44 protein-coding genes and 1 tRNA gene are annotated in these 48,429 nt (G+C 42.0%); 18 read left to right on the top strand and 27 right to left on the bottom strand.

Annotated elements, in window-relative coordinates; translation table 11 throughout:
• From KQI32_RS07750 to acpP, 3 genes are all read left to right on the top strand, one after another.
• Window positions 1-180 (top strand): hypothetical protein (locus KQI32_RS07750; RefSeq protein WP_216424582.1); only part of this gene is annotated, 180 nt, incomplete at its 5' end.
• A gap of 54 nt (window positions 181-234) precedes the next feature.
• Window positions 235-1,254 (top strand): phosphate acyltransferase PlsX, encoded by a 1,020-nt coding sequence (gene plsX / locus KQI32_RS07755; protein ID WP_216424583.1) that lies wholly within the window; start codon window positions 235-237, stop codon window positions 1,252-1,254.
• A gap of 110 nt (window positions 1,255-1,364) precedes the next feature.
• Window positions 1,365-1,592: an acyl carrier protein gene (gene acpP / locus KQI32_RS07760; protein WP_177691979.1), complete on the top strand. Its 228-nt coding sequence runs from the start codon at window positions 1,365-1,367 to the stop codon at window positions 1,590-1,592.
• A 148-nt stretch (window positions 1,593-1,740) separates the two neighbouring features.
• Here acpP and KQI32_RS07765 read toward each other — a convergent pair whose 3' ends face one another.
• Entirely contained in the window at window positions 1,741-2,445 is a 705-nt protein-coding gene (locus KQI32_RS07765) for a response regulator (protein ID WP_216424584.1), read from the bottom strand.
• Window positions 2,438-5,125 (bottom strand): sensor histidine kinase KdpD, encoded by a 2,688-nt coding sequence (locus KQI32_RS07770; RefSeq protein WP_216424585.1) that lies wholly within the window; start codon window positions 5,123-5,125, stop codon window positions 2,438-2,440. The genes KQI32_RS07765 and KQI32_RS07770 overlap by 8 nt, the downstream gene beginning before the upstream one ends.
• 364 nt (window positions 5,126-5,489) lie before the next feature.
• Here KQI32_RS07770 and KQI32_RS07775 point away from each other — a divergent pair, with 364 nt between their 5' ends.
• Together KQI32_RS07775 and KQI32_RS07780 are read left to right on the top strand one after the other, a co-directional pair.
• A complete protein-coding gene (locus KQI32_RS07775; RefSeq protein WP_216424586.1) occupies window positions 5,490-6,890 on the top strand; it encodes a phosphoglucomutase/phosphomannomutase family protein in 1,401 nt (466 codons plus the stop codon).
• 336 nt (window positions 6,891-7,226) lie between these two features.
• The gene (locus KQI32_RS07780) at window positions 7,227-9,203 is read left to right on the top strand and encodes a carbohydrate-binding domain-containing protein (protein ID WP_216424587.1); all 1,977 of its coding nucleotides are present in this window, start codon (window positions 7,227-7,229) and stop codon (window positions 9,201-9,203) included.
• Between the two features lie 34 nt (window positions 9,204-9,237).
• Here the strand turns inward: KQI32_RS07780 and KQI32_RS07785 are convergent, their stop codons facing one another.
• The 8 genes from KQI32_RS07785 to KQI32_RS07820 form a co-directional block, all read right to left on the bottom strand.
• Window positions 9,238-9,690 (bottom strand): SufBD protein, encoded by a 453-nt coding sequence (locus KQI32_RS07785; RefSeq protein ID WP_216424588.1) that lies wholly within the window; start codon window positions 9,688-9,690, stop codon window positions 9,238-9,240.
• Between the two features lie 94 nt (window positions 9,691-9,784).
• Window positions 9,785-10,027, bottom strand: coding sequence for a 30S ribosomal protein S18 (gene rpsR, locus KQI32_RS07790; protein ID WP_216424589.1), 243 nt, complete (start codon window positions 10,025-10,027; stop codon window positions 9,785-9,787).
• A 27-nt stretch (window positions 10,028-10,054) separates the two neighbouring features.
• Window positions 10,055-10,483, bottom strand: coding sequence for a single-stranded DNA-binding protein (locus KQI32_RS07795; protein WP_308167047.1), 429 nt, complete (start codon window positions 10,481-10,483; stop codon window positions 10,055-10,057).
• Window positions 10,484-10,508: 25 nt separating this feature from the next.
• Complete coding sequence (gene rpsF, locus KQI32_RS07800; RefSeq protein ID WP_216424590.1) at window positions 10,509-10,805, bottom strand: 30S ribosomal protein S6; 297 nt, start codon at window positions 10,803-10,805, stop codon at window positions 10,509-10,511.
• A gap of 95 nt (window positions 10,806-10,900) precedes the next feature.
• Window positions 10,901-12,709 (bottom strand): ATP-binding protein, encoded by a 1,809-nt coding sequence (locus tag KQI32_RS07805; RefSeq protein ID WP_216424591.1) that lies wholly within the window; start codon window positions 12,707-12,709, stop codon window positions 10,901-10,903.
• Between the two features lie 136 nt (window positions 12,710-12,845).
• Complete coding sequence (locus KQI32_RS07810) at window positions 12,846-13,547, bottom strand: winged helix-turn-helix domain-containing protein (RefSeq protein ID WP_216424592.1); 702 nt, start codon at window positions 13,545-13,547, stop codon at window positions 12,846-12,848.
• 321 nt (window positions 13,548-13,868) lie between these two features.
• A complete protein-coding gene (mnmG, locus tag KQI32_RS07815; protein ID WP_216424593.1) occupies window positions 13,869-15,752 on the bottom strand; it encodes a tRNA uridine-5-carboxymethylaminomethyl(34) synthesis enzyme MnmG in 1,884 nt (627 codons plus the stop codon).
• A gap of 116 nt (window positions 15,753-15,868) precedes the next feature.
• Entirely contained in the window at window positions 15,869-16,897 is a 1,029-nt protein-coding gene (locus tag KQI32_RS07820; RefSeq protein ID WP_216424594.1) for a rod shape-determining protein, read from the bottom strand.
• Between the two features lie 343 nt (window positions 16,898-17,240).
• Here KQI32_RS07820 and KQI32_RS07825 point away from each other — a divergent pair, with 343 nt between their 5' ends.
• The 3 genes from KQI32_RS07825 to KQI32_RS07835 all read left to right on the top strand — a co-directional run bounded on the left by KQI32_RS07825 (window position 17,241) and on the right by KQI32_RS07835 (window position 20,062).
• On the top strand, window positions 17,241-18,899 hold the full coding sequence (locus tag KQI32_RS07825; protein ID WP_216424595.1) for a polysaccharide biosynthesis protein: 1,659 nt from the start codon (window positions 17,241-17,243) through the stop codon (window positions 18,897-18,899).
• A 144-nt stretch (window positions 18,900-19,043) separates the two neighbouring features.
• A complete protein-coding gene (locus KQI32_RS07830) occupies window positions 19,044-19,757 on the top strand; it encodes a MazG family protein (protein ID WP_216424596.1) in 714 nt (237 codons plus the stop codon).
• Between the two features lie 32 nt (window positions 19,758-19,789).
• Complete coding sequence (locus KQI32_RS07835; RefSeq protein ID WP_216424597.1) at window positions 19,790-20,062, top strand: HU family DNA-binding protein; 273 nt, start codon at window positions 19,790-19,792, stop codon at window positions 20,060-20,062.
• A gap of 108 nt (window positions 20,063-20,170) precedes the next feature.
• Here the strand turns inward: KQI32_RS07835 and KQI32_RS07840 are convergent, their stop codons facing one another.
• Entirely contained in the window at window positions 20,171-21,400 is a 1,230-nt protein-coding gene (locus KQI32_RS07840) for an S-layer homology domain-containing protein (protein WP_216424598.1), read from the bottom strand.
• Window positions 21,401-21,770: 370 nt separating this feature from the next.
• Between KQI32_RS07840 and KQI32_RS07845 the strand changes: the two genes are divergently transcribed.
• The 7 genes from KQI32_RS07845 (at window position 21,771) to KQI32_RS07870 (ending at window position 26,715) form a co-directional block, all read left to right on the top strand.
• Window positions 21,771-22,016: a permease of phosphate ABC transporter gene (locus KQI32_RS07845; protein ID WP_216424599.1), complete on the top strand. Its 246-nt coding sequence runs from the start codon at window positions 21,771-21,773 to the stop codon at window positions 22,014-22,016.
• A 314-nt stretch (window positions 22,017-22,330) separates the two neighbouring features.
• Window positions 22,331-22,555 (top strand): hypothetical protein, encoded by a 225-nt coding sequence (locus tag KQI32_RS07850; protein ID WP_216424600.1) that lies wholly within the window; start codon window positions 22,331-22,333, stop codon window positions 22,553-22,555.
• 459 nt (window positions 22,556-23,014) lie between these two features.
• A complete protein-coding gene (locus KQI32_RS07855; RefSeq protein WP_216424601.1) occupies window positions 23,015-24,082 on the top strand; it encodes a hypothetical protein in 1,068 nt (355 codons plus the stop codon).
• 113 nt (window positions 24,083-24,195) lie between these two features.
• Window positions 24,196-25,299 carry an aldo/keto reductase gene (locus KQI32_RS07860; RefSeq protein ID WP_216424602.1) on the top strand — a complete coding sequence of 368 codons (1,104 nt, stop codon included), beginning with the start codon at window positions 24,196-24,198 and terminating at the stop codon, window positions 25,297-25,299.
• Window positions 25,300-25,710: 411 nt separating this feature from the next.
• Window positions 25,711-25,836, top strand: coding sequence for a hypothetical protein (locus tag KQI32_RS13540; protein WP_256443646.1), 126 nt, complete (start codon window positions 25,711-25,713; stop codon window positions 25,834-25,836).
• A gap of 5 nt (window positions 25,837-25,841) precedes the next feature.
• Window positions 25,842-25,917 (top strand) — tRNA-Pro (locus KQI32_RS07865).
• Window positions 25,918-26,061: 144 nt separating this feature from the next.
• On the top strand, window positions 26,062-26,715 hold the full coding sequence (locus KQI32_RS07870; RefSeq protein WP_253291113.1) for a hypothetical protein: 654 nt from the start codon (window positions 26,062-26,064) through the stop codon (window positions 26,713-26,715).
• Window positions 26,716-26,731: 16 nt separating this feature from the next.
• On the opposite strand, the gene KQI32_RS07875 is transcribed toward KQI32_RS07870, so the two are convergent.
• Window positions 26,732-26,920 carry a hypothetical protein gene (locus tag KQI32_RS07875; RefSeq protein WP_216424604.1) on the bottom strand — a complete coding sequence of 63 codons (189 nt, stop codon included), beginning with the start codon at window positions 26,918-26,920 and terminating at the stop codon, window positions 26,732-26,734.
• A gap of 214 nt (window positions 26,921-27,134) precedes the next feature.
• Between KQI32_RS07875 and KQI32_RS07880 the strand changes: the two genes are divergently transcribed.
• Genes KQI32_RS07880 through KQI32_RS07890 form a run of 3 tightly spaced genes read left to right on the top strand, consistent with a single transcriptional unit; the run spans window position 27,135 to window position 33,808 of the window.
• A complete protein-coding gene (locus tag KQI32_RS07880) occupies window positions 27,135-28,265 on the top strand; it encodes a hypothetical protein (protein WP_216424605.1) in 1,131 nt (376 codons plus the stop codon).
• Between the two features lie 13 nt (window positions 28,266-28,278).
• Window positions 28,279-31,347, top strand: a complete 3,069-nt coding sequence (locus tag KQI32_RS07885) for a hypothetical protein (protein ID WP_216424606.1) — start codon at window positions 28,279-28,281, stop codon at window positions 31,345-31,347.
• Window positions 31,337-33,808: a pPIWI_RE module domain-containing protein gene (locus KQI32_RS07890; RefSeq protein ID WP_216424607.1), complete on the top strand. Its 2,472-nt coding sequence runs from the start codon at window positions 31,337-31,339 to the stop codon at window positions 33,806-33,808. The genes KQI32_RS07885 and KQI32_RS07890 overlap by 11 nt, the downstream gene beginning before the upstream one ends.
• Window positions 33,809-33,876: 68 nt before the next feature.
• Here KQI32_RS07890 and KQI32_RS07895 read toward each other — a convergent pair whose 3' ends face one another.
• The 15 genes from KQI32_RS07895 to KQI32_RS07960 form a co-directional block, all read right to left on the bottom strand.
• On the bottom strand, window positions 33,877-35,307 hold the full coding sequence (locus KQI32_RS07895; protein WP_216424621.1) for a site-specific integrase: 1,431 nt from the start codon (window positions 35,305-35,307) through the stop codon (window positions 33,877-33,879).
• Window positions 35,291-36,466 (bottom strand): site-specific integrase, encoded by a 1,176-nt coding sequence (locus KQI32_RS07900; protein WP_216424608.1) that lies wholly within the window; start codon window positions 36,464-36,466, stop codon window positions 35,291-35,293. Before KQI32_RS07900 ends, KQI32_RS07895 begins: the two co-directional genes overlap by 17 nt.
• A 261-nt stretch (window positions 36,467-36,727) precedes the next feature.
• Window positions 36,728-37,168, bottom strand: a complete 441-nt coding sequence (locus KQI32_RS07905; RefSeq protein WP_216424609.1) for a helix-turn-helix domain-containing protein — start codon at window positions 37,166-37,168, stop codon at window positions 36,728-36,730.
• On the bottom strand, window positions 37,165-37,374 hold the full coding sequence (locus tag KQI32_RS07910) for a helix-turn-helix domain-containing protein (RefSeq protein ID WP_216424610.1): 210 nt from the start codon (window positions 37,372-37,374) through the stop codon (window positions 37,165-37,167). The genes KQI32_RS07905 and KQI32_RS07910 overlap by 4 nt, the downstream gene beginning before the upstream one ends.
• A gap of 361 nt (window positions 37,375-37,735) precedes the next feature.
• Complete coding sequence (locus KQI32_RS13410) at window positions 37,736-37,897, bottom strand: DUF6809 family protein (protein ID WP_253291114.1); 162 nt, start codon at window positions 37,895-37,897, stop codon at window positions 37,736-37,738.
• Between the two features lies 1 nt (window position 37,898).
• Window positions 37,899-38,018: a DUF6809 family protein gene (locus KQI32_RS13645; RefSeq protein WP_374197065.1), complete on the bottom strand. Its 120-nt coding sequence runs from the start codon at window positions 38,016-38,018 to the stop codon at window positions 37,899-37,901.
• Window positions 37,999-38,250 (bottom strand): hypothetical protein, encoded by a 252-nt coding sequence (locus KQI32_RS07920; RefSeq protein ID WP_216424611.1) that lies wholly within the window; start codon window positions 38,248-38,250, stop codon window positions 37,999-38,001. Before KQI32_RS07920 ends, KQI32_RS13645 begins: the two co-directional genes overlap by 20 nt.
• 62 nt (window positions 38,251-38,312) lie before the next feature.
• Entirely contained in the window at window positions 38,313-39,317 is a 1,005-nt protein-coding gene (locus tag KQI32_RS07925) for a reverse transcriptase family protein (RefSeq protein ID WP_216424612.1), read from the bottom strand.
• Window positions 39,318-39,532: 215 nt separating this feature from the next.
• Window positions 39,533-41,560: a retron Eco8 family effector endonuclease gene (locus KQI32_RS07930; RefSeq protein ID WP_216424613.1), complete on the bottom strand. Its 2,028-nt coding sequence runs from the start codon at window positions 41,558-41,560 to the stop codon at window positions 39,533-39,535.
• 255 nt (window positions 41,561-41,815) lie between these two features.
• Entirely contained in the window at window positions 41,816-43,288 is a 1,473-nt protein-coding gene (locus tag KQI32_RS07935; protein WP_216424614.1) for an LlaJI family restriction endonuclease, read from the bottom strand.
• Window positions 43,285-45,546, bottom strand: a complete 2,262-nt coding sequence (locus KQI32_RS07940) for an AAA family ATPase (protein ID WP_216424615.1) — start codon at window positions 45,544-45,546, stop codon at window positions 43,285-43,287. The genes KQI32_RS07935 and KQI32_RS07940 overlap by 4 nt, the downstream gene beginning before the upstream one ends.
• Window positions 45,543-46,610 (bottom strand): DNA cytosine methyltransferase, encoded by a 1,068-nt coding sequence (locus KQI32_RS07945; protein ID WP_216424616.1) that lies wholly within the window; start codon window positions 46,608-46,610, stop codon window positions 45,543-45,545. Before KQI32_RS07945 ends, KQI32_RS07940 begins: the two co-directional genes overlap by 4 nt.
• A gap of 5 nt (window positions 46,611-46,615) precedes the next feature.
• Window positions 46,616-47,335, bottom strand: a complete 720-nt coding sequence (locus tag KQI32_RS07950) for a site-specific DNA-methyltransferase (RefSeq protein WP_216424617.1) — start codon at window positions 47,333-47,335, stop codon at window positions 46,616-46,618.
• A gap of 25 nt (window positions 47,336-47,360) precedes the next feature.
• On the bottom strand, window positions 47,361-47,564 hold the full coding sequence (locus tag KQI32_RS07955; RefSeq protein WP_216424618.1) for a helix-turn-helix domain-containing protein: 204 nt from the start codon (window positions 47,562-47,564) through the stop codon (window positions 47,361-47,363).
• Window positions 47,565-48,190: 626 nt separating this feature from the next.
• Window positions 48,191-48,429: IS3 family transposase (locus KQI32_RS07960; protein WP_216424619.1), on the bottom strand; the 239-nt coding region annotated here is incomplete at its 5' end.

Here is a 48,429-nt window from a genome sequence, read left to right on the forward strand (position 1 = left end):
GCTGGCCATGTGGAAGTGGCGGGATGGGAACCATGGCACGCTGCATCGGATACTCATGTTTTTATTCCCAATAGACACAAAAACGCGTGGATTCGCTTGATGGAATCCATGCGTTTTTCGACAGGCTGGAAGCCGTATGCCGAGCATACGGCTTTTTTCGTCGGCAAAAGAAACTCTTGACTTTTGTCATTCTTTCACTGATAATAAAGATAATCTGAAGAATGGGGTGGAGATATGAAGATCATTTTAGACGCGTTCGGAGGGGACAATGCACCCTTGGAAATTGTTAAGGGGGGGTGGCGTGCTGCAAAAGAGAACAGTGAAATTGAGTTGATTCTTTGCGGAGATGAAAAAAAGATAAATGACGTATTAAAGAAAGAGAATTTGGAGAAGCTTTCAAATGTGTCTATTCATCATGCAAGCGAAGTGATCCTCGGCACGGACGATCCGGTCAGCGCAATCCGCCAGAAAAAAGATTCCTCCATGGTGGTCGGATTGAACCTTTTAAAAAGCGGGCAGGGCGATGCTTTTGTCTGTGCGGGGAATAGCGGCGCATTGCTTTCAGGGGCTACTTTGATTGTCAAACGTCTGAAGGGAATCAAACGGGCGGCGATGGCACCGGTTTTGCCGACTGCAACAGGACCAGCCATTTTAATTGACGGTGGGGCAAATGTAGTGTGTAAAAGCGAATATTATGAGCAATTCGGCTTAATGGGTTCCATATATATGGAAAAGGTGATGGGGATAGAGGATCCGAAGGTCGGACTTTTGAATATCGGCACCGAGGAATGCAAAGGAACGGAAACTGTCATGGAAGCTTATCAGCTGCTGAAAAAGGCTCCTCTTCATTTTTACGGTAATCTAGAGGTAAGAGATGTCCTGAAAGGGGACTGCCAAGTGCTGGTGGGTGACGGATGGACAGGAAATATCGTACTCAAGCTGGTTGAGGGAGTGGCAAAAGAATTTTCCGGCGAACTGAAAGCAATGTTCAAGAAAAATATTTTGACGATGCTGGCGGCATTCATGGTCGGAAAACAACTCAAGGCATTTAAAAAGCGGTTCGACTATAAGGAATACGGCGGCGCGCCGATCATGGGATTAAACGCTCCGGTTATCAAAGCGCATGGAAGTTCTGACGCAAAGGCAATCTATTATGCCATTCAACAGGCATATAACTGTGTCAGGCAGGATGTTGTGGGATCGATTGCAAGTGCTTTGCCAGACGAAAAAATCGAAAAACAGGAAAAAAAATAAATAATTTTGAAATAGATATTGACACATAGAGTAAAGTAATATATCATATAATCCGTACTAGATGCGCCATTGTCTTTCAAGGGGCGCGACAGATTGAAGGAGGTGAAAGCATGTTTGAAAAAGTGCAGGATATTATTGTTGAACAGTTGGGTGTTGAGGCAGCTGATGTAAAAATGGAAAGTTCTTTCACAGATGATTTAGGCGCTGATTCTTTGGATGTTGTTGAATTAATCATGGCCTTTTCTGATGAATTTGATATTGATATCGCTGATGAAGATGCAGAAAAGATGTCCACTGTGGGTGACGTTGTGGAATACCTGAAAGAACACGAAGCATAAAAGCTTTAAAATGTAACAGGCACAGCCATTTTATTTGGCTGTGCTGTTTTTATATATATCTTTTTATTGCATTTCATATGCTTGGATGTGCCTCCGGTCAAAGAAAGCGTCTGAATCCTCTATCGACTGGCAGGAAGAAGCAGTAACGCTACTCCAATTTTAGCATGCGGTATCCCACTCCGATATGAGTCTGGATATATTGGCGGGAAGACGACGCTTTTTCCATTTTTTTGCGCAGAGCTGCCATAAAAACGCGCAGAGACGCCACATCATTCTCCCAGGTGCTGCCCCAGATTTCTTTTGTAATGAAAGTATGCGTCAAAACTTTTCCTATGTTTTTAGCCAGCAGGCATAAAAGTTTATATTCGATTGGCGTTACATGCAATTCCTCTCCGCACATGTAAACACATCCGGCGGCGTAATCTATTTTTAGATCTCCGTTAATAAATACAGATTGTTCGTTTGTCCCGGCTTTGCTTTGCATTGCGTTTAAACGGCGCAGGGTAACGCGAAGACGGGCGAGAAGTTCCTCCACGGAGAAGGGTTTTGTCAGGTAATCATCCGCTCCTGCATCCAAAGCATTTATTTTATCAGAATCTTCACTTCTCGCGCTGATTACAATAATGGGCATGTTGGACCAAGTACGGATTTTTTTTATGATCTCCACGCCATCCATATCGGGCAGACCCAGATCCAGCAGAACGATATCCGGATTGTGAGAGGACGCTTCCACAATTGCGGCACTTCCTGCGGGAGCTGTATGAAAGCGGTAATCATGCATTTCAAGGGTGGTTGTAATCAGATTGCGTATTGCTGAGTCATCTTCTACCACCAAAATCAGCGGTTTATTCATGTATAGGTACCTCCTCAGCGGGTAATGTGATACGGAAAACGGATCCGTTTGGTTTGTTATCGAAAACGCATATTTTGCCGTTATGGGCGCTGATAATCGATTTACAGAGCGCTAATCCCAAGCCGAGACTCCTGCGGCTGTCTGCAATTTTGTTATTTCCGGTAAAAAACATATCAAATATTTTTGACTTTGTCTCATACGGAATTCCGGGACCATTGTCTGCAATTTCTATGACCGCCGTTTTTCCTTCTTTTTTTGAAGTGATTGTTATCAACGAACCTTTGGGCGTATATTTGACAGCATTGTCAACGATATTGATGATCACTTGGATAATCAGCCGGGCATCCATTTTTGCCAAGAGCAGATCGTCCTGCTGGATTACTGTAATTTGATGCGCTCTGCTTTGCCTGTTAATGTGACGAAGCGCCTCGGCGATAACCTCCTCCATCAGTTCGGCTGATATTCTGAGTTTCATTGTTCCATCTTCAATGCGGGTTACCGCAAGTAAATTTTCCACCAAATTAATCAGCCACAGCGAATCGTCATAAATGTCACTGTACAGCTGCTTTTTCTTTTCGGAACTTAAGGAGTCTCCGCTTGCAAGCAAAATATTTGCATTTCCGGAAATGGAGGTTAACGGAGTGCGCAGATCATGGGAAATAGAGCGAAGCAGATTGGCGCGGAGCTGTTCATTTTTAGCGAGAACCGCGGCCTCTTCCTTTTCTTTTGCAATTTTTTCATTCTCCATAGCCAGTGCACATTCTCCAAGAATCGAAAGTACGATGCTATTTTCAAAAGCCTCCAGGGGCATCCCATCGATTGCGATGCCCACTATACCGAAAACAGTACCGTTCGTCCGGACTGCAAGATAAAGACAATTCGCGTTAGACAGGGTAGCAGTGGTTGCTCCTGCACGCTTGTTGTTCTTCAGTACCCATGCGGCAGCGGCTTGTTCGGTTTTTGAGATATAATTCTCTTGCCTTCCGTGCTCTGTACATAAAAAAACTTGAGGGTGTGATAAATCTTCGTTTTCCGCAGTATAAAAAACAATATCTTTGCCGAGCAGTTTGATAAGCTGGTTTGCAGTGACGGATATAATGCTGTTTTTTCCTTCTGCTTTTTGCAAAAAACGATTGGTATCAAAGAGCACCTTAGTCCGGTAGGCCGTTTGAGCTTCGTGTTTTGCGTGCTGTTTTAATTTGACCGCCAATGTGCTGGTGATAAATGCGGCCAAAAACATAATGAAAAAGGTGGCAGGATAACCCGAATCATAAGCATGCAAAGTAAACCTGGGGTCTGTGAACAGATAATTAAAGATCAGTACACTGATAACGGATGAGATTAAGCTGTATGCTCTCTGAGCCGTTACAACGGCAGTAATAAGTACACATAGAATATATACGGTTATGATGTTTGCCTCGCTGAAACCAAGTCGGAAAAAAATATAGCCAACTATCGTGGCCGCCAGCAGGCTAAGAATGCTTTTTATCAAATCACCCGGATGTAGATGCGCTTTTTCCTGCTTTGCTTTCCGTGTTTTATAGGCGGCAGCCTTTTTAGCGGGTATCATGTAAATATCCAGTTCAGGCGAATAGCTGATTAGTTTCTCAGTGAGGGAAAGCTTGCTGGGAAAAAACTTTTTTATAGCGTTATTTCGTCCGATAACAATTTTAGATACGCCGGAAAGTCTAGCGAACTCCGAAATCTGAAAGGCGATTTCATCGCCGTAGACCGTTTCAATTGTCGCGCCTAGCTGCTCTGCCAGCTTGATGTTAGAGCGAAGCTGCTTTTTATTTTCTTCACTTAGCAAAACAAAATCCGGAGTCTCCACAAACAGTGCGGTAAAACTGCCATTGAATACATAAGCCATTCTGGCGGCGGTGCGGATGACTTTCGGATTGGTTGGTGAGGATGAAAGGCATACCAAAATATGTTCATTTGTATAGTATCCATTGCCGTTTCGGATTTTTGCAGTCTCGTACCGTTTATTGATCCGGTCAGCACATCTGCGAAGTGCGATTTCGCGCAGTGCGGCCAAGTTATCCAGACTGAAAAAGTCCTCAAGTGCTTTCTTCGTTTGATCTTTTTGAAAACTTATATCTGTCCGCAGGCGTTCGATCAGTTCCTGAGGCTCAATGTCTATTAACTCCACTTCATCGGCATTGTCAAAAATTTTGTCGGGAATGCGTTCATAAACGGTGTTGCCTGTTATGGATGCAACCATGTCGTTCAAGCTTTCAATATGCTCAACGTTAACCGTGGTATATACGTCTATACCGGCTCTCAGAAGCTCCTCCACATCCTGGTAACGTTTGCCGTGCCTGCACCCCTTTGCATTGGCATGAGCAAGTTCATCCACGAGGATTAAATCCGGTTTTCTTTGAAGGGCAGCGTCAATATCAAATTCAGAAGCATTGTTATCGTCTGTTTTTTTGAGCGGGAGTAAATCCAGTTCATTCAAAAGGTCATCCGTCTGAGACCTTGCGTGGGTGTCCACATAGCCTACAAGTACATCCAAACCGCGGCGTTTCGCCGCGTGAGCCGTTATTAGCATAGAAAAGGTTTTTCCAGCCCCTGAAGCGTAACTAAAAAATATTTTGAGACGTCCGCGTTTTTGTACAACCTTTTCTTCTTCGATGGAGTTTAACAGTCCACCGGGAATTGGATAGGGTTCTTTCATCCGTTCACCTCCATTTTCTCATGATAACGAAAGCGGCAAAATGCCACTGCGGTATTGTGATTTAATGTTCTTCGAAACACAGAAATCTTTGATTTGGTTTTGTTTCGTGAGGTTATTATACCACAACAACGAAGGCGGCGGAATGTCGCCGCAGTATTGTGATTCAATCGTTCTCCAAACCTCTTAACATTTTCAATGTTCTAGAGGTTTGTGAGGTTATTATACCATAAATCCGCTATTCGTTCTATTAGTAATTTATGCAATCAAAATAGTTTTAAACTTTATGTTAAATATGGAAACAAATATTTTACAACTGGGTCGGCGTGTGATATGATAGAAGAAAAAGAAAAGAGTGTGATAGATTGTGGTGAAGTTTGGAACAGGCGGATGGAGAGCCATTATTGGAGATGAATTTACCAAAGCGAATATACAGCTTTTAACGCAGTCCCTTTCGAAATTGATGCAAAAGGAAGGGGCGGCACAAATTGTGATTGGTTTTGACCGTCGTTTTCTGTCTGACACTGGGGCAAAGTGGGCTGCAGAAGTGTTTGCCGGAAATGGTATCAAGGTGCTCTTTATTCCGAAGAATGCACCGACCCCTTTGATCATGTATGCGGTGAATACAACCGGAAGCAAATACGGTATGGCGGTGACTGCCAGCCATAATCCTGCCGAATATAACGGAATCAAAGTCTTCACAGAAGGCGGAAGGGATGCAACGGAGCAGGTGACCGCTAGGATAGAGGCGGTAATCGCTGAATTGCCGGAAGTCAAAACAATGGACTTTGAAGAAGGTTTATCCCAGGATATCATTACCTATTTTGAACCCTTTAACGACTATATCGACAGCATTCTTGGGATGCTGAACATTGATGCGATTCGTGAAAAGCATTTGAATGTACTGCTGGATCCGATGTTCGGGGTGTCTAAGACGTCCCTGCAAACCATTCTTCTGACGGCACGCTGTGATGTGGATATCATCAATGACCGGCATGATACCCTCTTTGGCGGCAGACTCCCGTCGCCGTCTGCGGAGACACTGACCCGTTTAAAAGAGATCGTCAAAGAAAAAGGCTATGACATTGGGATTGCTACCGACGGAGACGCTGACCGTATCGGGATCATCGACAACACAGGGCATTTCATTCATCCCAATGAGATTCTGGCGCTTCTCTATTACTATCTGCTGGAATACAAAGGCTGGAGAGGGGATGTGGTACGCAATATCGCGACAACCCACACGGTGGATAAAATTGCGAAGGCGTACGGTCAAACTTGCTATGAAGTTCCCGTAGGATTTAAGCATATCAGTTCTAAAATGGAGGAATCAGATGCGTTGATTGGCGGGGAATCCAGCGGCGGTTTAACGATCCGGGGACACATCAGGGGCAAAGACGGCATTTTTGCCGCTGGTCTGTTGGTGGAAATGATGTGCGTTACTCAGAAAGGCCTTTCGGATATTTTGGATGAAATTTATCGGAAATACGGTTATGTTCAGATGACAGAACGGGATTATAAATTTTCGAGGGAAAAGAAAGCCGAACTGATGGATTTGCTGTTTCAACAGAAAAAACTGCCCCAGTTCTCTGAAAAGATTGATCATATCAGCTATATGGATGGAGTAAAAGTCTATTTCGAGAATGGTGGATGGATTATCGCGCGGTTCTCGGGTACGGAGCCTTTGATTCGAGTTTTCTGCGAGATGGAAAATGTGGAGAAAGCCAACGAAATATCCGATTGTATGTGCAAATTCCTTGGACTATAACGTCGCAAAGATGCCCTATATTTCTGCAAGTGGAAACGATTTTCCTTTTTTCAGCGGGAGTACAATCTCCCGCTGAATCGTTGAATAGCAGAACCTAAAATAAGTTCGTTTGAAAAATATGGGGAAAAGAGCAAGAAAGCTACCAGAAGCTTTCTTGCTCTTTTATATATAGGAAATTATCAGCAATCGAATGTTTCAAAAAGCAGCATGCGAAGAGTGCTTGCAGTTTTTCAAAATAAAAAAATTTAAAAATTTTCACACAGTTTTTTCAATCCACTCATTTTTCTGACAAACACAGCAAGTATACTGTGTTCAGAAAGGAAAGGTGAAATAGCGATGAGACAGTCTCAGAAAAAATGGATTGCATGGCTTCTTCCCGGGATGATATTGGTACTCTTTTGTTCTTGTTCCATGCAAGCGGATAAAACAGCTCAAACGGCCGAAGCAACTGCTATTGCTGCTGTAAATCTAGACAAATATTTTTCGTTTGCCCAGGAGGATGTTTATACTGACTGGAGAAATGAGTCTCCGGTATACGCGGTGCTCGACGGAACCTCCGCGCAGACCAGCGGAAGCGGAATGATTGTCAGAGACGGGCAGATATTAATCGAAAAAGCAGGCACATATGTACTGGAGGGCAGTTTTCAGGGCTCGGTGATCGTCAATGCGGATAATGCGTTGGTGCGTTTGGTATTGAATGGTGTTCAGATACAGGCGTTAGACGGACCCGCTGTCTGTGTCAGGCAGGCGGATAAGGTGATTCTCAGTCTGGAACTTGGAAAGGAGAACATGCTTTCTGACAGTGAAGCACATTCTGTGGAGGAGGATGCCGCGGTTTACAGCAAGGATGATCTGGTTATCAATGGAGAAGGATCTCTCACGATAAACGGGAGTTATCTGGATGGATTAAAAAGCAAGGATGACTTAAAGATTGTGTCCGGAAGCTTGAAAATCAATGCAAAGGATGATGGACTGATTGGAAAAGACTGCATTGTGATTCAAACCGCACAGATGGAAATTGAGGCAGGAGGTGATTGCATAAAATCAAGCAATGACTCTGACGCGGAGAAAGGATATGTTGCGATACAGGGCGGAACATATCGTCTGACAGCACAAAACGATGGAATACAGGCCGAGACAAATCTCCTGATATGTGGGGGAACATTCACCATTTTAAGCGGCGGAGGGAGCAGCGCTGCTGTCACAGCAGACCGGACACAGCAGAGCAGACCAGGGCAAATAGCTCAGCAGCAGACATCTCAGGAGGAATCAGAGAGTCGGAAAGCATTGAAAGCGGCAAATTTGTTACAGATAGACGGCGGTGAGTTTTCTATTGATTCTTGCGATGATGCACTGCACAGCAACAATACTATCCTGGTAAGAGGCGGCGTGTACAATATAGCCACAGGGGATGATGCCGTTCATGCGGACACACTGCTTCATCTCACTGGGGGAAACCTGGAAATTACGAAATGCCATGAGGGGCTGGAGAGCAGTCAGATTATCATAGATGACGGCACACTTCGGCTGACCGCGCAGGACGATGGGATCAACGCGGCGGGCGGAAAAGACGGAGAAACAGGCGGACCCGGAGGAATGGACAGCTTTCGTGCCGGAACCGGCGGCAGCTCCGGACTCACCATCAATGGAGGATATCTGGCGGTGGACGCGTCGGGGGACGGAATTGATATCAACGGCAGCGGAGAGATGAACGGCGGCACCTTGATTGTCAACGGACCGGCAAACGGCGGAAACAGCAGTTTGGACTATAACGGTAGTTTTCAAGTCAACGGCGGCGTTCTAATCGCGGCAGGAAGCTCCGGCATGGCACAGTCTCCGTCTCAGGAATCCGGGCAGGGCGTAATCACGATGAACTATTCTGCGGTTCAGTCGGCGGGAACCCTTTTCAGCCTGGCGGATGAGAGCGGAACAGAGCTTCTCACCTTTGCACCGAAAAAGCAGTACCAGTCGGTGATTGTCAGTGTTCCGCAGTTAAAAGTAGGTACATCTTATCAATATTGTGCGGGCGGAAGCTCAAGCGCAGCTCAGATGGATGGAGTGTATACAATTGGAGGCTATCAAAAGGGAAATACGGTTCTTGCCTTTTCGATGGAGAGCAGCGCTGTTTATCTGAATGAATCGGGTGTGACAACGCAGCCGAACGGCGGTATGGGCGGCCGTGGAGGACAGCCGGGGGGACGGCAGAATAAGCCGGATGGGGAACAGAATCCGGATGGTATGCCGCCCCGTGACGGAAACGGACACAGTATGAATCGGATGCCGCCCGGTGAAAACGGACAGCAGACGCAGTAAAAAAATAAGGTATAGAGAAAAAATTCTCTATACCTTATTTTTGAGAAATCCGAATTTTTTTGAGTGTGTCCTGAATATCGTTATCCACCAATGGGCGCATACTGTCGCTGTAAATGGAAGTGTCGGCGTTTGACAATGCGGCGGCAATCACAGTGCTTAGAGCGGGTTTATACTTTGCAATAAGCGGGAGCAGCTGGATGCATTGTCTGGAGGTGATAGGCTTTTTATCCGTGATGTGCCGTAAATACCGGTCTATAAATTTGTCAATCTGATTGCCGCTGTCCCATTTTGCATTGCAAGCAAACAGAGTAAGACCGCGCGTTCGGATATAGGAACTTTCATTCTCCATTAGTTTAATAAAATGCTCCATATACGGATAAACGCAGTCGGACTTTTCGCTTGCTGCCTGTAAATCTTTCATTGCTTTGCAGGCTGTTTTATTGTCTTTCTCGCATAACAGATTTATCTGTTTGAAAATGTCAGACATCGCATGGCACCCCTCATTGTGGAATCAAAATTGTTATTTCTAAAAACGAAGATGTGATCGAAAAAAACCTGCGTACGAAACGCAGGTTTTGTCATCAATCGGTTGTGAAAGGCAAAAGAGCAATATGTCTTGCCTTTTTGATCGCTAAAGTCAACTGACGCTGATGCTTTGCGCATGTTCCTGTGATTCTTCTGGGAAGAATTTTTGCCTTCTCAGACAAGAATTTTCTCAGTTTCGGAACATCTTTATAGTCGATGTGCTGCACTTTGTCAGCACAGAATTGACAAACTTTTCTTCTCGGCCTTCTGCCTCTGAAAGGTCTATCCATATCAGCCATTGTACAAACCTCCTCTATATTTATTCGTTAGAACGGCAAACTTTCGTCATCATCGATGGGCATGAAACCGTCGTTAGAATTTTCGGCGGGTGCATAGTTGTTGCTGGCGGTGTTCGCACCGGAGACAGCAGTTTCCTTCTTGCTTCCGCAGAAATTCACTTCATCGGCAATGACTTCTGTCGCATAGTTCTTTTTCCCATCTTGGCCATCCCAACTGCGTGTCTGGATGGAACCGACAACGCACATCATCTGACCTTTGACGAAATATTGTCTTACAAAATCCGCTGTTCTGTTAAAACAAACGACATTGATAAAATCGGTCTGGCGTTCTTCCCCTTGACGCTGAAATCTTCTGTCAATCGCAAGGGAAAATCGTGCAACAGAAACACCGCTTGTCGTTGTTCTAACCTCAGGATCCCTGGTCAGGCGACCCATTAAAATCGCTTTGTTCAACATAGGGTTTCACCTCTTTTTTAAAGCATTAGTCTTCTTTCTTTACGATAATGCTTCTTAAGATACCGTCTGTGATCCGGTAAATTCTGTCCAATTCTTCCGGAAAATCCGGTTTGGAACTGAATTCAACGAATACATAGTAACCTTCGGTGCAATCTTTGATTTCATATGCCAGCCTTCTTTTACCCCAAACGTCAACGTTTGTCACTTCACCATGCTGGGAAATCAATGATTTGAACTTTTCAACAACTTCATTTGTCTTTTCTTCGTCAAATGCGGGATTTAAAATAAATATAGTCTCGTATTTGTTGATTACTTCAACCATTTCTTTTCACCTCCTTCTGGACTTTGGCCCTGTATCAGGTACAGAGCAAGGAACATATCAATTATATACAAGTTAGGTCAACTTGTCAATGATTTTTAACAAGAATCAGCCGTTTTTTCGATTTTTTCGGCTGCTTCAGAGGCTACCGTATTCCCAATGGGAAGGGTGATAGATACCTCCGTGCCTTCATTTTGCACACTTTCGATGGAAATATCTCCGCCGTACGCCTGAATGATTTCTTTTGCAATGGCAAGTCCCAGACCGGTTCCGCCCAAATCACGGGAGCGAGCCTTGTCCACTCGGTAAAATCGTTCAAAAATACGGTCGAGATCCTTGGCGGGAATCCCGATGCCGTTGTCCTTCACTTTAATATAAGCATTATTATACAGTTTTTTTGCGAAGATTTCAATCTTTCCTCCGTCGGGTGTGTATTTGATCGCGTTGGAGAGAACATTGGTCAAAATTTGTTCCAGACGATCCCGTGCGATAAAGACGGGCGGGATATCTCCCAATTGATGGAAAGAAAGCTTATGCCCGTGTTTTTTCGCCTCAAAAGATTGTTTTTTAACCACTTCGGATATGAGATCAGAAAGGACAAGGGGCTCTTTGCTTTTTAGGAGTAGTCTGCCGTCGAGCCGAGAAAGAGTCAGAAGATCCTGAATCAGCCGGGTCATTCGGTCGGATTCCTTGTTGACGACATCCAAAAAATTCAATTCGGTTTCCCGATCGAGTTCATTTTCCATAATGGTTTCTACATAACTCTTGATCGTAGTAATCGGCGTTTTCAGTTCATGGGATACATTGGCCACGAACTCGCGGCGGGATTTCTCCAGCTTTTGCTGTTTGGTGATGTCCTGCACCGACACGATGACACCGCCGGGTTTGTTATTCTCAAACAGGAACGTGCCGAAACAGAACTTATAGGTGCTGTCGTTCAACTCCGCAACCCGTTCCACCCGCCGTTCTTTATAAAGATAAAGAAAATCCCCCAGATAGATGTCATCAAACAGCTTTCCAAAATAATCGTCAAAGTTTATCTGAATTTCATCTTCCACCTGTAAAAATTCCTTGGCAACTTCATTGATAAGCAGAATTTTTCCATTTGGGTCAAATGCGATAATACCGTCGGACATATACTGCATAATTTTTTCCAGCTTGTTTTTTTCAAAAGCAATTTCATCCAGAGTAATTTTCAGAGTATCCGACATATATTTAAACGTATTATACAGGATACCCAGTTCATCATCTGATTTGACGCTGGATATTTTTTCGAATTCTCCTTTGGCCAATTTTTCAGCCCGTCTAGTCAGACCGATGATGGGCGTTGTGATTGTGCGGGAGAGAAAATAACCGAATACCGCGGTGATAAGCAATCCGAAAGAGAGTGCCTGTAAAAGGATTTTCAGCATGCTTTTTAAAAAATCGCTCATCTCCGTTTTGGAATCCCGGATATAGATAATGAACTGTGGGTTCTCAGCCGGAACAGGCAGCGCATAGTCCATATAGCTGTCTGTGATCTTCACTTCGTTTCCGGTTTGACCGTTCATGGCGGAGAGAATATTTTCACTTTTGTCAATGGTTTCGCCGCCCTGCCGATCAGGGCCGCCGATATAGTTGCCGGTTCTGCCGTCCAGCAGGTAAAAATGCCGGTAGGAATCCACCCCCAACTGCCCGGAGATAGCGGTCAGAAGTTCCTCCAGCATCGCTAGAGGATCCTCTGTGTTCAGGCTGCCGTAGCACTGTTGAATTCTGTCCGGCGTAAAGGCTTCTTCCATCTGTGTTCTGAAATCATCATGGTAAAATGCGGCGATGCTGTTAAAAAGATAAGTTCCCAATACCAGCATGATAGCCAGGATAATCAAAACAAAAATGAGAACCAGCCTCGTCTGTATACTTTTTCGCATAAACTGCGCACCTACTTTTTCTCAGTCTTTCCGAATGAATGGGATCTCAAATTTTTGAGACGAGCAAAATGGATCCGCACGAAACAAAGAATAAAAGCAATGTCAAGGGAACACATCCCTTGACAGAATTGATTTTCTAATACTTAAAGTAATATCCGATTCCGCGTTTTGTGATGATATAATCCGGTTCGGAGGAATTGTCCTCAATTTTTTCCCTCAGACGGCGGACAGTGACATCTACTGTACGCACATCGCCGTAATATTCAAATCCCCAAACTTTTTCCAAGAGAGTTTCTCTGGAAAAAATTTTTTCCGGTTTTTCCGCCAAAAATTTCAAGAGTTCAAATTCACGGCGCGTTAGATCGATTGGCTGGTTGTCCTTCGTGACCTCATAGCGCTCACAGTTGATCACAATTCTGCCCAGCCGGATGATATCCGTATCTTCACTGTTTTTTTGTACCTCATTTTCCGAAGAGGTCCGGCGCAGATTTGCCTTGATTCTGGCCAGCAGTTCCCGCACACTGTATGGTTTTGTGATATAATCGTCGGCTCCAAGCTCCAAGCCGAGCACCTTGTCAATCTCTTCCTCCCGGGCAGTCACCATAATAATAGGAACCTGTTTGACCTTCCGGATTTCCTTGCAGACAAGAAAGCCATCCATTTTCGGTAGCATTACGTCTAAAAGAATCAGATCAATATGGTTGGATAGGGCGCCTTTTAAGCCTTCTTCGCCGTCAAACGCCTGTATTGTCTCAAAACCTTCCTTTTCTAAATTAAATTTCAGAATATCAGAAATCGGCTTTTCATCTTCCACGATCAATATCGTTCTGTTATCCACTTTTTTTCCCCCTTTTTTGTTGAAAAGGTTTTCGTCTCATATGTGCACATTTGAAGTATGCGGCCGATAAACCCGCTTTTATTTTTGCAGATATATGGTGTTTATCAGCTTGTGCAGAGACTGCTTATTTTTATAACATAGGAAATTGCGCGAAATCGTGCGCAATTGCATGTTTCAAAAAACAATGCGCGAAGCGCGGGTGCGTTTTTTAGAATGAAAATTTTTTATTGTATATAGAGAACTGCATCATTCGGTTGCAAGACAGCAGTTCTCCTTCTTTTATTTATTTTACCAATAATAGAGATGGTTTGCAAGCACAATTTATTGCGTGGGCTCACTGTGTGCTTCCAGATAGATCAGAAGCACCGAGATATCCGAAGGCGAAACACCGGATATTCGTGATGCTTGTCCAACGGATCTGGGCTTTATCTGGTTTAGTTTCTGCCGGGCTTCCAGTCGCAGTCCTTTTATGTCGGAATAGTCGATTGTTTCGGACAGCGGCCTGTTTTCCAGTTTTTTAAACTGCTCCGCCTGTGCCAGCTGGCGCTTGATATATCCCTCATATTTGATTTGAATGCCTGCCTGTTGTCTTGTGAGATAGGGAAGTTCCGGTCTGTCCGGATCGATTGCAGCCAACGTCTCATAATCCAGTTCCGGCCGTTTTAATAATTCACTTAATTTGATGCCGGTTGTAATGTTGGTGCTGTGGTATCGGTCCAAAAACTCATTGACTTGAGCGGTTGGGGAGATTGTGACGCTCTTTAGCCGAGCGACCTCTTGTTCCACAGCCTTCTTTTTAGAAAGAAATTTGTGGTACCGCTCTTCGGAGATGAGACCTATCTGATAGCCCAAAGGCGTCAGCCGTAAATCCGCATTGTCCTGACGCAGTAATAGGCGGTATTCCGAACGGGCGGTCATCATCCGGTAGGGCTCCTTCGTACCTTTGGTTACCAGATCGTCAATCAGTGTACCGATATAGGCTTGTTCCCGAGTGAGCAGGAAAGGCTCTTTCCCTTGAATCTTCCGGGCTGCGTTGATTCCTGCGATCAGCCCTTGAGCAGCTGCTTCCTCATAGCCGGAGGTGCCGTTGAACTGTCCTGCGCCATACAAACCGGAGATTTTTTTAAACTCCAGGGTAGGATAGAGCTGCGTGGGATTGATACAATCGTATTCGATTGCATAGGCACTTCTGGTAAACTGCACATTTTCCAATCCTGCGATACTGCGATACATTGCGATTTGGACATCCTCCGGAAGGGAGGAGGACATTCCCTGTACATACATTTCTTCGGTGTTTTCTCCCATTGGTTCAATGAAAATTTGATGGCGGGGCTTGTCGGCAAACCGAACGATTTTGTCCTCAATAGACGGACAGTATCGTGGACCTGTTCCTTCGATTTTTCCGCTGTACAGCGGGGAGCGGTTTAAATTGGATCGGATAATCTGATGCGTTTTTTCGTTGGTATAGGTCAGATAACAGGGGATCTGATCCCTCTCCAAATGATCATTCTCAAAGGAAAAGGGAACAATCAGCTCATCACCGGGCTGTTCCTCCATTTTGGAAAAGTCCACACTGCTCTTTAGTACTCTTGCGGGAGTTCCCGTTTTGAAACGATATAATTCAACTCCCAGCTCTTTTAAATTCTGGGATAAATGCGTAGCGGCAAACATGCCGTCCGGGCCGCCCTCCTTTGTAAAATCACCGATAATGATTTTGCCCCGGAGAAAGGTGCCTGTGGCAATTACCACAGCCTTGCATTCGAATACAGCTCCCGTATCAGTCACTGCGGCTTTGACTCGGTTTTCTCCGTCCACATCAATACGGACAATCTCTGCCTGGCGGATCTGCAGATTAGGCGTGGTTTCCAGCGTATGTTTCATCGCGCTCTGGTAAGCGCGTCTGTCTGCCTGAACCCGCAGGGAATGTACGGCAGGCCCCTTGCTCTTGTTGAGCATTCTGGATTGAATAAAGGTTTTGTCTGCATTTTTTCCCATTTCACCGCCGAGAGCGTCTATCTCTTTTACCAAATGACCCTTTGCCGTTCCGCCGATATTCGGATTACAGGGCATATTTCCGACGGAATCCAGGTTGATGGCAAACAAACAGGTGTTCGCTCCCAATCTGGCGGATGCAAGGGCTGCCTCACAGCCTGCATGACCGCCGCCGATTACAATTACATCACATTGCTGTGCAAAATATTCCACGTATGTTAACTCCTTTTATTGAAGAATTGTTTCACATCCATTCATGAAAAAGGGCTCCTTATCGGAGCCCGAGAACATGCAAGGTCAACCCCTATGCTTTGCACGTGTTACATTTCTTATTCAAAATTCTTCCGCTCCGCCACGCTTCCAAAGGAATTTTGCAGAACATCGGTCTGTTCCAGAGAGAGACCAGTTCCGATTGCAACACAGGAAGTGGGATCTTCTGCAATAACAGCATGGATTCCGGTTTTCTGCTCAATGAGTTCGGTCATACCCCGCATCAAAGCACCACCGCCGGTCAGTACAATGCTGTTGGAATAAATATCGCCGACCAACTCCGGAGGCGTTTTTTCCACCACACTGTGGATGGCATCCGTGATCAGAACCGCAGTTTCCTGTAGAACCTCCACCGTCTCTTTTGAGGTGATTTCGATCTTTTTGGGAAGACCGGTCATCAGGTTTCTGCCCCGCACTTCAATTTTAATCTCTTCTCCGGTATCCACAACAGAACCGACGGTAGTCTTAATTTCTTCCGCTGTGCGTTCGCCGATTAAAACGTTATATTTCTTTTTTACATATTTTACGATTGCATCATCGAAGGTATCGCCTGCCACTTTAATGGAAGAGCTGGCAACAACACCGCCCAGAGAGATAACGGCAATGTCAGTGGTACCGCCGCCGATATCCACAATCATATTACCCATAGGCTGGCTGATATCAATCCCTGCGCCGATTGCCGCAGCGATCGGTTCCTCAATCACATAAGCTTTTTTCGCACCTGCCTGAAGCGCAACATCAATAACGGCACGCTCCTCCACTTCTGTGACACCGCTTGGAACGCAGATGACGATATTTGGTTTAAAAAACTTAGAGAAATTTACTTTATTTAAAAACTGTTTCAGCATTTTTTCAGTGGTATCATAGTCGGATATCACTCCGTCCCTGAGCGGACGGATGGCAACGATGTTGCTGGGGGTACGCCCGAGCATTCTCTGTGCGTCCACACCCACGGCATATACATTGCCGGACATTTTGTCGATTGCGGCAACAGAGGGCTCTCTAAGAACGATCCCGCTGCCTTTTGAATATATGATAACAGTGGCTGTCCCCAAATCGATGCCAATATCTTGTCTAAAATGAAACATTATCCAAACTCTCCTTGTATCAATGTATTTTATGGAAAAAACGTATAAAATACTATTTCTAATTATACATTAGAATAGAGGGTTTGTCAAACAAAAACAGTGAAATCGAATTTTGACTTTTTCAGCTGAAATCTGAATTTTGAGTTGACTATACGGATAAGGTTAAGATATAATAACCTCACGAAACAAAACGAAATCGGAGATTTCTGTGTTTCGGAGAACATTGAAATGCAATATTCCGATGACAAATTGCCATATTCATTGTTGCGTTATCAACTTGTTTTTCGTTATATTCGTTATAGTTATCATACATTATGGAAATAGATAAAGAGGTGCATGACATTTGACAGAAAAAAATACAGCAAACAAAAGCTTTATCACAGGTGCGATGATTATTGCATTTTCACATATTATTGTTAAATTAATCGGAGCGCTGTTCCGCATTCCTCTGGCGAATATGATTAAGCCGGAAGGAATGGCCGTTTACCAGGCATCTTATAGTATCTATCTGGTGCTTTTTGTTATATCTACTGCTGGACTGCCTGTGGCGATTTCAAAACTTGTCTCCAAAAATGCGGCGGTTGGCAATCGTGAAAAAGTGCAGAAAATACTGAGAGTGGCTTTCTGTATTTTGCTGGTTATCGGCATTTTCGGCACATTTCTTTTATTAGCGGGCGCCAGATGGTTTGCTCAAGTAATGGCAATTCCTGAGGATTATATTGCGATTATGGCATTGGCTCCCAGTCTGCTCTTCGTATCATTGGCCTCTGTTTACCGCGGTTATTTTCAGGGATATCAGAACATGTATCCGACTGCAATCAGTGAAGTCATTGAGGCACTGTTTAAATTATTTGTGGGGCTGGCCTTAGCAGGGGCATTGCTTCCCAAAGGGGCTGCTTTTGCTGCATCGGGTGGAATTCTCGGGGTTACCACGGGATCGATGTTCAGTGCTTTCTTTCTAATCCTGTATTATATGTCATACCGCAGAAAACAGAAACGAATCCCGGTTCATTTTGAAAATGGAGAATTCAAACAGATTTTGAAAACCGTTATATGGATTGCTGTTCCCATCACCATTGGTTCCTCTGTTTTTTCGTTAACAAATATGATAGATGCAGCGATGATCATGCGGCGTCTTTCGGGGATAGGCTATTCTGATACCGCATATAAAATGATGTATGGATACTATTCCGGTTATGCGATTACCTTATTTAATCTGCCGGCTACTGTTATCGTCGGAATGAGCATCAGCATTGTTCCGGCTGTTTCTATGGCGATGGCAAACCGGAATCGGATTCAGGCAAGAGACCAGATCAGTTCAGCTGTCCGGATTTCCTGGCAGATTGCCTTTCCGGCGGGTATTGGATTGGCTGTACTGGCGAGTCCAATTTTACATTTGTTATACAAGGACACCGATTTTATTTTGCCGATGAATTCGGTTCTGCCTTCCAATCCTTTTCTCGCCTTTTTCTGCAATAACCAAGATGGAACCAGATTGCTGTCTTTTCTTGGACTGGCGATTGGAATGGTCTGTGTCACAATGGTGACAAATGCAGTTTTGCAGGCTTTGGATAAAGTTTGGATGCCGGTGTTCAACATGGCTATTGGTGGTATTGTCAAGGTTATTGCAAACTATATTTTGATCGGTATCCCAGAAGTCAATATCATGGGTGCTCCGATCAGCACAACACTATGCTATGCAACAACGCTTCTATTGAACCTGGCGTGTATTCACAATACATTACGGGTAAATTACGGTTTTATGGACACAGTTTTCAAGCCGCTGATATCTGTGGTAGCAATGGCTGTTACAGCTCGTTTCAGTTATTCATTTTTTATGAATTATTTTCCGAATATCATTTCCACCGCTTTTGCAATCTGTGCGGCGGGAGTGGTTTATCTAGTTGCCATGTTTTTACTCAAGGCATTTCGCAAATCTGACGTGGAATTGATGCCGAAAGGGGAGAGGCTTGCAGTAATAATGGGACGATGGCTGGGATAAGTATTAGAGAAATTCAGCTATTGCTTAAAATCATATGGGTATCATTCTCTTATGCAAAAACAGCGGTGTTGAGGCAAAAGCATTAAAAGTGCTTTTAAATACTGCTTTTCCTGTCTAAAACAAAAGAGGAAAGAAGGAATTTCGTTGAAGGAACATTACAGTTTTGAAGAACTTGTGGATATCATTGCTGTGCTGCGCGGTGAAAATGGCTGTCCATGGGATAGAAAACAGACACATGAAACTCTTTTTAAATATTTGATTGAAGAATCCTATGAGTTTATTGACGCGGCGGAGCACGGAACGGACGAGCAAATGGCGGATGAATTGGGAGATGTGCTCTTGCAGGTTCTGCTTCACTCACAGATTGGAAGAGAGAAGGGGACTTTCGATATCCAAGATGTCATTGACCATATCGCCAAGAAGATGATTATACGTCATCCCCATGTGTTTTCTGGCAGAACGGTAGCCGATTCGGAGGAAGTCCTTAAGAATTGGGAGCAAATAAAGTATGAAAACAGTGAGAAGAAAACACCTGCAGAAGTTCTCAAATCCATCTCAAAAAGTTATTCGACGCTGCTTCGGGGCCAAAAAATAGTGGAAAAACTGAAAAAAATGCGAAATATTCATACTTTTGAACAAGAAAGTATTGACAAAATAAATGAAATATTAGATAATAGGGACAGGCTTTGTACAGAAAAAAATATGGAATCAGACATAGGGGTAGCTTTATTTGAACTTATTTTAGCTGCAGAAGAAAATAAAATTTCTGCTGATATGTGCCTGAATCACTATTTGGACAAGCTTCTTCTTGTCTGTGAAAACGAGCTTTCAAATATCACATGCAAATGTGAAAAATAAAAAAATTTATATTTTCAGGAGGGGTTAAAATCATGAACAAATCTGAATTAATCGCTGCAATCGCTGCACAGGCAGAAATTTCAAAGAAAGATGCGGAAGGTGCTTTAAACGCAACTATCGATGCTATCAAAGACGCTCTGAAAAAAGGCGATAAAGTACAATTGGTTGGCTTTGGTTCTTTCGAAGTAAGAGAGAGAGCTGAAAGAAAAGGCAGAAATCCGCAGACCAAAAAAGAAATCGTTATTCCTGCGACAAAAGTTCCGGTTTTCAAAGCAGGTAAAGCTTTAAAAGACGAAATTAAATAATGAAAAATAGAAGACTGTCTTTCTAGATAGTCTTTTATTTTTGAAAAACTGCTTTGAAAACAGGAGAAATCTGCTTTCAAAGCAGTTTTTTGTTCTTTCAGCAGAAGATTATTTTTGCGTATCCCTTATCATTTGTTGTAATGGAAAGAATTCTCCAGGACAATCTGTCGCACCAAAATCTCCATGTCCTCCTATTTTCATTGCGGTGGGGACTCTTTCCTGAATCCAACGGATTAGCTGGACACCAGACTGGTATTGCGCCTGTGGCATATAGGTGTTAACGTTTTCAAAATCACCCTGAAATCCGATGCTTATGATATGCCCGTTTTGATTTGCAACGGCGGCACCCTTGTTCCATCCTCGCCCAACGTAGACATTTCCTTCAAAATCAATCCAGAAATTGTACCCGATAGCATCAAAGCCGCGCTGTAAATGCCAGGCTTCAATATCGCGGAAGCCGGCAGTCGGATGTTCCATATGATGCAGAGCAATGCTGTCCACTTTATTCAAATTCAGCGGGTAAAGTGCAGCGGCCGTTTTTAGTTCGGGAAGGATAAAATGAAATTTATCCGAGACAAACTCACTCGAATACTGCGGAATATCCCATACCTCCAGCCAATTTTCTGTTTCGTTGAGATATTCATACCTGTGAGAAGCAGCGGCCTCAAAAATTTCATAAAATGCCCAATGGGATACAGAGAGATCCCGAAAAATCCGGCTGATTTTTTTGCTTTCTATGAATGATTTGTCAGGAGTACGTCCTAAAATGCGGTTAAGAATCGTCACTGCTTCCGCGCGGGTCACGATATTGTCCGGACGGAAGGAACCGTCTCTATATCCATTTAAATAGCCGTTGTGTACGGCAGAAGAGATTTCTTTTTCTGCCCAGTAACCGGACGGCACATCATGAAAAGGAATCGTAGAAGTATTGTTTACTTGTGTAAATCTGGAAAGCAGTACCGTATACTCAGCACGAGTGATCCCTTTTTCGGGATGGAAGGTGCCGTCTTCGTACCCTTTCAATACGTTTTGCTGGTTCATAAAACCAATATAGGGTGCAAACCAGTCTTGTTCCGAGATATCGGAAAAGGGAAGAGGATAGGAAGTAGTCTCTGAGTAAGAAGGGGCTCCATACTCATCTACCATTAATCTGGAAAGGATAACAGATGCTTCCGCGCGGGAAAGCTCTTCGTCTGGCAGAAAATATCCGCTTGAACCGGTGATGTACGCCTGATGGTTTACAGAGTCTAGTTTTGGAGTTGTATCTGCTTGGGATGGTATAGAGACAGCAAGTGTCAATATTGCCGCAGCGGCAAAAAAGCTCCTTTTATATCGCATGATGGGAGTCCTCCTGTGTAGTGTGAAATATATTTTTGGACGCTTGCTATAAAGAGGAGGTTCCAGAAAATATGTAGGGATATTTTGTAAAGGATTGTTTTTTTCATGGAATATGGTATAATAAAATCAAATTGAAAAGATAGGAATCTTTTCAATTGCTTGCAAGTCAAGCTTTTTGCATTTTAGATAACCTCACAGAACAAAATGAAATCAAAGATTTCTGTGTTTCGGAGAATATTGAATCGCAGTACTGTGGCAACGCTGTTTTGCTATATTTATCACGATAAGTCAGTCATATCATATTTCCAAAGGGTATGATACATATTTCATTGATTATTTGCGAAAAATAATCGGAAAGGCGGAGAGGAATATGAAAAAGTTGTTTGCCATAGCAAAAGATTACATCAGGAATATGACTCTTTGGGATATGAGTTTTCTGAAGTTTTGCTTGTATGCTTTGGGAATGACAGTTGGCCTACTTGTGCCAAAAAAATATAAAAAAACTGCTCTGATTGGGACATCTGCAGTTTTTACAGCAACTTATATTCCCTTGATGGCGAAATTTTTTCGCATACTGATAGATGGATTAAGGCGAAGAAACGAAGAAAGATTATAAAGGAAATAACCGCCATAAAAACATTTTAACCGCGCTAAGCGGGGGATATTTCCCCTCCGCTTGGGCAAAGATTTGTACCTGAACGCTTACAGAAAGCACGAAATATAAAAGTGGGGTTATAACGAAATAAAGATTGAACGGCGGGGTGAACTTCATTTTTCTGTGGTGGTACAGTCCCTGCAGAAACATTGCATTCCGCGTCTACACCCCTTATTGAAAATTATGTTCACAAAAATAAGCAGATATTTGGTTGTTGGCATAATTCGAAGTTTTGCATCCGAATACCTGTCGAGAAAATACAAAGGAGGATCGTCATGAAAAAAGGAAGTTTTTTGAAATGGATGGGCATTGGGCTCACAGCTGGGATTGGTATCGCCATATTGGCAGAACTCCAGAAAATCAGTGAAATCAGCAAAAAGCAGGTGGAACTGATGACACAGCCTATAGAACCCAATGAAGAAGAGCATATTCTGGATCAGGATCATGTTCCTGTCTGTGATATAGAAGAGCAGCGAAATGACGAGTCACTGATGGACTGATATCACAGAAATGGATTGTGTTCCGCTCTTTTTAATACGATACTGGGCAATGAAACAATCTTTATATTGGGGATACAGAGATAGAAAAAGCCGGTTCTTGAAATCTAGAAAATTTCAGGGGCACGGCTTTTCCTTTCAATAGGGGATTTTGCCCGGCATACAGCGTTTCAAAAAATAACTGTGGGCGAGATGTCCCACGCCTCTTTAGGCGGCGGGGTCCATATCCGCATGAAGCGGGAGCACAATCTCCCGCTTCGTGCGGCACTGCTGTGCAGTGTCCTTGTCCTCGTTGAATGACGGGACAACCCTTATTGAACAAGTAAAGCGATTTTGTATTTTCAGAATAAAAACATTTTATTCGTTTCGTTCTTTCACCTATTTTTGATTCATATAATTGGTACAAACGGCTGGAAAGCTGAAGAATTTCATGCCATGAATGGGGCGGAATGGAGTATCAATATGAAACGAGGAATAGGGAAAAGCTTTTCCCTGGCTTTTGTGCTTGTGGGCACCCTTATCGGAGCTGGATTTGCCACTGGGCAGGAGATCTATACATTTTTTGTTAAGTATACCGGATATCCCGAATGGTTTTTCACATTTTCCTGTGGACTTATCATACTGGGCAGTGTTTGTTGCTATTTCTATAATAAAGAACTACATATCCGTTCTTATGAAGAGTACCTCTGTTCTATGCTCGGCAGAAGAGTCGGACAGATCGCTTATTTGATTTCTGTTTTGTTTTTGCTTGCGTGTTTTTGTGTGACGGTATCCGGATCCGGTGCTTTGTTTGAGGAAAGTTTTCATATGCCCTACTGGTTTGGCGTTGCGGTGATTCTTATCATCAGTTTTGCCACACTGCTTTATGGAATAAGCGGAATTTTCTTTGTGAATAGTATTTTAACACCTGTCATCATCATCTGTATTCTATTTTTGGGTACAACTGCTTTTTTCGGAAAGGGAACCGAAGTGTTTGCGTCAATCAATATGAAATATCTGACCCCTCCTTTGCTGTTTGCCTTTGTGTATGCCGGCTATAATGCGTTTAGCGTTTTACCGATTTCCATTTCCTCTGCGGGTACTGAATTGAGCAATCGACAGGCTGCTATGAGCTTTTTGCTGGCTTTTCTGTTCCTGCTTCCGGTTGGATTGATCATTATCGGTTGCCTGAATCTTCCTGGATTCCGCCCTGAATTATATGAACTTCCTTTTTTGCACGTCGTTGCGTCCCTTTCAAAATACAGCGAATCTATTTATGGGCTTGCACTATATTTTGCAATGATTACCACTGCTGTTTCTTGTTTCTATGGATTTGTTTATGCAGTGGCAGGAAGTTTTCAGTTCAAACAGTCTGCTGTGATGTTGGCGGGCTGTGGGGCAGCTGTCGGAACCGCTTTCTTTCCATTCTCTACTTTAGTTGGAAAGCTTTACAGCTTTTTTGGAGTTTTTGGTGTTTTACTTCTTGTTATAGCAGTTTATCGTTATCTTGCCTTGAAATGGAAACAGCGTTGTGATAAAATAATAAAATAAAAGATATTCGGCATATATGAAAGCAAATCTCTCGGACAGCTATGATAAGATTGAAACAACCTTAGAACGTTTCAATCTTGCCGAACTTTAAGAAAAATAGAGGAAGTGAGATAATGCAATACAGAAGATTTGGTAATTTAAATATTCTTATATCTGCGTTGGGGTTTGGTTGTATGCGCCTGCCGGAAATACAAAAGGACGGTAAATGGTCGGTTGACTTGGCCAAAACAAAACAGATGATTTCAAAAGCAGTTGATTTGGGGATCAATTATTTTGACGCTGCCTACGGCTATTGCCATGAAAATTGTGAAGCAGCTTTGGGAGAAGCCCTGAAACCTTATAGAAAGCAAATCTATTTGTCAACAAAATTGCCGCTGTGGCATGTGAACGGGCCGGAGGATTTTGACCGGATTCTTCATGAACAACTGAAAAGGCTGCAAACGGATTATATTGATTTTTATCATTTTCATGCAGTGAATCAGTCGCATTGGAGAGATAAGATTCTTCGGTTTCATCTGATGGATAAAATGATAAAGCGCAAACAGGAGGGAACGATCCGTCATATCTCCTTTTCCTATCATGATAATCTTGAAACGATGAAAGAAATGATTGACACTGGAATTTTTTCTACCGTTTTATGTCAGTATAATCTTCTTGACCGATCTTATGAGGAGGGTATTGACTATGCAGCCTCCAAAGGGATGGGGGTTGTGATTATGGGCCCTGTGGGCGGGGGAAGGCTGGAACGGCCGACACCCAAGCTGGAGAAGTTTTTGTTAAGTGATGGCGGCAGCTTGCCGGATACCGCTTTGAAATTTGTTTGGTCTAACCCGAACGTATCGGTTGCACTGAGCGGTATGGGCTCTTTGGAAATGCTGGAACAGAATGTGGAAAGTATAAATTCATTCCAGCCCTTCCCACCGGAAAAGCAGGAAACACTTTTGAAAATATCCGATGAATTTAAGAAGATGGCGGATCTATATTGCACAGGATGTGAATACTGTATGCCTTGTCCGAAAGGAATTGAAATTCCAAGCATCTTTAATGCACTTATTTATCATAAAGTATATGGACTTACAGAGCTGGCGAAACAAAGATTTGAGCCGCTTGCTGAAAAAGCAGGTCAGTGTGTTGCCTGCCGGCAGTGTGAAAAGAAGTGTCCTCAGAAAATTCAGATTGTCGAAAGAATCCGGGAAACGATCGGCGAGTTATCGTAAAATACTGTTTATAATAAGGCGGGTTTCCCTGTTATGCTATGAAATGATGCAGCGGGAGAATATGTACTTTCGCTGAAAAAGAGGAAAAGGTTCCTGACTGCCTGAAGAGGACAGGGACATCAGAGCGGTGCTATCCTACTGACACAATGATTCGCAAAGGCAGCTAAATGGTTCGGGAACCAAACAGAAGGCTTTTTGATTTTGTGTGAAAAAAGAGTATCGAGCGCATGTTTTCTGAAAGAGCTTTTCTTCTATTGATACGAAAAAAGCTTTCAAAAATCCTTGACAAACCTTATTTTTGTATGTATAATATATTTTGCGTCTGAAAAAAATACAGGCGCAAGATTTTTCGAGGCGTAGCTCAGTTTGGTAGAGTGCTTGGTTTGGGAGCATAGACGGTGTTCGCACTGTATGACAACGACAACCGCCGAAAGCCCTTCAACCGTGCGGATTTTGGGCGGTTTGGAAAATGAAAAAAAGCAGTCAAAAATGTGTTTGACCACAGATTTGACCACTTACACGACCACAATTAAATAAACTATCGGGGTGTAGCGCAGTTGATAGCGCGCCGCATTTGGGATGCGGAGGCCGCGAGTTTGAGCCTCGCCACTCCGACCAATTTTTAAGCGATTTCAGTATTTTTTACTGCAATCGCTTATTTTTTCAGAATGAGTATTGACAAATAAAAATTTTCTGATATAATTTAACGATTTATCACTAAAGTGTTGAATGGGTGGCATGGGCGAAAAGGAGAAATATAAAATGTACAGAATTGTCGATGAGTCAGAATGCAAAAGGTATCGCTCTGACTGTTCACATGTCTTAAAAAAGACATGTGCCTTGCTTAAAGAAAAATGCATTAACGCCCAATTCACTCTTGTTGGCAGTGGAGCAAGAAATATGGTTACACGAAACGGCAATGGACCGTTTGACCTTGACTACAACCTTGAAATAATTAAAGCTCCGGACGAATATTGGAATGATCTGCGTCATTTAAAAAATACCGTTCGTATTTTGCTTGATAAAGCCGAAGGATTGACTTGCTTTTCCGAATCACAAGATTCAACTTCATGTTTGACAGCTCTGTTACATTTCAAAGATGAACCTGCAGTTGAATTTAGTTTTGATGTTGCAATTGTCGCCAAAAATTCTGATGGAACACTGTGCAGGTTGATTCATAATAAAAATGTCTGGGAATACGGTAATGACCAGTATGTTTGGAATGAGGTTCCAAGCTCTCACAACATAGCGCAAAAGGTAAAACAAATCAAAATCAATGATTTATGGCTTGATGTAAGAGAGCGCTATATTTATCTTAAAAATCTATATTTATCTCATCTGTTAGAGAAAGATCATCCGTCATTTATTGTTTATGTTGAAGCTGTCAATCAAATTTATAATCAATATTTTAATTAGCGACCGTATTCTTTGTCTACAGCACCTCAAATTTTGACAGGGTGACTTTTTCGGTCACCCTGTCATTTTCTCTTTTTCCGCCTTGATTTGCGCCTTGACCTGCACAATCATTTCCGCGAGCTTTTTTCGGTTTGCTCACAGTTGTCATCGTAAACGTTGAATTTCTTCCGTTTGCTGTTTGATAGGCTCTTACATAACGAATCATTACATTTTGTTCCATTTTTTGTTTATTGCGGGTTTATTGTTAACTCCATGTATCGCGCTATTGACAAATGGATTTGTTTGTGATAAAATATAAATGTACACGAGAAAAATAGAATTATCGATATAGGTGCCATGTTTGGGCTCTATTCCTTTTTGATATTGTAAAGTATCTCTTGTACACCAAGAGGTACTTTTTTATTTTACTGGAGGTTATTATGAACGCTGTACATTTACAAAAAGCCCTTGCTTTCATAGCAAGCGGATTAGTTGAAAAAGAAAAGCTCCTCAAGGAATCACCGAATCGATATCCTTACAGCAAAAACCTACAAAGAGGAATCAATATGTTTTTGGCTGCGTGCCTAGAGATGGGGCGCCTTGGAGAAAACACTTTTAAGTATGCTGACGAGAGTTCGTTTCTAACTCAATATATAAGCAAACCCCTCTGTGAATGGTTCGATGATTGGGATCAAGCGGCCCTCGTGCAGTACGAGATAAATTTGCAACCCTTTTATGCCTATGGTCCATTTGCATATCATCGTGGTAAAAACAATGTTTATATCACCACAGAAGAATGTGTTGAATTCCTTAGCACTCAAGAAAATAATATTATTGAGGGAACTGATGAACGTGCCCTTTATGAAAAAATCATTCAGTTATCTCAAGATGATTACTGCAAGGTCAGAAAATATATAATACAAAATCCTATAATAACTATAGAAGATCGTCGTGCTTTCTTACTTGAATATGCAGACAACGCAAATGCCAAAGAAGCCTTTAATCTTGCATACGAGTTGTTTGAAGGAACCTATACAACTTGTGCAGCTTGTGGATGGACAATGACAGAAGGCATCTATGGCTATTCGTGTGTTTCGGAGCATTGCTTAGAACATATGCCAGCAATTATAGATGAAATGAAAATTGATGCGTCTATGAAGCCGGTTTACAGACTTAAAAAAGGCATTATGAGATATTTCGCACAGCCTGGTAAACTTGAAATGAGCATAGCCAAGTTCTGTGAAAAGAAAAACCTCGAATACTCATTATGGCCGCAAAAGGATCGATTTGACATAGAAATTCGTTTTAATGACGGAGAAATATGGGAGATTGATGCGAAAGCTTATCGTAACCCAATATCCTTGTGTGCAAAAATCAAAAACGATGGTGGTTTCCCAGCTGGCAATTATAAATTCGGATATTATGTTGTTCCAACGGAGTATACAGCTAATAAAAGCAACTACACTTCCGTGGTAAACAAAGTTTTGACACAACAACCTAATGTAAAATGCGTTACATTGGCCGCAATAAAAAGAAAAATAAATCAAAAGGTTGGTGAAATAAATGGGTAAAAGAGACTCGAAAATGTATTATGCACCATTGCAGGCGTATTTTAACGATGAAATGATGTCGATCGATAGATTTGCTAATATAGAGGCTGTGTTGTATTTATTACTTAAACACGCTAATACTCCAGAGCCTGAAAAAGCATACCTATTGTTTTCGCAATATCAGCTTATAGGAATAGAAAGCGGTACTGAGGCTGATCGCCAATTACAATGTGCTCGATATACATTAGGTTGTTACCGTTCTCGAAAGTATTGGCAGGATGATTTAGACGAATATCGTTCTGATATATATAGCGGATTTAGAGCATTTGCGTTCAAATGTGAAAACGGCAAAACAACACTAATGGTAAATGAGGACAAAATACCTCTTTCTTACGAAGACCGCATAAAAGAATGGGAAAAACATTGGCTCTTACCAGATATTTGTAAAGAAGAATATCCGATGGCGGGAGAAGGCACGTACTGTTACTATACCACAACAAAAGAAGATTTTGAAAAATCAGAAAGAATTAAAGTTTCTTTTTCGGAAAACACATTAGCATCAGTTAAATCCGAAGAGCCGATCGATAGCAGAAACATAAATCCAATTACCATTTCTATTTCTGAGCTTTTAGAATGCGCCAAAGAGATGAGAAATATAGATCCCACCGATTATTGCTATGATATTCTACAAAGCAATACTATAAAAGCGGTAAAAGATGGTAAAGTATCATTATGCGACAAATTCACTATAATGCAAACCGTAAATATTGTCGGCATGGTGGGATCTGGCAAATCCACCCTCATCAAGGTGTTAGCATATTGGGCAAACAAAAACGGTAAGCGAATTGTCATTGTGTTAGATACGGTGGCAGAAGTCTTTAATCTTTGGATGTATCTTAATAAGTTATCGGTAAACTGTTCCCCCCTTGTTGGAAGAAGCGAAAGATTAAAGTATATCAATCAAATTGCAGAGCCAAATAAGACGTGTCTCCCATCCTCGTTATCTCAATATCTAACAAACGCTTGTCTTGTTGATGGCATGAACGATGGTGATGAAGCCAGCCTTGCATATGGCAAAGAGCCTTGTTTTTCCTTAAAAGAGCCTGGCAAAAGCAAAGCTTTTCTGTGTCCCTATTTTAATATCTGTCATGGTGCTAAAATGCTGCGTGACTGCTATACTGCATCCGTAGTTCTCACTTCTGTGGCTGGTTTTGCTATTTCTCGAGTTGGTAAGAATCGTGAACCCTTCCTTGATGTAGCTTTAAGAAAATTTGACATAGTGATTTTTGATGAAAGCGACCGCGTACAAAAAACATTGGACCAGTTGTTTATGCCGGAAACAAGTTTTAATCACTATATTAAAGAAAGCGCAAATGATTGCGCTCGCTATATGAATATGACAGGCTTCGAAAGAGAAAAAAATCGAGCAATTCAAGAATATAGCGAATTACAATTAAGAACGACTGGCGTGATGAGTTGTCTTACAAAAGCACTCAATTGGAATCTTGGAAAATGGAACAAATTATCTGCAGGCGAGCCTTTTTCTGCATTAACGCTTTTGGATGATCTGAAAAGGGATGAACATTATAAGATTCCAGATAAGATCTACAAAGATATCTATTCCTTAATAGATGACGAAAACGATAATTCGAATTTGAGTAATACTCTGCGCGAAGTCCTTAATGCTTCTTGTATGGAAACCGACTTTCGTCTCTTTAATACATTGTATAAGAGATGGATTGACGAAGAAAATTTTTCATTCGATAGAACTAAAACAAACGCCAAGATAATAGCCGTGCAGGATGCTCGTATTAAGCTCATCATTTGCCTAATATTCTTTGACCACTTTATCAGAAAATTAAGCGATGCTTATGCAGCATGTCATGAGACCTCGTACGGCCAGAATGAAATTTTTGGTTTCCTTCAAACACGTTTTCAAGACCAGCAAAAATATCTACCATCTGCATTATGTGGAAATTTATTCGGCATGAAAAAGAACGAGCAGGGCGACATTATTCTATTCAGACAGTTTGCATTCGGACGGAGTTTAATGAAAGATCTTCCATATCTAAGATTGGATGAAAACGGCGAAGCAATTGGTCCTCATGTCATTATGCTTTCCGGCTCAAGTTGGGCTGAAGGGTCGTATGAGTATCACATTAACCGTCCTGTAAACTATATTTTAGAAGCAGATTCTGACAAGCGTGATTTTCTATCCAAAACGAAGTTCTATGAATCTGGTTTTTCAGAAAGGGTATCCGGCTCTGGGGAAATGCGGATAGAAATGCTTAAAAAAATTACAGAAAAATCCGCGGGTGATATCATCGAGGAATATAACCGCAATGTTGGAAAAATTCTAATAATCGTAAACAGTTATGAACAAGCAAGTATCGTTCAAGAGACTCTTGCAAACACATTACACAAAAAGCAGTGTTCTGCCAGAGTGTATCGTATGATTTCCGATGCAACAACTACCGATGATTCTGAAGGTGTAATTCGCCGCGGTGAAGCAAACCGGTTTGCTTCAATGCCTGCAGAAATCTTAATTGCTCCTGCAATGGCCATCGAACGAGGACACAATATTGTTGACGAGAAAGGCCACTCTGCGTTAGGTGCAGTTTTCTTCTTTGTTCGTCCTATGTCAGTACCTGATGATGTACAAGAAAAAGGTAGCAAATTGAATGGTTATATGGAGGCTCACTGCAAAAGAAATCCTGGCGAATCTATATGGGAATATAATATGCGTATGCGCCAGGAAGCGTCAAAGAGATGGAGTATTGTTACGCGAAGCGGAAACTATGGCTTGGATAATCTTTCAGATGATGATAAAAAAGACATAGTATCAACACTGTTTATCTTGATCCTGCAGATATTTGGACGTCTTGCACGTGTTACAGACACCAGTAAGCCTGCGCCACATGTTTATTTTGTAGATGGTGCTTTTAGAAAAGCCCCTGATACAGAACGTGGTTTCGACTGTCTCACAGAACTCGGCACATACCTCGATAATATGATACAGTCAGAAACAAGTTCCGAAATTGCAAATACACTATACAAACCTTTTTACGATGCATTTAAGAAAGGAGTTAATTATGGTAGGTAAACCTATTTTCCCTATGGCCTATAAAATAAAACCTAATCAAGTCAGAAAAATCTATTATCTCGGTTTTCCTTCATCATGGAAAGAAGAACTAATTAAATTAACTAAAGCCAATAATCCAAAATTCAAGATCGAATACGGACTTCCTACACATGCTTTGCAAAAACTGGTTGATTCATGGATGGAAGGTATTGTATCCATGTCTCCTTTGAAAGAATATAGTAATGATAGTCACTGGTTAGCATCCACAATTCCTTTTGACGGAAAAAGAATAAATATTCTTTTAGAAATCATCCGTGTTTGGATTGCTGCGACATATATCTCCGCTTATAAAGCAAATCCTTTTGTGATTTTTATGGCAAAAGACCTTTGTTCAGAAATGAAAGCTGATGAATTTTATCCTCTATGTTCAGAAAAAGATGTACTCTTATCGATGGCAGATGGACAAGTTAGTGATGAAGCATATCAAGCAATACCTTTAGTCGTTGTAAATAGACTTGTAGGGCAAGATATAGAAATCTGCGGAAATCAAATACACTTATCGTATGCCGCAAAAAACGAATTGGTAAGTAGCATCATCACAGAGCCCAAATTTGGACACAAATATTCTTTCGTGTTTAGATTTTCGGTACAAACCACGCCCCCTGAACGCGAAGCACTTTTGCTTTGTGACATAAGCATGCGCAGATGGATATACGGTAGAAAAAACAAGACAAAATCACCTTTTCTTAAAAGCGCCATCATTGGTCATATAAGAGTATCCGATGATAAAATTTGTCAAATCCCTATTCAATACAATTATGAAACAAAATCTTTAGACTGGAAAAGTCAAGATCGAGAATGTTATAACCTATATGGATACAAATCTCTTCCCGCGGTTGATAATTTATGGGATATTGTTGAGTGTGGTGATAATAGATATATGCTTCCATATACAAACGGAATGGAGGGGTTTATCAAATCTGCCATTGGCACCGGTGTCCCCGTCAAAGATAAAGCAGAAGCATATGAAAAGATTTTTGAACTATTAGGAGATATTGTGGACAAACCCTCTGTACCCAATAGAATCTCCACAAGACAGAAACTGAGCTACTACAAGTCACCGAATCATTATGAAACAAGAGAAGATTTTAGAAAATGGGTTGTATCATGCACAGAAACAAATAAAATACTGTTTGAGTTATATGGAGTGTTAAACAATCCCTCTCATCAATCCTTACTAACCGCAATCAGCAATAAGATTATGTGCGATTTTGGTGAAGAAAATAGTAATTCATGTTTATCTGTCGACATCGTTCAGAAAGAAATAGGTGATATTGCTAATCCAGTCAATAAATATGACAAAATCCAAAGATGTGATGAGTTAAAAGAAGAACTTGGAGAAACTGAGGATGTAATCGCTTGCATTTGCATTATTCCTGGTGCTGATGCTGACGAATATAAAGATGATAAAGACCCCAAACTAATAATTCGCAATGCATTTGCACGCTCTGGCAGAATAGTACAATTTGTCGTTGCTTCTGCCGAGGATGATTCTCTTAATCATCAGAAGATAGAACATGCCGTATATGATTTATATCGTCAGCTCGGTATTACAACTCTAATGAATACCGAACAACTAAAATCATACAAGTTAAAAGATGTCACTTGTGTCGGAATGCATGTGTGCACACAGATACATAGTATTAGACAAAAGGCACGATTTTTGCCAATTTATGTATCACATGATCTTTCGACAGGAAGGACCCGTGTTCAATGTGCTGCTTTTGAAGAGAATAATATAAGTTATCGAAAAGCGTGTTTGGAAATGGCAAAACTGTTTTGGAATGAAAATTTCGAACAGTTATGTGTAAATGCCAGTTTCTCTCCTGCCAAACAAAAACTCATCGAAATGAAAAATCATTTTGACTACGATAGTCAAGGAGCAGTCCTTTTGGTTCATTCAGATGGTAACACGCGCCCTCTATGGGGAGGTATTTCAGATAAATCCATAAGTGGATATATCGTAACGAATGATTATATGCCCGATCAGATAGATGCGGGTTCTAACAAAGCATCGTATCCAATCTCACTATCTGGTACTGGAGTTCGCGTATTTCGTGTAAGGAACAATGCAGAAGTTCCTGATTATTACACAAGCCAACGCGAGGATGAGAATTATTCTTCCGCTTCCGGCATTTTCAAATATGGCAAAGTGTTTTGGGCAATATCACAAAAGCCAAACGACCCCAAATATAATCGAAGTCTGAAGGAGTCACGCTTCGATTATCCTTTTATCGACTACGCCGAAAAAGATATGATTGAAATATATCCGTTACAACTTCAAATTGAAGACGATCCTTCAGTTTGGACCAAATATATCACTGACTTGTGTTCATTATCAATTCAATACAATCAATCAACAACCCTTCCGTTACCGTTACACCTTGCGGCTGCTTTAGAGGAATACTTACTGGAAATTTAAGTCTAAACTCACATAACAAAATGGGCTGAGAGTATTGTTTTCTCAGTCCATTTTGTTATAGTCATTGCTCATCCTTCCGCTTTCTCTTTAGCTTTCGCTATATCCTTTTTCACTCGCTCGATCATTTCCGCCAGCTTTTCTTCGCATTCCTCGCGCGTTTTCGCGTAGATATTGTGGCTTTCCCGCTTGCCGTAGGCATTGGTTGGTGTGTACCGTCCCTCGTACAGGTGGTCGTTAATCATCGTGACACAGCCCGTCCCGGGTTTGCGTATTTTGGGTTTGTACGGCGTGAATTCGACCGGGGAGGTATCTTTCCTTTCCTCCCGCGCTATCGTCGGCATTTGGGCGTCTGTGCCGCCGATTTTGCGGTCTATATGCACCGCCGCCTGCCTTTGCATAGTATCGGTGATATGGCTGTAAATATCCAGCGTGGTTGCTGATGACACATGGCCTATAGTTGCCGAAAGAGTTTTCACATCCATACCGTGCTCCAGCGCCATGGTCGCAAATGTGTGACGCAAATCGTGAAAGCGCACCTTTTTACAGCCTGCCCGTTCCAAGATCAGTTGTAACCGTTTTCTAACCGATGACGGATTTCTCGGTCTGCCGTTATCAGTCGGTGACGGAAACATCCATTCCGAATCCACCGTTTTCTTATACGCCACAAGGGTTTTCAAGAGTGACGGCGGCAGAATAACGGTGCGTATCGAGGCTTTTGTTTTCGGCGCCGATATAATCACCTCTGCCTTGATGATATATACCTGCCGTTCAATGCGAAGCTCTCCTGTTGCGAAGTTGAGGTCGCACCATTTGAGCGCCAATATCTCACCGCGCCGCATCCCCGTGCCGAGCTCCAGCAGGAAGAGCTCATAACAGCCTTCTTCCTTTGCCTGATGCAAAAACCGCAGAATCTCGTTTTGCGTCAGCACCTGCATCTCCCGCGCTTTTTTCGGCGGGAGCTTACAGCCGACGGCGGGATTGGTTCGTATCAAACCGTCCTGTACCGCCCGCTGTAAAGCTGTGCGGCAGTTGGCATGTATCCCCCTTATCGTTCTGTCCGAAAGTCCCTTTCCGTAGGTTTTTGCGTGCAGTTTTCTTCCGTCTGTCTTTTCCTTTGCGTAGAATTGCTGTAAATCCGACTGTGACAGCCTGTTCAGCGGAATTTTTCCGATTTCGGGAATGATATGATTGTAAATGCGGTTTTCATAGTCGGTTCTTGTGGTAATACGGAGTGTGTGTCGGCAGTAGGTCTGATACCAGAAGTCGATCCAATCCCCGAACGGCATATCCGGCTTGATTTTATCGGAAGAGCGTCCATACTGTTCTTTCAGCTTTTCCAGCTTTGCACTGCATTCTGCTTTTGTTTTCGCCGTTACGCATTTTGTAATCGGCTGACCTTTCTCGTTGTACCCGACAACAATTCTTCCTTCCCACCGACCGTCTTTACGCAGGCGTAATGTGCCCTCACCATTTTTTCTTTTTTTAGCGATTGGTATCATCTCCTTCAAGCATAATCTCATCCATAAAGCTCCCCACGATAGCGGAAGCGTTTCTCTGCATATCGGTGGTCACATGGGTGTAGGTGTCCAGCGTAAAGCTGGCGTTGGTATGCCCGAGGATTCCCGACAGGGTTTTCGCATCCACGCCGCCCGCCAGCGCGTGAGTGGCGAAGGTGTGGCGCAGATCGTGGAACCGAATCAGCGGAAGCTCAGCCTGTTTTAACAGTGTTTTTAATCGGTGGTAAGCATAGTCGGGGTGCATCGGTTTTTCGGGCTCATAGATATTCGGGAATATCCATTCGCTGACTGCCGTTTCTTTTCGCTTCCGCAGAAGTTCCGCAGTGCTCGGCGGCAGGACAATCGTGCGCGTTCCCGTCTCGGTTTTGGTTTCGCCGATATTCAATCCGCCGCCTTTCCTTTTAGCAACCGAGCGCCTCACTTTCAGCTTTCCGTTTTCCACATCGAAGTCCTCCCACTTCAGTCCGCAGATTTCACCCCGCCGCAGTCCTGTGGTCAGCTCGGTGTAGAAGAAATCGTACCACCGCTCATCCTGTCGGATGCGCTGCATGAATCGCTCAAGCTGTTCGTCATTGAGTATCTGCTTCGGCGGATAATTGTTTTTGGGAATCGTTGTGCCGACCGTTGGATTTTTAACAATCAGCCGTAGGCACACCGCCATATCCAGCGCTTCGTGCAGCATCATATGAATACCGCGCACCATGCTGTCGGCAAGCTCTGTGCCGTGCAGCTTGTCAGGGTTCACCCGACCTTTCTTTTTGACGGTGTTATAGAATTTTTGAAGCTCCTGCGTGGTCAGCGCCGACAAAGGTCTGTCGCCGAGATACGGTTTGATTTGATTTTTAATCATCGCTTTGTAAGAATCAAGCGTGCTTTCACGAATCGTGAAGATCATATATTCATTGATCCATCGGTCAAGCCACTCGCCGAGCATCATATTCGAATCCTCGGTGAGGTCGGCGTCGCGGTACATCTCGATGCAGTCGTGGAGCTTTACGATTAACTCCTTTTGTGTTCGGGCAAGCACATAGCGGTGAATCGGATCGCCGTTCTTTTTGTGACCGACAACGATGCGGCCTTCCCATCTTCCGTCTTCGCGCTTGCGCACCATACCGTCTCCCGACGGCCTTCGCTTTGCCATAGTATCACATCCTTTCGCAGTACAACACAATACCACATACATGGCGGAATATCCAGCTAAATTTGCGGTAAAATTCGCAACCCCTAAATCAGCGAGGTTAAAATTCGAGCAACCCCTAAATCGCAGTTTTTGTTGCCATCCGTAAAAGCCCTGCAAACCCTTGTGCGGTCGGCGTTGCCGTCCGCTGTGAATCGAGTTGCGGGTCGCTTGCGACCCCAACTCTTTCTCCTGCTTATTTTCGGACGAGCCGTAAAACTGCCGTTAAACCGCCGATTTCCCGTGTTTGCGGTCAAATTCAGCGAGTTTTTTCAAAGCCGCCTGACGCCGAACTTCTTCGTGCAACCGTATCAGCTGTTGCTCGTAATACTGCTCTAATGCTTCCGCAATCGGGCGGATTGTATAGCGCAAATTTCCGTTGCGCTTTTCTCCGTTTTGGGTGATGACGGAAGTCGGCTCGGCAGTAATCAACTGCTTTTCAATCAGGCTGTCTACATATTTCTTGACGGTGTTTTTGCTCACGCCGACAGCGTTGCCAATCGTTTTGTAGCTTGGATGGCACTGAAAGGTTTTTCGGTTTTCACATCGGAGCAGATACGCATAGACAGCAATCTCACCAGTGCTGAGACCCAAGCTGAAAATTTCATTCGGCAGAGGAAAATAATCCCGGATCGCATCACGCTTTGGATATCGGGTAAATTTCAAATGTTGCCTCCCGTCTTTTCTTCGACCCATGCGCGGAATTTTTCTTTCGGTACGATGAGCCGTGAGCCGATACGCAACGACGGAAACCCTTTCTCGTGCATCAGCTCGTAGCTGCTTGAGATGGAGATGCCGAGGAGCTTGGCTACCGTTTCAGCATTAAGGAACAGTGGCAGATCCTCATAAGCGGTGTAAACAGATTCTTTCATTGGTTTTTCCTCCTGTTAAATTCACACGGTTTTTCGCCGTGTTATGTAGAGGACTGCTGTTTTGCAAAACAAAAAGACCCGCACTCAATCCCGATGCGTAGTTGCATCGGTGATTATGTAAGTGCGAGTCTGAAACTCAAAATAAAAATATGTGTATTCAATTGTCAGTTGCTTTATTTACTTACAGTATAACATACCAGGGAAATTCTGTCAAGTTTTTTGCGCCAACAGTGTATATTCCGGCGCTTTTGCGGGAATACTGTTTTCTTTGTTTTCTGCGGTGCAGATTTTAACCGTGCTGTGTCGAACTGAAAATCGCAAGGCCAAACCGCGAAATCGGCTCGGCCTTGTTTCTGCAAATTCAATCCTCTGACGGCTCGTACAACACTTCGGTCATGATTCTCGCCGCGAGCTTAAAGCCGCTGATAAACGCTTCGCGCTCATTCATACCGTGCAGTTCCGCCTCACAGTCTTTGAGCTTTCCAAAGATTTCTTTTTGCTGAGCCGTAAGCGTCGGTATCAAACTATCCTGATGCCGAATAACATAAGCTCAACACTTCACTGTAAGCACTCCCGCGCTTAAAACTGTGTTCGTGCGGAACGATATTGCCGTAGTACAGATCTTCAAGCGTTGTCATTTTCATTCCACCTCACATAAGAAGAGGACGACATGTCATCGGTCATACCCGACACCGTGTCGCCCTCATTTTTCATTTTCTCTGCCGCAATCAGCGTGTGCTTTACAAGCAGCATTTCAAGCCAAGTACGCTCGTCGTATTCCGACGGACGCCCATTCATAAGATAGTCCGCCGTTGCCGCACTCATCACATCATACTTTTCGCCTCTGTAAATTTCTTCTACAGTCACTCGTGCCATATCTGCACCTCCTTTGCAGTACACAACAGTACCACAGAGGAACGCGGAAGTCCAGGTATTTCTCAATAAAATTCTAATTCTCCCTCTATGTTGCGAATTAATTTCTCTGCTTTTTTTCGAAAGGTAGAATCGATATCATATCTTAAAAACGATATTAAATATGATCTGTACCCAATTAAAAATTGTGTAAATTGAAAAACAGAATTAAACGGATATACTTTTAAGTTTCGATATTCCAAACTTGTTTCATTTACTAATCGCAAAAATCCAGTTGGATCTGTTTTTAATAAAGTATGATTATTTTTAGAAAAGGTAATTGCTTTTTTAATATCCATTAAACGGCTACGAGAAAGCCTAATACCTGTATCGGAAACAACATAACCATTCAGCGAAATCTCATTTTCGCTAAATTTCAATTTGCTATAATTAATCTTAAAATGCATTGATGCAAGAATAAACTTGATTTTTTTTATAAACCATTTTTTCGTTTTAAAATCAAACATATTGCTTGAGAAAAGCATGTCATCAGCATATCTAGTGTATGTAATACCTAAAATTTGACAATACTTTGTTATCCTTTGGTCAATTCTTGTCATAACTATATTTGAAATGACGGGAGAAGTAGGAACGCCTTGCGGTAAAACACCTTCATATGTACATATTTCAGATATTAATTCTAATATTTTTTCTTTTTCTTCATCTGTATCAAATGAAAGCAAATGCGAAAATGTGTCTTTTATTATTTCGCTCGTAATAGATGGAAAGAAATCTTTAATATCCATGCGAACGAAATATTTAGCTCCTATATGAGACTCCAAATACGATATGTAGCTTTCTCCTCGAACAAATCCCTTTACGCATATCGGTAACCCCTGCTTATTCAAATAATATTTATTGAAATTTCTTTGCAACACATATAGAGATGATCCTTCTGGGAGAAGAGTTATGGTTCTAACTCCATTTTTCTTAGGGATATCAAACTGGATATAATCTTTTTTTGTGATGGAACTTCTAACCTGATTATAGGAGAGATTCCATGCAACCTTACAAAACGATTCAATTGTCATTTTACCTCTCCTTTCAATGAACAACAGAACGAAGCGAAGTACTTTCATAATAAATCGCGAAGCGCGTGCTAAACGCCGAATGTGCGATGTGAATAACGGCGCGACACGGCGGGGATAGCCAATTAGTGACTATAGTTCCTTGGAATTTAGTTTGCCGAACTAACATCAAGGCCTTGATTGCTCAAGCATTGCTACTTCGCTTCGTCCTGCTGACATCAACTTATTATAGCATAAATTTTTGTAAAAAGCTCATATAATTCCGGAAAATTAAATTCAAATTCCTTTACAAAAGCAGTTTGCGTCTCTGAATTACTTTCAAAATATTGTTTCATTCCTCTCGGACTTTTGTCTATATCCTCAGGAATCATTTTTGAGAAAAAGAAATCAATGTATTCTGAAACCCATCCAGAAGTTTTTTTGCCCACCATAACCTTTTCGATAATTAAAGCATCCTTTTCGTCCAATCTCTTTTTAACGCCATCATTACCTTTGTAATTTTTTAACAAATCCGTCTTACCATTATAAACTAATCGCATTATATTAAATTGATCAGTCTTCATATATGAATTTAATAATGTTAAGAACTCTTGGAAATCACTTGGTTTTGTTTTTTGTTTTAAAAACTCTAAGGAAAACTGTAGACTATGTTCACTTACTAAGGCTCCTTCTATCGTTGTCCTAAATGTAAAAACTCCATAAGTCATTAAGTAATTATGGATTGCTTGCGTAAAAATTTCTAAACTTACATCATTGCAACTAAAATAAGGTTCATAGTAATGAACTTTTAATTTCTCGGCCATTTTTATAATTCTCAAATGCAAGTGATATAAATAATCGGAATGATTTTTCTTATTCCTAAAATAAAACCGTTCTTTTGCATTATTAAAATATTCATTTTTCAATTCAAACCGTCTGCTTGCCGTATCATACCGGAATGTTTTATCCGCATCTATTAAACAAATATATGGGACATTTGATTTTGTCTTTTGGGGATTCATAATATTTAAAATTGGCTCTTGCGACATTGCCTGAAAGACATCTATTATTTTCAAAAATGGAAATAAAATACGCAAATACGGATTTGAAAAAAGTTCAAGTTCTGTCTCGCCCTCGACAAATAAGATTCCCTTCGAGAAATAAGAGTTGATATGATCGTCTAACACTCGATACTTTGATGATGGACTATATTGTTGAAACCTTTTCATTAAATTCGTAACTGTGTAATTATTTTCAAGTTTCACATTATATAAAGTTACACTTTCAAAGGATAACATACGCTTGATCAGTCGAGAAGAATGAGTAGAAATAATCGGTTTCAATTTACTATCAAGAACCATTATAGCATCTGCCAATTCGTCAATAAAATTAGGATGCAAACTTATCTCCGGTTCGTCAATAAGCACAACGGGTTCTTTCATTTTATTTCTAGCAATCTCATTTATTGCTCGCAAAAGCAATTCAATGTATTTCACAGAATTTGTACCTGTCGAAAAGTACTGTAACCCTCTTCCTTTTTGCTGAATTTTCTCCCCCGAAAAATAGATTTTAGAAAGAGAACTTGCGAACTCTTTTGAAGTCTCAGGAACAACGCTTAATTTTGACGAATCAAAAACCTCGCGAATAGCTTTTACTTTGTTAGCAGTTTCAATATCATTTTCCACTATATCGCGCACTTGCTTTTCTAATGTTTTTCGTTCAGAGTTTGACACCTTCGACAATTCGCCAAGGACATTCCAAACTTCCGCCCATTCATTTATATCAAGGTTTCTAACATCAATATAAAAAAACGGGAACAAACTTTTTAAAATTGTTCGCTTTTGGAACGGTTCGCTCCATTGAATTCCTCTACCTTTGATTTGAGACATTTGTATAGAGATTGTTTTCTCTTTTTGAGAAGAAACCAATGCAATAATAGATTTAAAATATTCGCTATGTCTTGATTTTTCGGTATTATCATCGAATAAATCAGCAAAATCGTTTATTTGTGTTTTTGAAATAATCACAAAATTAGACAGGTCGAAAGTTAAAGTGATTTTAACTTGATTGCTAAATTTATTGTTTGCATCAAAAACCATTTCGCTAGTGTTATTTTCAGTCAAATTGCTATAAAAATAATTTATAGCCTCAAGAATGTTGGTTTTCCCCGTACCATTAGCACCAATCAGCGCAGTTATATTGTTTAAGTCAATATCACAACGTTTTATCGACTTGTAGTTCTCTATCCTTATATGTGTTACGGGCACAACTCTCACATCCTTTTATTATTGATTGCGTATATTAAATTCCGTTATACTGGTTTATCTCATGTTGAATAATTTTCGTGGTCCAGCTAGTAAAGGTTTTGAATCATATCTGCGGTTACGTGTTCTACGATTACATCTTTTCTTGCAAGGAATATTGGATCGTACATTAATTCTTTTACCATTATGTTATACACCGCTAATAAAATAAGAACAACATAGAAACCAACGAAATAAGTTTATTTTTGTTTTCTACTATTACAACTGTAGTTCTGTTATATCAATTTTTGTATTTTCAAGATAGTGTCGATACATTTTCTCGGCAGGCAAAAGGCGCACCTGAATATCCTGCAGCCCGAGATTACTCAACATAGCAAGGGATGTAGTGCCTTTTGAAATTATTTCCGGGGAAGCAGTCGGCATAAGGAAACAGTTCCTCACTGATCTAATCTGATGTGCTTCCACAAAAGGCTGATACGCCAACTGGTACAGATATTGCTTAGTGATGGATTCGATGCCAGGCTGCCCACGCAGCTTTTTGTTGTGTTCCAATTGGATGTTATAATACTTGGCGTCAAAAATGATGAACTTGTAGTCCCCGTCGACATTAACGATAGAAACGAGGTCAGGAATGAGAGTATCCTTAGCCTGCTTCACAAACGGTTCGCCGCTCGGCGCAGTTCCAACCCACTGCGGTTTATCAATCAAATCAATGAGTTTCTTATGCCGCATGTCGTGGTATTGCTCGGCCAACGGCACAGGCAATCGCAGACCACCGATTGGCTTCTGTAACTGGTTGTCCATTACTTCTGCACAGACTTCCTCCCATACCAGGTTAAAACTGTTTGTGCCGAACATACTGAAGCAATCCAGATCGTCCAGTGCGCTGCTGTTGGCTATGTAAGCATATATCGTTTTCAGTAGAAGCTGCTTGCGGGTGTTGAACTGGACATTGAGTTCCTTGACAATACGCTCCAGAACATACTCTTTGTCACCGAAATCCTCAATCTGCTCATCGGAAATGTCGACACCCATGATGTCAAACAGATCCAACAGGTCGGCATCCCTCAATTCCTCAGTGCAGCGGGTGAGGATGCTCTCGTGCAGACGCTTGAAAAAATCGAAATCGTCATTCACACGCTTCATAGTTAGCAATTCCGGGTAATACGGCCGGTTGTTGCTGAGAAGGGTGAATGTTTCGTTGATGGTTTTATCCCAGAGGATATCACCGGATCCGTTAGATTCGATGATATCCTGCGTGTTGGTATAGGCACCATATTCGAAATAATCCTGGAAGAGGAACAGCATAACAGCCAACATATTAAATGCACTGCTGTCACTCGTATCATTGTACATACGAATGATCTGCTCCTTGAAATTGTATTTTTCCAGAACCTTAAGCACCTGTTTCAGTTCTTCCTTTGGGGCCGTGGCATCAAGCAGATATTTTGGATAGCATTTCAGCACACGACCCTCAATGGTAACGACACCCACAAAAGTGAATACATACAGATATTCGTTTTCGCCGACCTCAACATCAGCGATTTCGATGTCCTCATCTACCAAGTCGGTAAGAGCCTTTTGGGTGTCATTTGCTTTTACAGCTTTCAATACGCCATATTCTTTCAGGCGCTTCAGAATGCGGACAGTCTTTTCCTCGGAGCAATGAAACTCTTTAACCAGGTCTTCCTGGGTATAGCGTTTTTGTTCTCGTAAAAATACTGAAATCATTCTCCATCATCCTCTGGGACATTATCAATAAACTGGCTGCTAATTGCTTCACAGAAAATATACACGCCCTTGGTGTCAAATTCTCTGCAAATCTTGGAATACTGGTTCTTTGCTTTTTCATCGCAACCGCCGAAAAGTGTAAGGCGTTTCTGTTTTGCGGCATCATCGAACAGGTACATAATGACTTTGTTCTTAAAGATGCGAGTGAACACAGCAGGGTCGATTATTTCACCTTCCGGCAGATTTTTCTTGGAAATGAAATACGGACCCATCAGCTTGTCCTCGTTCACTTTATAAGTGAGCAGTTCATTGTTGATGGCTTTACGAAGTGCATTCCATTCCACAATGCGGCGATAATCGCCTTGGCCGAGGATGACCTTTTTGCCAACAATTCCAGATTCACTGTCATCAATGCCCAAATAGGTGAAATCCCATCTACGCTTGAAAGCGGTATCCATCGGGAATACGCCCTGATCGGCACTGTTCATGGTAGCCCAGATGAACATATTGTCCGGAATGCGAATTTCGGAGTAATCGTCCGGGTTTCCGCCAAGTTCACCTGCCAGATACTTTTTAATGTCCTCAGATGCCTGAATAGGATATTCGCTGACCTCGTCATCACCGCGGTCGAGCAACTGGAATACGTCTCCAAACACGGCTGCAACATTGGCACGGTTGATTTCCTCAATTACAAGCAGGAACGGCTTTGGTGCATCGGTTCTGCTGTTCTGGAGTGCTTTCACATAGGTACGCATAAACGGACCAGGCACATAAGAATAAGTGATTGCATCCTTTCCATCGCTGTCCTTACAAGGCACTGGTTTATATGTACCGACAAAATTAGCATATGAATAGTCAGGATGAAAGGTTACGCGCTCGTACTCACCATACATACTACGGTCGATAGTGTTTTCATCCACATTGCGGTCGCCATATAGTAGTTCTTTGCGGTCGCCGTTTAGTGTAAAACTCTTACCTGTGCCGGGGGCACCGAATAGAATACGGTTACGAGAAAATTCACTGTGGTAGCCTGTGCTGAATTTGATTTCCTGCATCATGGCAAAAATCCAGTCAATTAATGGTTTCCTCGCATCCTCGCGATCAGGTCTCCATTCGGAGGAAACAAAATATCCTGTGTTCCCTATCACATATTTTTCGGAATAATAACGAGCGTTTCCGTTAGCATCTTTGCGTTGCTCATCTTCGGCTAGTTCGGGATTTACACGCAAGAGAATACCATTCAGAGAATTATGACTGAACAATTCTGCACACTGTTCTTTGTTTTGGAGTGTTTCCAGGGAACTGTCGGTGAATAATCCATGCGATTTCATGAAATCAAGGCAAGCAAGTATAAATTCCTGGTTTTCCTTATCCATCCATTCTTGGCGAAGATCATTTAAATCAATCGCAGGTTCGGTAGCCGGAGCCGTGATATAAACCTTAGGTTCCAATTGATGGAAAGCAGCAACCCTATCTGCGTAGCGTCTTAAAGCATCTGTGTCAATCGCAGTTACTGCATTGTTACGCACAGAAAGGTTTGAAATAAGGTTTTCTGTGAGAGCAGATTTCAAAATTCGCAGAGAGCCTTTAGCTTCTTTGTCGCCAGAAATATCCACAGCGTCCGCGTGGGATAGGACAGCCTTGTACACACTTTCCAGATTAAATACAACATCTGTTCCGTTGTCAATTAACTTATAGTATGCAGATTCTGATATGGCGGTCAAAAAACGGATAATGTTCTTTTCTTTTTCGATATCGGCATTTAGCTCAAACCCAAGCCATAAGAAAAAGACCCTGATATAATCGGTATCGTCACCACAAACGGCATCGAGCAGATCCATATTAAGAGTAAACCATAATTTTTTAGGGAAACGGGAGCCACCGGTTCTTTCGGTGCTGTTTGGTTTGCCGTCAGAAAATCTGATTTTTGCTACCTTCCAAACAAGCTCAAAAGCAACCAAAAGAGCTTCAAGCTGTGCTTTGAACATTAAATTATTGTTCACCTTATCACGAAATTGCTCTAAGGTTACACCATCGGAAACCTCCTGCAGTTTCTGATACAGTTTTTCTTCAATATCTGTCCGCAGCACAATTGCGTTACCCTGTGTGGACGAATACTCCAATTCAGAAGGGCGTCCCATCTCTCGCCACATGAGGAAAAGTAATGCCAGTGTTGGCTTTACAGACGGAAGAGAAGATTTAATACCTAATTTTAAGTCTATTTGGTCATATACAGTAGCAGATTCTGGTCTGATCATAATTTATTGTCCTCCATATCTTTTTTAATCACGGTTGCAATGGCATTAGCCAAACGTGGCGGGACTGCATTTCCAACCTGTTTCATTTGAGAACTCTTTGTCCCAGTGAAAACAAAGCTATCCGGGAACGACTGAATACGTGCTGCCTCGCGTACGGTAATAGCCCGATTCAAATAAGGGTGTGTGAAACGACCAGAAGATGGCGTATCGAATCTGGTTGTGATAGTAACAGAAATATCATCTTTTATCATTCGGGACCAGGTACCGCTATAAATGGATTTTGTCAGATGCTCGTCGGGTAAAACTTCCTTTCCGCAGTTCGGCGGGATAAGTGCCAGCCTTTCCAACGCCAATTTTGAATGTTTAGTAGCAACATGATTATGAAGCACACACATATCTCCACGCAGAGATTTTGCATAGTCGCTGGCAGGAAGGTCAGCGTATCTCTGTTCTTCTTGACCCTCACCAGATTCAAGAAAAGCCAAGTCGCCAATTGCATCCCAAATTGTTACTCGTTGTTCGGTTTTGACCGGTAGTGCCGGCGCTTCTCCGTCTCTCTTGCCGATAATTACAGCACGCCTTCTGTTTTGTGGTACACCGTAATTTGCTGCATTCAGAACATCTGTGTTCAAATGATATCCCATACCATTAAACAACTCAACGATCTCGTTTTGAAAGTATCCATTCTCAGCGGTTAGAAGGTTTGGTACATTTTCCATGACGAAATACCTAGGGCGAACAAGTTTCACGACTTTGACATAATACTTGAATAAAAAGTTACGCTCATCATGAATAGTTTTACGCTGTCCTTTTTGAGAGAAGCCCTGGCATGGAGGACCACCAATAATTACATCGATTTTTCCGGCAAACACGCCGAAGGTATCTTCGAGATTTAATGCAGCGATATCACCGACCACCATTTTAGTTTCATGGTGATTCTTTTGGTATGCGGCTGCAATTTCAGCGTCGTACTCATTCGCAAGTACAACATGAAACCCGGCTTGCTCAAATCCAAGCGACAAGCCGCCAACACCTGCAAAGAGATCAATAACTGTAGGTTTCATTCAACTTAATCCCCTTCAATGCGTTTTTTTGCCATTTCAAAGTAATTTTCATCCAATTCAATTCCGATAAAATTGCGATCGGCTCGTTTGGCTACAACTCCAGATGTACCACTCCCCATGAAAGGATCAAGAACCCAATCTCCTTTATTAGATAGGACTTCAACAAAATGGTTCATTAAAATCTCCGGCTTTTGCGTGGGGTGCTTTCCATATTTGCGCTCACTGGCAGGGGTTACTCCGGTTTCGATGAAATCGTGTAGCACGGTACCATTATTGTTAAAGGTTCCGGTGCGGGTTTTGTATGTGAAATAAATCCAGGTTTCTGTTGAATTCACAAAATGCAAATTCATATTGCGTGGCATAGGATTCAGTTTGTGCCAAATTCCTGTAGTCTTATAGTAAAATCCGTGCTTTTCAGCCAAGCTGATGGTCGTTTCAACTTTGATGGCTGCCATAAAAACGATCATCGACCCGCCTTTTTCCATAACTCGTGCAGCTTGTTCAAAAAAACCATCCATAGCGTTGACCCATTCATCGTATTCAAGATTATCCCAACCTGCGGCTCCAAAAAAATTATCACGCATCTTTTTGAGATTGGTGTCTCTGCTTATCATAAAATTTCCAAGATTATATGGCGGGTCAGTCAGAATCAAGTTAATAGAGTGATCTGCAATTCTAGCCATAGCCTGTATGCAATCACTATTATAAAGTATCACTTTTGACATACCATTGTTCCTTCCTAGTAAATAGTTATTCCATTGCGCTCTGTCCGCTTTTCACCCATTCTTCCAGTTCGGAGCGTTTGAACTTCCACTGCTTTCCAATTTTGTGGGCGGGTACACTTTTATCTTTTATCCATTTACGCAAAGTAACAGGCTTGATATTAAGAAACAACGCTGCGTCCTCAATACTAATATAGTTTTCGTTAACTAAGTTAGATAAATAATCAGCCATATCTGTACTCCTTGTTTAGATTGTTGGGAACACAATATAATTATATTATAGCGTTTCTTTGAGATCCTTTCAAGTAGTTTTATGTGATTTTTTGATATTTGCGCTATTTTATAATATTTGAGATCAAAACTTATTATTCTCTGTAGTAGAGAATAATAAGCCAAAATATAAACCAGTAAGCAGTAATACAATGGTTGAAATATCCATTGACATGAAAATAGCTCCTCCATAACAAGTGAACTTCCACTAACCCTTTTTCTTTGTCTACTGCGGTGCAAATTTTGACTTGAACAAACTGTTGTTCAGAGTTATAATAACCGTATAAAAAGCAATCGCCTCTCGCGTGATAACGAGAGGCGTGTATTGCGTATTATTCTGTAGAAATCCTGTTGACCACATAACAGACCACCTACCGTTTCGGAGCATTCGGAAACAGTGGACTGGGGAGCACCGAAGAGCGCGGTTTTCCGAGCGGAAAGGGGCGAAAAAAGACATTTTCCGCGGAAAGTGCCATCATAAATGCGTTTGGGACCAAGATGCCGCAGGTTCAAGTCCTGTCGCCTCGACCAAAGAAAACCGCTTGAACAGCAACGTTTGTACTGACCCCAAAAAGTTAGACAAAATTTTCAAGCTACACAACAGGATTGAAGTCTGAATTGAACCGGACTCAATCCTTTTAATTTTGCTTTAATTCTTTTATTATTATAGTACCATATATATTTCTCTAATTCAATTTTAAATTCATCCAATGATGAGAATTTTTTTAAATATAATAATTCTGACTTGAGTAATCCAAAGAAGTTTTCCATAACAGCATTATCAAGGCAATTCCCCTTCCTTGACATGCTTTGTATCATTCCTTTTT

The sequence above is a fragment of the Acetivibrio sp. MSJd-27 genome (genome assembly GCF_018918095.1).
Classification (GTDB): domain Bacteria; phylum Bacillota; class Clostridia; order UMGS1840; family HGM11507; genus HGM11507.

Coding starts and splice junctions, on each gene's coding strand:
- plsX (WP_216424583.1), top strand. CDS start 235: ATGAAGATCATTTTAGACGCGTTCGGAGGGGACAATGCACCCTTGGAA.
- acpP (WP_177691979.1), top strand. CDS start 1,365: ATGTTTGAAAAAGTGCAGGATATTATTGTTGAACAGTTGGGTGTTGAG.
- KQI32_RS07765 (WP_216424584.1), bottom strand. CDS start 2,445: ATGAATAAACCGCTGATTTTGGTGGTAGAAGATGACTCAGCAATACGC.
- KQI32_RS07770 (WP_216424585.1), bottom strand. CDS start 5,125: ATGAAAGAACCCTATCCAATTCCCGGTGGACTGTTAAACTCCATCGAA.
- KQI32_RS07780 (WP_216424587.1), top strand. CDS start 7,227: ATGAGACAGTCTCAGAAAAAATGGATTGCATGGCTTCTTCCCGGGATG.
- KQI32_RS07785 (WP_216424588.1), bottom strand. CDS start 9,690: ATGTCTGACATTTTCAAACAGATAAATCTGTTATGCGAGAAAGACAAT.
- rpsR (WP_216424589.1), bottom strand. CDS start 10,027: ATGGCTGATATGGATAGACCTTTCAGAGGCAGAAGGCCGAGAAGAAAA.
- KQI32_RS07795 (WP_308167047.1), bottom strand. CDS start 10,483: ATGTTGAACAAAGCGATTTTAATGGGTCGCCTGACCAGGGATCCTGAG.
- rpsF (WP_216424590.1), bottom strand. CDS start 10,805: ATGGTTGAAGTAATCAACAAATACGAGACTATATTTATTTTAAATCCC.
- KQI32_RS07805 (WP_216424591.1), bottom strand. CDS start 12,709: ATGCGAAAAAGTATACAGACGAGGCTGGTTCTCATTTTTGTTTTGATT.
- KQI32_RS07820 (WP_216424594.1), bottom strand. CDS start 16,897: ATGTTTCATTTTAGACAAGATATTGGCATCGATTTGGGGACAGCCACT.
- KQI32_RS07835 (WP_216424597.1), top strand. CDS start 19,790: ATGAACAAATCTGAATTAATCGCTGCAATCGCTGCACAGGCAGAAATT.
- KQI32_RS07840 (WP_216424598.1), bottom strand. CDS start 21,400: ATGCGATATAAAAGGAGCTTTTTTGCCGCTGCGGCAATATTGACACTT.
- KQI32_RS07845 (WP_216424599.1), top strand. CDS start 21,771: ATGAAAAAGTTGTTTGCCATAGCAAAAGATTACATCAGGAATATGACT.
- KQI32_RS07850 (WP_216424600.1), top strand. CDS start 22,331: ATGAAAAAAGGAAGTTTTTTGAAATGGATGGGCATTGGGCTCACAGCT.
- KQI32_RS07855 (WP_216424601.1), top strand. CDS start 23,015: ATGAAACGAGGAATAGGGAAAAGCTTTTCCCTGGCTTTTGTGCTTGTG.
- KQI32_RS07860 (WP_216424602.1), top strand. CDS start 24,196: ATGCAATACAGAAGATTTGGTAATTTAAATATTCTTATATCTGCGTTG.
- KQI32_RS13540 (WP_256443646.1), top strand. CDS start 25,711: ATGACAACGACAACCGCCGAAAGCCCTTCAACCGTGCGGATTTTGGGC.
- KQI32_RS07870 (WP_253291113.1), top strand. CDS start 26,062: ATGTACAGAATTGTCGATGAGTCAGAATGCAAAAGGTATCGCTCTGAC.
- KQI32_RS07875 (WP_216424604.1), bottom strand. CDS start 26,920: ATGATTCGTTATGTAAGAGCCTATCAAACAGCAAACGGAAGAAATTCA.
- KQI32_RS07880 (WP_216424605.1), top strand. CDS start 27,135: ATGAACGCTGTACATTTACAAAAAGCCCTTGCTTTCATAGCAAGCGGA.
- KQI32_RS07885 (WP_216424606.1), top strand. CDS start 28,279: ATGTATTATGCACCATTGCAGGCGTATTTTAACGATGAAATGATGTCG.
- KQI32_RS07890 (WP_216424607.1), top strand. CDS start 31,337: ATGGTAGGTAAACCTATTTTCCCTATGGCCTATAAAATAAAACCTAAT.
- KQI32_RS07895 (WP_216424621.1), bottom strand. CDS start 35,307: ATGATACCAATCGCTAAAAAAAGAAAAAATGGTGAGGGCACATTACGC.
- KQI32_RS07900 (WP_216424608.1), bottom strand. CDS start 36,466: ATGGCAAAGCGAAGGCCGTCGGGAGACGGTATGGTGCGCAAGCGCGAA.
- KQI32_RS07910 (WP_216424610.1), bottom strand. CDS start 37,374: ATGAAAGAATCTGTTTACACCGCTTATGAGGATCTGCCACTGTTCCTT.
- KQI32_RS13645 (WP_374197065.1), bottom strand. CDS start 38,018: ATGAAAATGACAACGCTTGAAGATCTGTACTACGGCAATATCGTTCCG.
- KQI32_RS07920 (WP_216424611.1), bottom strand. CDS start 38,250: ATGGCACGAGTGACTGTAGAAGAAATTTACAGAGGCGAAAAGTATGAT.
- KQI32_RS07925 (WP_216424612.1), bottom strand. CDS start 39,317: ATGACAATTGAATCGTTTTGTAAGGTTGCATGGAATCTCTCCTATAAT.
- KQI32_RS07935 (WP_216424614.1), bottom strand. CDS start 43,288: ATGATTTCAGTATTTTTACGAGAACAAAAACGCTATACCCAGGAAGAC.
- KQI32_RS07940 (WP_216424615.1), bottom strand. CDS start 45,546: ATGATCAGACCAGAATCTGCTACTGTATATGACCAAATAGACTTAAAA.
- KQI32_RS07945 (WP_216424616.1), bottom strand. CDS start 46,610: ATGAAACCTACAGTTATTGATCTCTTTGCAGGTGTTGGCGGCTTGTCG.
- KQI32_RS07950 (WP_216424617.1), bottom strand. CDS start 47,335: ATGTCAAAAGTGATACTTTATAATAGTGATTGCATACAGGCTATGGCT.
- KQI32_RS07955 (WP_216424618.1), bottom strand. CDS start 47,564: ATGGCTGATTATTTATCTAACTTAGTTAACGAAAACTATATTAGTATT.